The sequence below is a fragment of the Dickeya chrysanthemi NCPPB 402 genome (assembly GCF_000406105.1).
GTDB lineage: Bacteria > Pseudomonadota > Gammaproteobacteria > Enterobacterales > Enterobacteriaceae > Dickeya > Dickeya chrysanthemi.
In genome coordinates this window covers 1653146-1706121 of sequence record NZ_CM001974.1, presented here as the reverse complement: position 1 = coordinate 1706121, position 52976 = coordinate 1653146, and the positions used below count along the sequence as shown (strand labels likewise).

The 52976-nt window shown below is 58.8% G+C and carries 45 protein-coding genes and 4 pseudogenes (1 of these 49 cut by a window edge); 19 read left to right on the top strand and 30 right to left on the bottom strand.

Annotation, left to right across the window (positions count from 1 at the left end; translation table 11 throughout):
- Positions 1-145 precede the first annotated feature (145 nt).
- From DCH402_RS07675 to DCH402_RS07665, 3 genes are all read right to left on the bottom strand, one after another.
- Entirely contained in the window at positions 146-502 is a 357-nt protein-coding gene (locus DCH402_RS07675) for an MmcQ/YjbR family DNA-binding protein (protein ID WP_040000582.1), read from the bottom strand.
- A gap of 142 nt (positions 503-644) precedes the next feature.
- The gene (locus DCH402_RS07670; protein ID WP_040000581.1) at positions 645-1103 is read right to left on the bottom strand and encodes a nuclear transport factor 2 family protein; all 459 of its coding nucleotides are present in this window, start codon (positions 1101-1103) and stop codon (positions 645-647) included.
- A 155-nt stretch (positions 1104-1258) separates the two neighbouring features.
- Positions 1259-2200, bottom strand: coding sequence for an AraC family transcriptional regulator (locus tag DCH402_RS07665; RefSeq protein WP_233276332.1), 942 nt, complete (start codon positions 2198-2200; stop codon positions 1259-1261).
- 251 nt (positions 2201-2451) lie between these two features.
- Between DCH402_RS07665 and DCH402_RS07660 the strand changes: the two genes are divergently transcribed.
- The 4 genes from DCH402_RS07660 to DCH402_RS07645 all read left to right on the top strand — a co-directional run bounded on the left by DCH402_RS07660 (position 2452) and on the right by DCH402_RS07645 (position 8896).
- The gene (locus DCH402_RS07660) at positions 2452-2910 is read left to right on the top strand and encodes an alpha/beta hydrolase fold domain-containing protein (protein WP_050583278.1); all 459 of its coding nucleotides are present in this window, start codon (positions 2452-2454) and stop codon (positions 2908-2910) included.
- A 27-nt stretch (positions 2911-2937) separates the two neighbouring features.
- Positions 2938-3675, top strand: a complete 738-nt coding sequence (locus tag DCH402_RS07655) for an MmcQ/YjbR family DNA-binding protein (protein ID WP_040000578.1) — start codon at positions 2938-2940, stop codon at positions 3673-3675.
- A gap of 87 nt (positions 3676-3762) precedes the next feature.
- The gene (locus DCH402_RS07650) at positions 3763-4113 is read left to right on the top strand and encodes a TfoX/Sxy family protein (RefSeq protein ID WP_050583277.1); all 351 of its coding nucleotides are present in this window, start codon (positions 3763-3765) and stop codon (positions 4111-4113) included.
- A 7-nt stretch (positions 4114-4120) separates the two neighbouring features.
- Complete coding sequence (locus DCH402_RS07645; protein WP_050583276.1) at positions 4121-8896, top strand: ATP-dependent helicase; 4776 nt, start codon at positions 4121-4123, stop codon at positions 8894-8896.
- A 218-nt stretch (positions 8897-9114) separates the two neighbouring features.
- On the opposite strand, the gene DCH402_RS22865 is transcribed toward DCH402_RS07645, so the two are convergent.
- A complete protein-coding gene (locus tag DCH402_RS22865; RefSeq protein WP_200864873.1) occupies positions 9115-9570 on the bottom strand; it encodes an IS3 family transposase in 456 nt (151 codons plus the stop codon).
- An 11-nt stretch (positions 9571-9581) separates the two neighbouring features.
- A pseudogene (locus DCH402_RS22860) lies at positions 9582-9830 on the bottom strand (transporter substrate-binding domain-containing protein); the annotation flags it as partial.
- Between the two features lie 289 nt (positions 9831-10119).
- Between DCH402_RS22860 and DCH402_RS21130 the strand changes: the two are divergent.
- A pseudogene (locus DCH402_RS21130) lies at positions 10120-10446 on the top strand (EamA family transporter); the annotation flags it as partial.
- Here the strand turns inward: DCH402_RS21130 and DCH402_RS07630 are convergent.
- Positions 10419-10844, bottom strand: a complete 426-nt coding sequence (locus DCH402_RS07630) for a hypothetical protein (protein WP_040000575.1) — start codon at positions 10842-10844, stop codon at positions 10419-10421. The pseudogene DCH402_RS21130 and the gene DCH402_RS07630 sit on opposite strands and share 28 nt — an antisense overlap.
- 90 nt (positions 10845-10934) lie before the next feature.
- Positions 10935-11831, bottom strand: a complete 897-nt coding sequence (locus DCH402_RS07625; RefSeq protein WP_411431456.1) for an AraC family transcriptional regulator — start codon at positions 11829-11831, stop codon at positions 10935-10937.
- 361 nt (positions 11832-12192) lie between these two features.
- On the opposite strand from DCH402_RS07625, the pseudogene DCH402_RS23310 reads away from it, so the two are divergent.
- From DCH402_RS23310 to DCH402_RS07595, 6 genes and pseudogenes are all read left to right on the top strand, one after another.
- Positions 12193-13340, top strand: a pseudogene (locus DCH402_RS23310) (iron-containing alcohol dehydrogenase).
- A 472-nt stretch (positions 13341-13812) separates the two neighbouring features.
- A complete protein-coding gene (locus DCH402_RS07615) occupies positions 13813-14730 on the top strand; it encodes a metal ABC transporter substrate-binding protein (RefSeq protein WP_040003484.1) in 918 nt (305 codons plus the stop codon).
- Entirely contained in the window at positions 14727-15623 is an 897-nt protein-coding gene (locus DCH402_RS07610) for a manganese/iron ABC transporter ATP-binding protein (RefSeq protein ID WP_040000573.1), read from the top strand. The genes DCH402_RS07615 and DCH402_RS07610 overlap by 4 nt, the downstream gene beginning before the upstream one ends.
- Positions 15616-16473, top strand: a complete 858-nt coding sequence (locus DCH402_RS07605; protein ID WP_040000572.1) for a metal ABC transporter permease — start codon at positions 15616-15618, stop codon at positions 16471-16473. The genes DCH402_RS07610 and DCH402_RS07605 overlap by 8 nt, the downstream gene beginning before the upstream one ends.
- A gap of 1 nt (position 16474) precedes the next feature.
- Complete coding sequence (locus DCH402_RS07600; protein WP_040000571.1) at positions 16475-17302, top strand: metal ABC transporter permease; 828 nt, start codon at positions 16475-16477, stop codon at positions 17300-17302.
- A 138-nt stretch (positions 17303-17440) separates the two neighbouring features.
- Positions 17441-18373: a LysR substrate-binding domain-containing protein gene (locus DCH402_RS07595; RefSeq protein WP_040000570.1), complete on the top strand. Its 933-nt coding sequence runs from the start codon at positions 17441-17443 to the stop codon at positions 18371-18373.
- On the opposite strand, the gene mdcH is transcribed toward DCH402_RS07595, so the two are convergent.
- The 15 genes from mdcH to DCH402_RS07520 form a co-directional block, all read right to left on the bottom strand.
- Positions 18357-19265 carry a malonate decarboxylase subunit epsilon gene (gene mdcH / locus DCH402_RS07590; protein WP_040000569.1) on the bottom strand — a complete coding sequence of 303 codons (909 nt, stop codon included), beginning with the start codon at positions 19263-19265 and terminating at the stop codon, positions 18357-18359. The two genes, DCH402_RS07595 and mdcH, sit on opposite strands and share 17 nt — an antisense overlap.
- A 4-nt stretch (positions 19266-19269) precedes the next feature.
- Positions 19270-19887: a malonate decarboxylase holo-ACP synthase gene (locus DCH402_RS07585; protein ID WP_200864879.1), complete on the bottom strand. Its 618-nt coding sequence runs from the start codon at positions 19885-19887 to the stop codon at positions 19270-19272.
- An 18-nt stretch (positions 19888-19905) separates the two neighbouring features.
- The gene (locus tag DCH402_RS07580; protein WP_040000567.1) at positions 19906-20865 is read right to left on the bottom strand and encodes an AEC family transporter; all 960 of its coding nucleotides are present in this window, start codon (positions 20863-20865) and stop codon (positions 19906-19908) included.
- Between the two features lie 256 nt (positions 20866-21121).
- Positions 21122-21922: a biotin-independent malonate decarboxylase subunit gamma gene (mdcE, locus tag DCH402_RS07575; RefSeq protein ID WP_040000566.1), complete on the bottom strand. Its 801-nt coding sequence runs from the start codon at positions 21920-21922 to the stop codon at positions 21122-21124.
- Complete coding sequence (locus tag DCH402_RS07570) at positions 21919-22752, bottom strand: biotin-independent malonate decarboxylase subunit beta (RefSeq protein WP_040000565.1); 834 nt, start codon at positions 22750-22752, stop codon at positions 21919-21921. The genes mdcE and DCH402_RS07570 overlap by 4 nt, the downstream gene beginning before the upstream one ends.
- Complete coding sequence (gene mdcC, locus DCH402_RS07565; RefSeq protein WP_040000564.1) at positions 22745-23044, bottom strand: malonate decarboxylase acyl carrier protein; 300 nt, start codon at positions 23042-23044, stop codon at positions 22745-22747. The genes DCH402_RS07570 and mdcC overlap by 8 nt, the downstream gene beginning before the upstream one ends.
- Positions 23045-23053: 9 nt before the next feature.
- On the bottom strand, positions 23054-23911 hold the full coding sequence (locus DCH402_RS07560) for a triphosphoribosyl-dephospho-CoA synthase (protein ID WP_040000563.1): 858 nt from the start codon (positions 23909-23911) through the stop codon (positions 23054-23056).
- Entirely contained in the window at positions 23912-25567 is a 1656-nt protein-coding gene (gene mdcA / locus DCH402_RS07555) for a malonate decarboxylase subunit alpha (protein WP_040000562.1), read from the bottom strand.
- A 409-nt stretch (positions 25568-25976) separates the two neighbouring features.
- Complete coding sequence (locus DCH402_RS07550) at positions 25977-26954, bottom strand: chemotaxis protein (RefSeq protein WP_027712451.1); 978 nt, start codon at positions 26952-26954, stop codon at positions 25977-25979.
- 615 nt (positions 26955-27569) lie between these two features.
- A complete protein-coding gene (locus DCH402_RS07545) occupies positions 27570-29357 on the bottom strand; it encodes an ABC transporter ATP-binding protein (RefSeq protein WP_040000561.1) in 1788 nt (595 codons plus the stop codon).
- 3 nt (positions 29358-29360) lie between these two features.
- Positions 29361-30281 carry an ABC transporter permease gene (locus tag DCH402_RS07540; protein ID WP_040000560.1) on the bottom strand — a complete coding sequence of 307 codons (921 nt, stop codon included), beginning with the start codon at positions 30279-30281 and terminating at the stop codon, positions 29361-29363.
- The gene (locus DCH402_RS07535) at positions 30278-31252 is read right to left on the bottom strand and encodes an ABC transporter permease (RefSeq protein ID WP_040000559.1); all 975 of its coding nucleotides are present in this window, start codon (positions 31250-31252) and stop codon (positions 30278-30280) included. The genes DCH402_RS07540 and DCH402_RS07535 overlap by 4 nt, the downstream gene beginning before the upstream one ends.
- A gap of 49 nt (positions 31253-31301) precedes the next feature.
- The gene (locus DCH402_RS07530) at positions 31302-32270 is read right to left on the bottom strand and encodes a nucleoside hydrolase (RefSeq protein ID WP_040000558.1); all 969 of its coding nucleotides are present in this window, start codon (positions 32268-32270) and stop codon (positions 31302-31304) included.
- Positions 32270-33220 (bottom strand): nucleoside hydrolase, encoded by a 951-nt coding sequence (locus DCH402_RS07525; protein WP_040000556.1) that lies wholly within the window; start codon positions 33218-33220, stop codon positions 32270-32272. Before DCH402_RS07525 ends, DCH402_RS07530 begins: the two co-directional genes overlap by 1 nt.
- Positions 33221-33508: 288 nt before the next feature.
- Positions 33509-35047: an ABC transporter substrate-binding protein gene (locus tag DCH402_RS07520; RefSeq protein WP_040000555.1), complete on the bottom strand. Its 1539-nt coding sequence runs from the start codon at positions 35045-35047 to the stop codon at positions 33509-33511.
- A gap of 165 nt (positions 35048-35212) precedes the next feature.
- Between DCH402_RS07520 and DCH402_RS07515 the strand changes: the two genes are divergently transcribed.
- The 3 genes from DCH402_RS07515 (at position 35213) to DCH402_RS07505 (ending at position 38190) form a co-directional block, all read left to right on the top strand.
- Positions 35213-36112: a LysR substrate-binding domain-containing protein gene (locus DCH402_RS07515; protein WP_040000554.1), complete on the top strand. Its 900-nt coding sequence runs from the start codon at positions 35213-35215 to the stop codon at positions 36110-36112.
- Positions 36113-36284: 172 nt separating this feature from the next.
- The gene (locus tag DCH402_RS07510; protein ID WP_040000553.1) at positions 36285-37049 is read left to right on the top strand and encodes a CDP-diacylglycerol diphosphatase; all 765 of its coding nucleotides are present in this window, start codon (positions 36285-36287) and stop codon (positions 37047-37049) included.
- Between the two features lie 214 nt (positions 37050-37263).
- Positions 37264-38190: a LysR family transcriptional regulator gene (locus DCH402_RS07505; protein ID WP_040000552.1), complete on the top strand. Its 927-nt coding sequence runs from the start codon at positions 37264-37266 to the stop codon at positions 38188-38190.
- Between the two features lie 4 nt (positions 38191-38194).
- On the opposite strand, the pseudogene DCH402_RS07500 reads toward DCH402_RS07505, so the two are convergent.
- Positions 38195-39288, bottom strand: a pseudogene (locus DCH402_RS07500) (ABC transporter substrate-binding protein).
- A gap of 240 nt (positions 39289-39528) precedes the next feature.
- On the opposite strand from DCH402_RS07500, the gene DCH402_RS07495 reads away from it, so the two are divergent.
- From DCH402_RS07495 to DCH402_RS07485, 3 genes are read left to right on the top strand one after another with little or no spacing between them, the layout of a single operon-like run.
- Positions 39529-41133, top strand: a complete 1605-nt coding sequence (locus tag DCH402_RS07495; protein ID WP_040000551.1) for an ABC transporter permease — start codon at positions 39529-39531, stop codon at positions 41131-41133.
- Complete coding sequence (locus DCH402_RS07490; RefSeq protein ID WP_040000550.1) at positions 41130-41933, top strand: ABC transporter ATP-binding protein; 804 nt, start codon at positions 41130-41132, stop codon at positions 41931-41933. Before DCH402_RS07495 ends, DCH402_RS07490 begins: the two co-directional genes overlap by 4 nt.
- A gap of 30 nt (positions 41934-41963) precedes the next feature.
- A complete protein-coding gene (locus DCH402_RS07485; RefSeq protein WP_040000549.1) occupies positions 41964-43757 on the top strand; it encodes an aryl-sulfate sulfotransferase in 1794 nt (597 codons plus the stop codon).
- A gap of 360 nt (positions 43758-44117) precedes the next feature.
- Here DCH402_RS07485 and DCH402_RS07480 read toward each other — a convergent pair whose 3' ends face one another.
- From DCH402_RS07480 to DCH402_RS07460, 5 genes are all read right to left on the bottom strand, one after another.
- The gene (locus DCH402_RS07480; protein WP_233276331.1) at positions 44118-44420 is read right to left on the bottom strand and encodes a hypothetical protein; all 303 of its coding nucleotides are present in this window, start codon (positions 44418-44420) and stop codon (positions 44118-44120) included.
- A gap of 319 nt (positions 44421-44739) precedes the next feature.
- Positions 44740-45399, bottom strand: a complete 660-nt coding sequence (locus DCH402_RS07475) for a methionine ABC transporter permease (protein WP_200864878.1) — start codon at positions 45397-45399, stop codon at positions 44740-44742.
- The gene (locus tag DCH402_RS07470) at positions 45396-46187 is read right to left on the bottom strand and encodes a methionine ABC transporter ATP-binding protein (protein ID WP_081642143.1); all 792 of its coding nucleotides are present in this window, start codon (positions 46185-46187) and stop codon (positions 45396-45398) included. The genes DCH402_RS07475 and DCH402_RS07470 overlap by 4 nt, the downstream gene beginning before the upstream one ends.
- A gap of 3 nt (positions 46188-46190) precedes the next feature.
- A complete protein-coding gene (locus tag DCH402_RS07465) occupies positions 46191-46997 on the bottom strand; it encodes a MetQ/NlpA family ABC transporter substrate-binding protein (RefSeq protein WP_040000547.1) in 807 nt (268 codons plus the stop codon).
- 43 nt (positions 46998-47040) lie between these two features.
- On the bottom strand, positions 47041-48075 hold the full coding sequence (locus DCH402_RS07460) for an isopenicillin N synthase family dioxygenase (protein ID WP_040000546.1): 1035 nt from the start codon (positions 48073-48075) through the stop codon (positions 47041-47043).
- Between the two features lie 412 nt (positions 48076-48487).
- Here DCH402_RS07460 and DCH402_RS07455 point away from each other — a divergent pair, with 412 nt between their 5' ends.
- Both DCH402_RS07455 and DCH402_RS07450 read left to right on the top strand, forming a co-directional pair.
- Entirely contained in the window at positions 48488-49258 is a 771-nt protein-coding gene (locus DCH402_RS07455) for a DUF2076 domain-containing protein (RefSeq protein ID WP_040000545.1), read from the top strand.
- Between the two features lie 182 nt (positions 49259-49440).
- Positions 49441-50388, top strand: a complete 948-nt coding sequence (locus tag DCH402_RS07450; protein ID WP_040000544.1) for a LysR family transcriptional regulator — start codon at positions 49441-49443, stop codon at positions 50386-50388.
- Here DCH402_RS07450 and DCH402_RS07445 read toward each other — a convergent pair.
- Both DCH402_RS07445 and DCH402_RS07440 read right to left on the bottom strand, forming a co-directional pair.
- Positions 50375-51073 carry a DUF6250 domain-containing protein gene (locus tag DCH402_RS07445; RefSeq protein WP_040000543.1) on the bottom strand — a complete coding sequence of 233 codons (699 nt, stop codon included), beginning with the start codon at positions 51071-51073 and terminating at the stop codon, positions 50375-50377. The genes DCH402_RS07450 and DCH402_RS07445 overlap by 14 nt on opposite strands.
- A 79-nt stretch (positions 51074-51152) precedes the next feature.
- A protein-coding gene (locus tag DCH402_RS07440) for an exo-rhamnogalacturonan lyase family protein (RefSeq protein ID WP_040000541.1) crosses the window boundary here: on the bottom strand, positions 51153-52976 show its 3' portion. 954 nt of this gene lie beyond the right edge of the window; 1824 of the gene's 2778 nt are visible here — the last part of the coding sequence; its start codon lies off the right edge, out of view; the stop codon is at positions 51153-51155.

Genomic DNA, 52976 nt, shown 5'->3' with positions numbered 1-52976 from the left:
CGGGGGTGCCAACTACCTTGACACTTACCGATAGTCAGGAACACCATCGACGCTTTACAAGAGGATATGCACTGGCTTGGTGGAATCTAAAGATATCAGACAGGGTACATGCCGTGATTAGGACATGTACCGTCAAGGCCGATAATTAACCTGAGGTCAATTCATGACTGTCGGCAAGCAGCTCATGTATTTCCTTTGTAGATAGCGGCCCTGAGAGAATGATACTGACCCAGTGCTCTTTATTCATATGGTAAGCAGGTAAAACCCCCTCTTTCTGACGTAATGAACCGATATACTCCGGCCGGACCTTAACGTCGAGGATGTCGACTTTATCATCCGTTTTCAGCCCCAGCGTCGTACCGGGTACACGCATCACAATACCAAACCATTTATCACCATTATGATGACGGAGTACGGCATAATCCGGCAAGTTACTCCAGAGATACTCCGGCTCTGCGTTAAAATGTTCCCGCACGTAGCTGAATAGCGTCTCTCTTTTCATAATCACTCCCGTATCATCAGCTTATAAATATTCTGGTCCGGCCTCTGTAACACCGTATTCATACCCATATTAATAGCCCTGCTTTCCGACAAGACGGGCTGGACCTTACTGTATTATCCCCCTAGCTGAGAGTATGATCACATCAGATGACAGCATCAACCTGAGGGAATTTCTTGTCCATAGGACGGATAAATGACCAGGTGGAGTGGATAACTTTCCAGTTGTCATCTTCCTTCTGAAAAATCTCGATGACGTTGTATTCCATATCAATCCGGTTCGTTTTCGCGTACAGCTGATAAGTCAGCACGGCCATATCTTTTACCGCCTGTATCCGGGGGTTGAGGAAATCATAACTGTCAGCAAACAACTTGCCGTCAATGGATTTCAGAAACTCTTTAATCGTTTCATAGTCATCGACCCTTTCGGTCACAACAGCATCAAAGTACGTGAAGCTGCGCTCTGACCAGAGTGATTCATAGCCGGATGTATCACCCTTGAACCACTTATCCAGTGCTGACTTTTCCAGACCGATAAGATGGTCTGCGAGCGTACGTTCTTCATCACTGTAGTTTTGCTCGTAAATGGGTAGTGCATGTGACATACCTTACTCCTTTTGTATTCGATACGACTGATGGCAAGGAAAGCAAACATCGCTCACCGCCGGATATTGGACTCAATACCAGCTCGCAACAGGTTCCTGCTGGGGCTTTGCGCATATGCATATATTGTGCTGTGGCAAGGTCGATCCTCATGAGGTCAGGAAGTCGTTGCGCTTTTGCGGAAGTCCTTCGGCGTAAAACGGGTTTCCCGCTTGAAGAACTTGCAGAATCTGTCGACCTCACCGAACCCAAGACGTTCGGACAGCGCACCGATGGACAAATCGGTATGCGTGAGTAGCCGTTTGGCCTCCAGCACAATCCGTTTTGAGAGATAGGCTTTGGCACTGATCCCTTGGGCTGCCAGCGTTGCGCGCGTCAGGCTCTTCTCAGTACAACCAAGGTAGCTTGCATAGTCACCGACCTGGCTCCATTGCGAGAAACGCTCGTCCACCAGTTTCTCAAACTGCCGTAACCGTAGCAGCATAGCTGATTGCTGAGAAGCGGGTTCCTGGCGCTGCCGGTGCAGGAAAGCCAGCCAGGTCAGAAACGCGTAGAAACGGTAACGCAGCAACACATGTACCTCCACGCTCAGACAACTTGCCGAAACGTCCGCAGCCTCAATACCAGGTAGCTCTTCAGGTCGCCCTGGTAACCCCAAGCGAGCATCGTCGTGGATGCACTGAATATCCTGCATGACTCGTCTAAGTTCCGCCGGATCAAGGCAGATGCTTCCGGGCAGGCAATCCAGTAAAGGGGATATTTCAGCCCCTGTCGGCGCAGCCTCTGCCGATAGCAGAAATTCCGGACGAAGCAGCACCATCCATCCATCCCAGTCCTCCTCGCTTCCGAAGTTATGGGCCTGGCCAGGCCGCAACGTGAGCAATGTTCCCGCACTGCATTCCACCGGTTCGAAGTCGACAAAGTGCGTGCATTGCCCTTCGGTCACGCAGATCAACATATAGAACTCGTAACAGTACGTCCTGCGCATGGCCTGTACCGTCGAGCGACGCTTGAGATCCGACAAACGGAACACCTCAAGATCATAGGGATAGGCGCTGGCCGGGCTATACGTCAGTTGCTCTACTTTAGGTCGCGCCATTGCACTCATTAAATACCTCTTATAACATTGCCACCCACAACAGAATGTCCGATATTTGCAATTAAAAAGCCATTTAATTGTACAAAAAATGCCACTCATGGCCCATAATGACAATTAAAAAGAACATAACGGCAGTCTCTGACACCGATATTGGCACAGAAAGCACATCCCCGTTTCGACATCGGCAGGCAAGCCCAGGACCGAATCACAGTCACCGTCAGACATCCCAACCGGACGATTTGGAGCAATGAATGTCATTGAGTCAGGAATTTCAGAGTTTTATCGCACAACTGCGCGCCGGCCCCGTTCCGTTGGATCAATTGACCGACATCGAAGAATTGAGAACCACTTTCAATGCGTTGGGCAGGGATCTCCCCTCCTTGCCTGACGTTGTGTTCCGGCAAGTTGACGCAGCCGGCGTGCCTGCGGAGTGGGTCGAACCGACAGGGTCTGATCCGTCGCGGGTGATCTTCTACCTGCACGGCGGAGGGTTGGCACTGTCCACGCTCGTATCACTTCGCGAAGGCTGCAAACCACTGCCTGCCGCCACGGTGCTTCTCTCGCCCTGGACTGACCTGACGCTGCAGAGCGAGTCGCACTTCACCAAAGTGAAGGACGATCCGATCATCACCCGCAAATTCCTTGAACTGAGCCGTCAACACTACATCGGCACCAGAATCGGCACGTATATCCATTCCCGCGTCCGCTGAGTAACGCAGACAGTGTCAGGAGCCCCCATGGACAAACAGAACCTCGTTCACGTCGCCGATGACTATGCGCGATCGCTCACGGGCGTCGCGCCCGACCACTCAATGGGGATCGGCTGGGCGACCTACAAGCTGCACGGCAAAGTGTTTATGCTGATCGGCGAGGTGGATGGTAAGTCCACCGTTATCGTGAAAGCCGATCCCATTCGGGCCGCGATCCTGTGCGGGCAATTTGAGGAAATCTCACCGGCTCATCGCATGAACAAGCGCCACTGGCTGTCTATCGTTGCAGGCAAGTCCATCACGGAAGCGTTGCTGCATCGGGAAATCAAGGAGTCTTACCTGCTGGTTCAGGCGAGTCTGCCGCAAAAGCGCATCCGCAATGTCGGACAGCCGGCACATAAAGGCATCTCCAGACGCCAGTTGCAGCCTCTTGCACGCCGCCTGGCGACTGAACTGCCTGGCGTCACTCACGGCCGCCCGTTTGTCGAAAAACTTGACGTCTACAAGGTCGTCAACAAAGTCTTCCTCATCATCACCGATGATCCTGATGAGCCAATCATCACGGTTAAGACAGAGCCGGACCAGATCAACACCCTGTGTGAACAGTATGAAAACGTAACGCCCGGGAGATATCTCGATAAGCACCACTGGGTGTCTGTTGAAGGTGGCAAAGGCGTGACCCGGGAACTGGTAGAAGACCTGATCAAACACTCCTACCGGCTGGCGCTCAAAGCCGTGCCTCAACGTTTAAAGCCCCCGGTGTAAAGCCGCCCGGCAACTCGGACAGTCACCCTGTGGCCGGAACCCGCTACGTACCGTCGAAGGCCATTTTCAATTTAACAGGAGTAACACATGACCAAACTCACCGGACAAGGCAAAGCGCTGGCCGCGCACTACGCCGGGGAGCTCTCAGGCTGGGCTCCCATCACAACACGGCCCCTGTTTGGCGCTGTCGCACTCTATCGTGACGGGCTCGTATTCGCGATGGTCTGGCAAGGATCCCTGTATTTCAAAGTGGATAATGCCAGCCGGGCCGACTATGAGGCAGCAGGCTCACACGCGCTGGGCTATGTCTCCGAGGGCAACGACCATGCGCTAAAATCGTACTGGGAAGTGCCTGTGGATGTGCTTGAAGATAATGAAATACTGACGATATGGGCACAGCAGGCATGGAGCGCCGCTCTCAAAACGGCTAAGGGCTGATTATCTCGTGACGACAAACTCCCAATCAAACGAATTTCTGTCGGGCGGACAGTTCACAGCAGCCACCCTGGAATGGTTTGTCTCCACGTTCGGTACGCCCACGGCTGTGCAGGATGCTGCGTGGACGGCAATCGGCGGAGGGCATCATTCGCTGGTCATCGCCCCCACCGGCTCGGGAAAGACGCTGGCCGCGTTTATGCATGCCATCGACCGGCTGTTCATTGAGCAGACTGAGACGTTCACCCCGGCTCCTGAAAATGCCCGGCGACCTGCTACGAAAACGCGGGTTCTCTACATCTCGCCTGTTAAGGCTCTGGGTGCGGATGTGCAACGTAACCTGTCTTTACCGCTTCAGGGGATCATGCAGGAGCGTCAGCGACGGGGCGATGCCAACGTGGTACTGACGGTAGGCCTGCGTACCGGTGACACGACGGTAGCCGAGCGCGCCCGTCTCGTGCGCAGTCCTCCCGACATTCTCATCACGACGCCGGAGTCACTCTTCCTGATGCTGACCTCCCGGGCAAGAGAAGCACTGCGCGACGTCAGTACTATCATTATCGACGAGATCCATGCCGTGGCAGGGACCAAACGCGGATCGCATCTGGCACTGAGCCTGGAGCGACTGGACGCGCTGCTGGAAACGCCTGCACAGCGCATCGGATTATCCGCCACCGTGCGCCCCGTGGAACGGGTGGCTGAGTTCCTGGGAGGAGAGCGCCCTGTCATCGTTGTAGCGCCGCCATCGATGCGCCACCTGGACGTGCGCATTGTGGTACCGGTGGAAGACATGTCGAACATTCCGGAACATGAACCCAGCGACAACGCGGGCAATGGCCGACCCGGCTCTATCTGGCCGCACGTGGAAGCCAGTATTCTGGACCAGGTACTTTCACGCCGTTCCACTATTGTGTTCGCCAATTCCCGTGGCGTGGCGGAGCGGCTCACCGCGCGCCTCAATGAAACCTATGCAGCAAGACTGGCAGGTACCGGGCAGACTCCATCCACCGGGGATGATCACCCACCCACACAGTACGAATCGTCGGCAGGCAGCACCCAGGCGCGCGCCGATGGCGTTGCCGCTACAATCGCCCGATCACACCACGGTTCGGTGTCCAAGGAGCATCGCGCTGAGATCGAGCAGGCACTCAAATCCGGTGAGTTACGCTGTGTGGTCGCTACCTCAAGCCTGGAACTGGGCATTGACATGGGCCTGGTCGACCTGGTGATTCAGGTATCAGCCCCCCCGTCTGTCGCCAGCGCTCTACAACGTGTTGGACGCGCCGGACACCAGGTTGGGGGCATTTCAACCGGGCTCGTCTATCCTCGGACACGACGTGAGGTGATCGACTCTACCGTTATTGTCGACGCGATGCTGAGCGGCCGTATCGAGGCCATCGCCCCGCCCCGCAATCCACTGGATGTGTTAGCACAGCAGACGGTCGCCGCCGTTGCGATGGAGCCGCTTGATGTCGACGCCTGGTATGCTACCGTGCGCCGCGCCGCGCCCTATCTCACACTACCCCGCACAGCGTTCGATGCCACGCTGGATATGCTGGCGGGACGCTATCCCTCCGATGATTTTTCCGGGTTTCGGCCACGGCTGATCTGGGACCGGGAAACCGGTCAGCTGTCGGCACGTCCGGGCGCACAACAGCTGGCGGTCACCAGCGGTGGCACCATCCCCGACCGCGGCATGTTCAGCGTCGTTCTCCCCGAAGGTGAAGAACGTGCTGGCTCACGCCGCGTGGGTGAGCTCGACGAAGAAATGGTCTACGAGTCGCGCGTCAACGATGTGATCACTCTGGGGGCGACCTCCTGGCGCATCCAGGAAATCACCCGTGACCAGGTGGTCGTCACCCCGGCTCCCGGTCGTTCCGCCCGCCTGCCATTCTGGCGCGGAGACGGCATCGGTCGGCCTGCCGAGCTGGGAGAGGCCATCGGTACTTTCCTCCGCCAGCTCGAACTGGACATCTCCGGAGCCGATGGCACTCCCCTTCCCGGGCCCGGTACGCAAACCCAGTTGGAGACCATCGGCCTGGACGGGAACGCCATCGGCAACATGCTGGCACTCGTGTTCGAACAACGGGCCGCCACGGGCGTGCTGCCCACCGATCGCACGCTAATCATCGAGCGATGCCATGACGAACTGGGTGACTGGCGCCTGATCCTGCATTCGCCTTACGGGCGTCGGGTCCATGAGCCCTGGGCGCTGGCCATTGCCCAGCGCATCCGCGAGCGCTGGAAAATTGATCCGGCCGTCGTGTCCAGTGACGATGGCATCGTGGCGCGCCTCCCGGATACGGGACGGGTGCCCGGTGCGGAGCTGTTCCTCTTCGACCCAGACAAGCTGCGGCGCACCGTAACCGTTGCGGTCGGAGGTTCAGCACTGTTTGCCGCACGCTTTCGTGAGTGTGCCGCGCGTGCGCTACTGCTTTCACGCAGAACACCCGGCAGGCGTTCTCCGCTATGGCAGCAGCGGCTTCGTGCCGGTCAGTTACTGGAGATCGCCCAGGGTTATCCTGAATTCCCGATACTGATCGAAACCGCGCGCGAGTGCCTGCAAGACGTATACGACCTTGATGCGCTTGATAAAGTCATGGGGCGACTGAATACCGGTACGATACAACTTGTTGATGTCACCACAGAGGTACCCTCTCCTTTTGCAGCCGATCTGCTGTTTGGCTATGTCGCACAGTTCATGTACGAGACGGACGCGCCGATGGCCGAACGACGTGCATCGATGCTTGCCCTTGACAGTGCCTTGCTGGGAGAGCTTCTGGGACAGGTCGAGCTCAGTGAGCTGCTCGCCCCCCAGGTGATGGATCAGCTTGATCAGGAGTTGCAGCGGCTGGCGGCTGGCTACAGAGCGAAAGGCAAGGAGGGCGTGGCCGATCTGCTGCGCGAACTCGGGCCACTTTGCACGCAGGACGTTGTCGCGCGGCTGGACAATGAGGCCGACGAAGCAGCCACTTTCCTCAGCAGCCTTGAGGCAGAACGACGTATCATCCTTGTCAGGATCGGCGCACGGGAGCACTGGGCCAGTATCGAGGATGCCGGACGGTTGCGTGATGCACTGGGCGTGGCCCTTCCTGACGGGCTACCGGCGGCATTTCTGGAGACAACAGTCGAGCCCCTGCGCGGCCTGCTCGCACGATTCGCCCGCACCCGCGGACCCTTTACGACGGATGACGCGGCCTCGGCCTTCGGCCTGGGAGTATCGGTGGCCGCGGCTACGCTGCAGCAGATTGTCGAACAGGGTAAGCTGCTGTCCTGCCACTTCGGAATAAAGCGCAGCGCGAAATCCCCCTCTCTGGTCAGCAGGGATGCCGGACCGCTCGCGCAGCATGAATGGGTGAGCGACGAGGTATTCCGGCGTTTGCGTATCCGGTCATTACAGGCCGCACGCGAGGCCACCCAGCCGGTACCCCGCCAGGCCTACACCCGCCTTCTTCTCGAACGGCAAGGGCTCGTTACTGATGCATCACTAAGTGTCGCAGTGAAGGGCTGGAACCCGGCACGTGGTGCGCTGGAAGGCCAGGAAGGCGTGCTACAGGTCATCGAGCAACTGGCGGGATTGCCGTTGCCTGCGTCGGCCTGGGAACGACAGATCCTGCCCGCACGCGTACGCGACTACGCGTCTGACATGCTCGACGGACTCCTCTCCAGCGGGACGGTATTATGGTCAGGCCACGGCAGACTGAGCAATGATGACGGCCTGGTGGCTTTGCACCTCCAGGAGTTTGCCCCCGAAACCTTGTCCATGGCGGCGCACGCCTCTGTCGCACCAGACATGTCGCCTCTGCAGCATGCGATCCTCGAATTGCTCTCCGACGGGGGCGCATACTTTGTGCGCCAGTTGGTTACGCAGGTGCAGATCAAGCTCGTCCGGGATTATCCCGATCGGCACGACTCCCCCGACGTGTTGTCTGATAATTTACACACGGCCCTGTGGGATCTCGTCTGGGCGGGTTGTATCACGAATGACACATGGACACCGTTACGCGCACTTGCCCAGGTAGCGCAGCAACCTCAGCCCCGGGGATTATCCTCACGCAGAAGGCGGGGTCTGCGCGGACTCCCGTCGGCTGCGGTTTCCGACGCGTTTCATTCGGGGCTCAATGCGGCGACCCTGGCGGGCCGGTGGTCGCTGATACGCACAGACCCCCTTCCCGATACCGTGCAGGCTCTCGCATGGACCGAAGGTCTTCTTGATCGTTACGCCGTGGTGACGCGCAATGTCACCGTCTATGAAAACGTCCCTGGCGGGTTTTCGGCATTGCAGCCCGTATTCAGAGGTATGGAGGACACCGGGCGAGTGATCCGAGGTCGCTTTGTACTCGGACTCGGGGCTGCCCAGTTCGCCGAGCGCACAACCGTAGACCGCCTGCGCGAACTGGCCGAACAAACGCCTTCGGTACCCAGTCCCGTCGCTCTCAGTGCGGTGGATCCAGGTAATCCTTTCGGGACGATCCTTCCCTGGCCTTCTCATGTTTCTCTTATGCGGCCGGCCCGAAGAGCAGGAGCCTTAGTCGTTATCGATGGCGGTCATCTTGTGCTTTACCTACCGCAAGGGGGCCGCCAGTTGTTCACCTATATCGACCCGGATGACGCAGCACAAACGGAGGTCATTGCTGCAGCACTGGCAGCACTGTCCACTGCCCTTTCGCGCGACAGGCGTAATAGGTTCACACTCGAGTTGGTCAACGGTGTGCCGGTTCGCATGAGCAAACTGGCTCCGGCTTTGAAGGTCATTGGTTTCTCAAGCGCACCTAAGCGCACCTAAAGGTTTGTACTGGGGAGCTGAACATTGACTCGCAACATTGTTAAGTATCAATCTCAGCCCCCCTGGCACGGGGCCTGAGATGTTCAATACAAGCAATGGGTCATTGAGCAGAGGCCTGGATCTGTCGCCAGTTTTAGTTGACGATTTCAGCTCTAATTCGAGAGTAATGGGGCAGGCCCCCTTTCAAGTGATCTGTCCCTGAAATTATACCCACCTAATTACGCCGCCACTTCATAATCCACCGGCGTTTGATAACCCAGCGTCGAGTGCTTGCGACGGCGATTGTAAAACACCTCAATATAATCGAATATCGCGTTCATCGCCTGTTCTCTGCTGACAAACGCTTTGCCACGCATCAACTCCGTTTTCAGCGTGTGATAGAAGCTTTCCATTACCGCATTGTCGTAACAGCAACCCTTTCCGCTCATTGAGCAGCGTAAGCCGTTGTCTTTCAGTACATCCCGGTATCGATGGCTCGCATATTGACTGCCTCTGTCCGAATGCGCTATCACCGGCCCTGTCGGTTTTCGCTGTTTTATTGCCATCTCCAGTGCGTCTATCACTACCTGAGTTTTCAGCCTGTTACTCAGGCTCCAGCCGATTATTCGTCGAGAATACAGGTCTATGACTGTCGCCAGATACAGCCAGCCTTCTTCCGTGCGGATAACAATCACGGCAATGCGCGCTCTACCGATGTCGGCACCAGCGCCAGCTTCAGCCCCATTTGCTTCGCCAGCGCATTGCACAGGTCAACATCCATTCCCACCAATTGACGTGTATTCGCATCCGGTGATGAAAACGGGGGAACATCAGAATAAACCGCACACGTCAACTCCCCCCGGGCAGTCATATCGGCCAGCAGGTCCGCCTGCGCGCCAATGCCGGTGAATAATACTGACGACGCCAAAACGGCAGATAATTTTTTCACTGTCATGATGTTCCCCCCAACGTGTTAATGCTTTGAATACAAGACTTTTCATTACCGGAGCGGCCCAGTACGGCAGCCCGTATTTTCTGGAATATACGGACTTTGCGATTAACGGCATAAGAGGGAAACCCTGTCGCGAGATACACAATTTATATGACCACTATCACGCCCCACAGGCGGAATCCGGTAATAAGAAAAGATTATTCGAGCAGAGGGAAATTATCTTATCGGTGCACTTTACCGGCGTTTTAAGGTGAGGGCTCATCTACACCGGTAGGTTGTAAAAGGTAAGACAATGAATGCCAAACTTGGGATATTGCTGAAAATAATGTCCGCGCTGTGTGCGACATTCATGCTGGCCTGCGTCAAAGGCTTACACGGCGCCATTCCTACCGGAGAAGTCATTTTTTTCCGCTCATTCGTCGCCCTATTTCCACTGTTGTTGTGGTTAAAACGACAAGGCAGCATTACAGCAAGCATCAAAACGCAAAATATTTTCGGCCATGTTATTCGCGGTTTATCCGGTACTGGCGGCATGTATTTCAACTATCTGGCGCTGATTTATATCTCGCTGGCCGACGCCACGGCCATCAGTTACGCCAGCGTGATCCGCCGGATATTAAGATGGTGTGATAGCTCGCGCATGATGACCAGATAGCTGACGAACCCGACGTCATCCGGAAATTCACCGGCGCGTTTGGGGCTGCCGGAAATCACATCCGCAACCCGGTTGAACACCTCCTCGATCTGCTGTTGGGTCAGAAGATCATGGCTGCCCGCGATGTGGGCTATCTGGTTAAGATACGGGTCGGCGCACGAGGCCTGTTGCGCCACCTGGCGTAGTACCGGTGTTGCCTGCAACACATCTTCAATGGCGGCAATCGCCCCCTCCACCTCATAAGGCGACGGGATGGCATGGTGAAAAAACCGATGCGCAATAGTGCGGTATCCCAGCGGCAAAACGACATCAGGGGTAGCGAATCGCACATCCTCTTCGCCAATAGTCAACGCGTCATTCATCGTCGTTATTCCTGAAACAGACATCGAATGCCTGAAACAATAGCGCCGATGCATCGGAAAAGAAAACGATCCCTCGCTGAACGGCTGGGCTCAGCGAGCATACATCCCCTCGCCATCGGGATCCGCTTTGCGCCGCAATCTTTCGATGTCGCGCTTTGGCGGCGCACCGAAAAAACGGGCGTATTCCCGGCTGAATTGTGATGGGCTCTCATAACCGACGTCGAAGGCCGCGCTGGCGGCGTCAAAATTCTCATTCAGCATCAGCCGCCGGGCCTCATTCAACCGTAACCACTTCTGATACTGTAAAGGGCTCATGGCCGTCAATTGCCGAAAGTAATGGTGCAGGCTCGACGTGCTCATCTGCGCATGGGCGGCGAGATCATCGATCCGCAATGTGGCGGTGTAATTCATTTTCAACCAGTCAATGGCTCTGGCCACCCGCTGTCCCTGACTGCCCACCGCCGCAATTTGCCACAACCGCGCCGCCTGATCGCTCATCAACAACCGATAGTGGATTTCCCGCTCGATAAGCGGCGCAAGCACCGGGATCGCGTCCGGTTCATCCAGCAGACCCAGCATCCGCCTGAAGGGTTCGATCAGCAACGGCGTCACCGTGCCGATACCTATCCCCCGGTCATTGGCCCGCGTAGCCGGCAAGGGCAAATGGCCTTGGGCGATCAGCTCCGCCATGATGCGAAGATCAAATTTCATGGTCAGCCCCAGACAGGGTTTTTCCGGGCTGGCGACGTTCACTTGCGAACTCGCCGGCAGATCCAGCGAGGTGACCAGAAAGCGTTGCGGGTTGTAAGAATACGCCTCCCCACCTACCACCATCTGTTTTTCACCCTGCACCACCAGCACAATACTGGGCTCGATCAGGCAAGTGACCGGCGGCATCGGCGTCTCACGGCGATAGAGCGTGAGGTTCGGAATCGGGGTGGCGCAGTCCGATTGTCGGGTGGTCCACCGTGCGATAATCTCGCCCATTGCTTCACACGCCAGGCTGATTGCATCGGCGTGTTGTGGTTTTATCTGTTGTTGCTGATTCGGCATACCTCGCCCCTGACCACGGTTTTTCGCAGCATAGCCTTGCAATACGACAACGCCAACCAACAAACCCAATACCTGGAGAATCAGGCAATAAATGCGGAGTATTTGTCTATCGATAACTCGCCGAGATCACCAAAAATGCATCCCGCAAGAACATTAAACGGTCAGCATCGGCGTTATACCGGTCACCCCTCAACCGTATTGCGCGCCGTTCCGCTGTATATTGCGTCAGCCTGCTCACCCCATTGCCTGTGTCCGGCGGTCAAGCGAGCATCCTGACAACGTCAAAGGATGTTATATGGAAAACTTCACTTTCTTTAATCCGACCAAAATCGAATTCGGCGTCGACAAAGAACAGTCGATTGGTCAGCATCTGGCCGATCATGGCATTAAAAACGTGCTGCTCTGTTACGGCAGTGAACGCATCAAACGCGACGGTCTTTTCGACATCGTCAGTCAGCGTCTCAACGAGCAGGGTATCGCGCTGGTCGAATGCGGCGGCATCGTGAGCAACCCGCAGCTCTCGAAAGTCCGCGAAGGTATTGAACTGGCGAAAACACATCAGGTCGACGCGATCCTGAGTGTCGGCGGCGGCTCGGTGCTCGACAGCGTGAAGGCGATTGCCGCCGGCGTGTGCTATCCGGGTGATGTCTGGGATCTGTTTACCGGGAAAGCGCCGGTCGAGTCTGCATTGCCGGTGTTCTCGATTCTGACGCTGGCGGCAACCGGCAGTGAAATGAACCCGGGCGCCGTGGTGACGAATGACGAAACGCAGGAGAAATCTTTATCTCTTCGGGCGTCTTGTTCCCGAAAGTGTCGATCGTCAACCCGCTGCTGATGCAGGGCGTACCTCGGGACTATCTGGTGTATTCCGCGTCGGATGTCATCGCCCACCTGATCGAAGTGTATTTTACCGCCACCGTCCATCCTCACCTGCAATCACGGCTGGTGGAATCGTTGATCAACACGGTTGTCGAAACCACGGAAGCCCTGCTTGCCGACCCGGCGGACTACAACGCCCGCGCACAATTCGCCTGGGCCGCCACGCTGGCGCTGAATGGCCTGACGTTCTCCGGCACCGCAGGATTCAGCTATCCCAACCACGCCATCGAACACTCGCTTTCCGCCCTGTTCAACGTGCCGCATGGCGCCGGGCTGTCGGTGGTGGTGCCGGCCTGGATGAAATGGTATCTCGAGCGCAACCGGGCGCAGTTCGAACGATTTGCCGGCAATATTTTTGGCGTGGATACCGGCGAGCAAGGCATTGCCGCACTGGAAAACTGGTTTAACACCATCGGTACGCCGACTCGTCTGCCGCAGTTGAAAATAACCGCAGCCGACCTGCCGGCCATCGTCGACAACGTTCAGGGCAACGTCCGTCTCTTCGGCATTGCCGACACTTACCCCCCGGAAGTTGTGACCGCCATTCTGAAGAATGCGTTGTAGTGCGCGTCCTGTCGCCTGCCCTGATCGGCCCTGAAACCGGCCGGTTAGCGGATTGACGACATCCAACCTCGACGAGAAACACCGTGCCGCCGTATGTAACGGTGGCACGGTGTAATGCCGGACGAGAGACTCAAAACGTCTTTACCCTCTTCCCGCCGTCTGGCTTTGCCCAGCTCGAATTGATAGCCGTATTTATCGAGTACCATCGTCAATCGAGTGGAATGCACATCAACGTACGCCGCGGCTAAAGGCCAAAAGAGATCATCAGCGCCCGTCTGAAGCGGCTGGACGTTTACGCCACCGGTACCGCGTTATCAGAAAACACATGATGTTAAAACCATTTTCACCTAAAACAATTTACGTCGTGGTGTTATTGAGGTGTTAAATGTAGTCTGTTAACATAGCCCTAATTTCAAATGAAAATGGTTATCATTATCATTGTTGGGAGTGTATTATGTTTATGGTCTTTCAGATGCGCAAGACGCGGTTATCCTTCCCTTTGTCTTTTTCAGCCGCTCCGCTGTTCGCCGCCCTGCTGGCGTCACTGTTCGCTTTTTCGCTACCGGCGATGGCAAAACTCAAAGTGGTGACCACGTTTACCATTATTCAGGACATCGCCCAACATGTTGCCGGCGATGCCGCCACCGTCGAATCGATCACCAAGCCGGGTGCGGAAATCCACGACTACCAGCCCACGCCACGGGATATCGCCAAAACGCAGTCGGCAAACCTGATTCTGTGGAATGGCCTCAATCTGGAGCGCTGGTTCGGCCGGTTCTTTGAGAACATTCAGGGCGTACCTTCCGTGGTGGTCAGCGAAGGCGTCACGCCCATCGCGATCAACGAAGGCCCTTACAACGGCAACCCGAATCCCCACGCCTGGATGTCGCCAAACAATGCCTTAATTTATATAGAGAATATCCGGTCAGCGCTGGTGAAATACGACCCGGACAACGCGGAAACCTATAACCGCAACGCCCAACATTACGCCGCGCAGATTATGGCGCTGGATCAACCGCTGCGCGCACGGCTGAATAATATCCCGGCCGAACACCGCTGGCTGGTCACCAGCGAAGGCGCCTTCAGTTATCTGGCGCGCGACTATGGCCTGAAAGAACTGTACCTGTGGCCGATCAACGCCGACGAGCAAGGCACGCCGCAGCAGGTGCGTCATGTGATTGACGCCGTGCGCCAGTACCAGATTCCGGTCGTGTTCAGCGAAAGTACCGTATCGGATAAACCGGCGCGCCAGATCAGTAAAGAAACCGGCGCGCGCTATGGCGGCGTGCTGTATGTGGATTCGCTGTCAACCCAAGACGGCCCGGTTCCCGACTATATTTCGCTGTTAAACACCACCGTAGACACCATTGCAAAAGGCTTTAACCAATGACCCGGCACGCAGAAGACGCACAGTTGATCGTGCAGGACATCACGGTCACCTACAACAACGGCCACACCGCCATCCATAACGCCAGCTTTCATCTCCACGGCGGCACCATCTGCGCGCTGGTCGGGGTAAACGGCAGCGGGAAATCAACGTTGTTTAAAAGCATTATGGGCATCGTGCGCCCCTCTACCGGCAGCGTGTCGCTCAACGGCCTGCCCGTCCGGCAAGCGCTGAAAAGCAATCTCATCGCCTATGTCCCGCAGACCGAGGAAGTCGATTGGAACTTCCCGGTGCTGGTTGAGGATGTAGTGATGATGGGGCGCTACGGCAAGATGTCGATGTTTCGCATTCCGTCAGCGGAAGACAAAAAACAGGTGGCGCTGGCGCTGGAGCGCGTTGGCATGGCGGAACTGCATCAGCGCCAGATAGGCGAATTGTCCGGCGGGCAAAAGAAACGGGTGTTTCTGGCACGTGCGCTGGCGCAGCAGGCGCAAATCATCCTGCTGGACGAGCCGTTCACCGGCGTCGATGTACAGACGGAAAATGCGATTATCAAATTGCTGAAAACGCTGCGCGAAGAGGGGCACCTGATTCTGGTCTCCACCCATAACCTCGGCAGCGTGCCTGAGTTCTGCGATCAGGTGGTGCTGATCAACCGCACCGTGCTGGCGGTCGGCCCGACGGAAAGCACCTTCACCCACCCTAATCTGGAAAAAACCTTCGGCGGCGTGCTGCGTTACCTGCGGTTGTCCGGGCAACAACTGCATCAGGACGCCGATGCGCGCGAGCTAACGGTGCTGACGGACGATGAACGCCCGGCGGTCTTTTACGGTAAGGGCAACCTGACGCCGCCCCACCGCTCATCGGCAGATGATGAGGATAAGCGCCATGATTGATGCCTTGCTGGTGCCCTTCCAGTATGAATACATGGTCAAAGCCATCCTGATAAGTAGCCTGGTCGGCGGCACCTGCGCCTTTTTGTCCGCCTATCTGATGCTGAAAGGCTGGTCGCTGATGGGCGACGCGCTGTCGCATTCGGTGGTGCCGGGCGTGGCCGGCGCTTACGCACTGGGCCTGCCCTACGCCGCCGGCGCGTTTTTCGCCGGCATGCTGGCGGCGCTCGCCATGACCTTCATCCGGCAGGTGACCCGTATCCGCGAAGATGCGGTGATCGGGTTTATTTTCTCTACGTTTTTTGCCGCCGGGTTGTTGATCATTTCGCTGAACCCGACCGCGGTGAACGTACAGTCGATCATTTTCGGTAATATTCTCGGCATCGCAGACGAAGACATTGTGCAGGTGGCGCTGATTATCGGCATTTCACTCATCGTACTGTGCGTTATCTGGAAAGACTTGTTCGTCACCTTTTTTGACGAAATCCATGCCAGAACCATCGGCTTGTCGCCGCTGCGGCTGAAAATCATCTTCTTCACCCTGCTGAGTGCCTGCACCGTGGCCGCACTGCAAACGGTGGGCGCTATTTTGGTGATCGCTATGGTGATTACGCCGGGCGCCACCGCCTGGTTGCTGACCGACCGCTTCCCACGGTTGGTACTGATTGCCATCGCGCTTGGCGCGATGACCAGCGCGATGGGCGCGTGGCTGAGTTTCTTCCTCAACGGCGCTACCGGCGGCGTCATCGTTTCACTACAGACGCTGATGTTTCTGCTGGCGTTTGTCTTCGCGCCCCGGCACGGATTACTGGCTGCCCGTCGCCAACGCCGTCTGGTGATGATGAGGAAATAATATGGAATGGTTAACTCTGCTCGTCGAACCGTTTTCCTTTCCGTTCATGGTTAAAGCCATGCTGGCGGCGGGCGTGGTCGGCATGGTGTGTGCGGTGCTCTCTTGTTTTATGGTGCTGAAAGGCTGGTCGCTAATGGGAGACGCGGTGTCTCACGCCGTGCTGCCCGGCGTGGTGCTGGCCTGGCTGGCGGGCATTCCGCTGGCGATCGGCGCGTTCGCTTCCGGTCTGTTTTGCGCGCTGGCGACCGGCTATGTGAAGGAACGCTGCCGTATCAAAGAAGATACGGTGATGGGGATTCTGTTTTCCGGCATGTTCGCCGTCGGCTTGGTGCTGTTCTCCCGCGTCAATACCGAACAGCATCTGAGCCATATCCTGTTCGGCAACGTACTGGGCATCACCCGCTATGAACTGCAACAAACGTTGGTGATCAGCCTGCTGGTGCTGGCCGTGGTTATCATCAAATGGCGCGATCTGGTGTTGTACTGTTTTGATGCCACGCAGGCGCAAATCTGCGGTCTGCCGGTAAAACTGCTGCACTATGGCTTGCTGACCCTGCTGTCGCTGACCATCGTCGCCGCGCTACAGGCGGTCGGCGTGATTCTGGTGATCGCGATGTTGATTACCCCCGGCATTACCGGATTTGTGCTGTGCAAACGCTTCGGTTCCATGATGCTGGTGGCGGTAGCCGCTGCGACATTCTCTTCGGTTTTCGGTACCTGGCTCAGCTATTTCCTTGATGGTGCGACCGGGCCGTGCATCGTGATTATCCAGTCGCTGATTTTTCTCATCGCGCAGTGCGTGGCGAAAATACGAAAACCGCCGCGCTGACCGAATGCGGCCCGCGTTTGGCGGGCCGCGCTCACAACGACACACCACCTGATTCCCCTTTTGCTGCGCATTACAGGTACAATTCCCCCTACGGTTTAGCCATTCACATCCACAGCGCAAGCACACAATGAGTCCGACATGCTAACAGACGGCGATATCACCTTTCGCAAGCTTGAGATCTTCAAGACGTTTATGGAAACCGGCACCATCACCCGCACGGCAGAGCTGCTCGGATTGAGCGGCGTCAGCGTACATCGGGCGCTGCATACGCTGGAGGAAGGGGTGCGCTGCCCGCTGTTTATCCACAAGGGGCGCAATCTGGTGGCATTGCCGGCGGCGCATACGCTGCTGGAATACAGCCAGGAAGCGATGCTGTTGATGGAACGGGGGCTGGAAGAGACGCGCAAGACCGCCGGCGTCGGGCAGGGGCGATTGCGCATCGGCACGCTGTATTCGCTGACGCTGGAAACGGTGCCGCGCCTGATTATGGGCGTCAAGTTGCGCCGCCCGGATCTGGAGCTGGATTTAACCATGGGGTCGAACCAGCGCCTGCTCGCCATGCTGGATGACCAACAATTGGACGCCATCCTTATCTCGCTGTCCGACCACACTATCGACCGTAACCGGCTGGAATTCCTGCCGCTGTTTGAAGATGAGATCTGCCTGGCGGCACCGGCGGCGGCAAAGCTGGATACCCGCCAACCGGCCGATCTGCGGGATTTTCATCACCAGCGTTTTGTGTCGCTGTCTGAAGGGTTCGCCACCTATGCCGGTTTTCAGGAAGCATTTCATATCGCAGGCTTTGAACCGGAGATCGTCACGCGGGTGGACGACATTTTCTCTATGCTGAGTCTGGTGCAGGCCGGCGTCGGCTTTACCCTGCTCCCTGAGCGGATGAAAAAAGTGTACGAGAACGATGTGCAGTTGCTGAAACTGGCAACGCCTTATCAAATGCGCCAGCTTATCGCCATCGTGTTCGCCCGCAACCGCGAGCATGACCCAAACCTGCTGGCGCTGGTGGCGGAAGGCCGCATGTATGCCCGCAGCCTGAACGTTACCCCTGCGCCTTGAGCTGGGCTGCGCGGTGGACCACCACCTCGACGCCGCTACGCGCCAGTGAAAACGCCTCGCTACGGCTAAACGCCTGTTTCGCCAGGCAGGTCAGCACGCCGCCCGGCGGCATTTCTATCGCCAGCCCGACATCACGCTCTTCCGCCGCCACCATCGCCTCATGCCAACGCACGGTGCGCGCCATGTTCAGCGCCAGATCGTCTGCGATGCGCTCCGCCTGCCAGATGGCGCGGGCGGAACTGCCGCTCAGGTAGCAGCACTGAGGCGGCGAAAAAGAAACCGACGCCATCGCTGCCGCCAGTTGTCTGGCGGGCGCATCCAGCAACGTACAATGAGACGGCACACTGACTTGCAAACGCTGTGCCCGGCTGGCGCCGCGTTGCAGCGCGCGCTCCGCCACCTGCGCCATGTTTTCATCGCTGCCGGCAATCACTATCTGCCGTTCAGCGTTCAGGTTGGCAATATACGCGCCGCTACCGACCAACAGCGTTTCCACCTCCGACTGGCTTAAGCCCATAATCGCGGTCAGTCCATACCCTTGCGGGTACGCCTGCTCCATCAGCTCGCCGCGCAACGCCACCAGCCGTAACGCATCGTCAAAGCGCAGTACGCCGGCGACCACCGCCGCCGGAAACGCGCCAATCGACAAGCCGCTGACCATCTCCGGTATCAGGCCACGCGCCATCAGCGCCTGGGCCCAGGCCACCCCCGTTATCAGCAGACACAGCTGTACCGCACGGGTATGCCGCAACGCCTGCGGGGTATCCAGTTGGTAAACCTCGTCTCCCAGTACCGCGGCCGCGTCATCCAGCACGCGGGTATCGCCCGGCAATTGCTGCAACATGCCGGCCTGCTGCGCGCCCTGTCCGGGGAAGGTAAACAGAATCTTCATTGCTCTACTCCATTGACCACGGATCGCTGACCCGCCGCGGGCCACGGTCGGTTTTTAACAGCACCTGTCCATCGCGTAACCATTCAGCCAGCGCAAAACCGCCGTTGGGGGTTTCAATTTGCGTATCGGCCCGACACAGCGGCGATGACGACAGCTGTCGTTGCCAGTCCGCCAGCGCGTCGCGGTCCAGCGGCTGCGGCGCGCGAATCAGCAAGTCCAGATCGCTGTCCCCATGCATCACCGGCACCTGGGTCGCCAGCGCATACCCCGTACCGCCGGTGATGCCCCACTGCCACGGCCAGTGCTGTTGCGCCAGTTGAATGGCGACCTGCACCGGCGGTTGTGAAACAAACGGCGAATGCAACAGCGATGACAGATCGCACAGCATGTCCGGCGTCACCACCCGAACAATGCGCTCTGCCGCCACCCACCCGGCAGCGCGCTGGTCGCGGCGCAGGCCACGCACCCCGACCGGAACGCGTCCGGCCGGGTCAACGTCACGCCGCACCACCACCGGCAACACCGGTTGCCATTGGCTGAGCACCCAGGGGGCATCAACGCCCTCCAACGCATCGCGGGAGGCCAGCCATAACAGATCGTGCGGACGTATCGTTACCATGATTCAGATTCCTGATGTCGTTCAAATACCTGATGTTAACGTAATAAATAGCGGCAGTGACAGGATACAGAGTACCGAGCTTAACAGCAGCACCGCCTCTGCATCCGGCGATTGCACGCCGAACCGGTTACCGAACACCACCCCGAAAAAGCCGGCGGACAGCGCAATCATCAGAATCGCGGTGATCGCCACCGAGCCGTGCAAGCCCAATAGCAACACGACGCCCCACGCCAGTGCCGGCTGAATCAGCAGCTTGGTTAACACCGCGGTGGTGACCATCGGGTTCAGTTTCAACTGGCGTGCCGACAGGATCACGCCGGTCAGGAACAACGCCGTGGCGGTGGCGGATAACCCCAGCGGTTTGATCGCCGCCAGCAATAATTCCGGCATGCGGATACCGATGGCGGACAGCACCACACCCAGCAGCGGCCCCAGCACGATCGGTTTTTTCACCGACCGCCACATCAACACCGGCAGCATCGACAGCGTCGAGGTCTGACTGCCGCCCGACGCCCGCGCTTTTTCACGTTCCAGAATCAGCAGGCAAAACGGCGTCATCAACACCGAACCACAAGCGATGGACACCGCCACCGATAACGATGTGGACGAGCCGTCGCCCAGCACGCTGCCGAGGATCGGCAAACCGAGTGCCGCGTAATTGGGCAGCGCCACGGTCAGCGTCAGCACTGCGGCATCCTGCGGCGTTTTATGGAACACCTTAACGGCCAGAAAGTAGATGGCGGCATAGGTTATCCACATCGCCAGCGTCAATACCACGATCAGCGGCGACTGCTGAACAATGCCGGACCAGGGCGTCTGCACGGTGGCGCTGAACAACGCCGCCGGCAAGGCAAAATCCATCACGAAAATATTGAGCAGCGCGACGTTCTTGTTATCCACCAATTTGGCTTTGCCGGCCCAGAACCCCAGCAGCATGATGATGAAAATCGGCGCGAGGGCATGAACAATTACATAAGTCATATCGTATTCACCTGTAATGAAAAGAGTATCGGTTCCAGCGCGATGGTTTGGCTTGTGTCCGCACAGTGGCGGGCGCAATGTCTGTCGATTTTCAGACGGCCGTTTTTTCAGACAAAGGGATCCTGCAGGCGCCGAATGGCACCTTGCCCCTGTTATCTGGCAGGTCTCTTTATTGGCTTACCGATAGGTGGCCGTCGTGGTTCAACACGAACCAGCCACCGGTGTGTGACTTATCGGGCGGCGCGGTTGACCGCGCTTACCATTGCGCCCGCATCCGCTCGCGTACGAGGGAAGAACTGCGCCGGTTGTCCGCGCCCAGCCGCGTTTTCAGCGACGGATCGCGCCGGGCATCGGTCACCGCCTGTTGCAGTGCTGTGCTCACCTGTGCCAGGTCATCGGCGGACGGCGCATCCGGGTTGGCGATATCCAGCAGCGTTGATAACAACCCCAGCGTGGCGTAATTGCGAATGTCATACGCCATCGGCGGGATGGTGGCGGCCAGCTTCTCCAGCTCTTCCACGCTTCTGAGCGTGATGCGTGCCGCCGAGGCTTTGCCCATGGCGTGAATTTGGACTTCCGGGTCATTAAAAGCGATCAGTCGGTTGGCCTGATAGCCGTGAGCCAGAAACGCCCCGGACATCGCTTTGCCGACGATCAGACCGATAACCGGATGACCGGCGAGACGTGCCTCGGCGTAAGCCCCTGCCGATGCCGCCAGCGCCTGATGGATGCCGAACCCTTCTTCCCGACGGCCATACGCCTGACTGGGGACATCGATCACCGCGACAATCGGCCGCTTTTTGTCGCTGTGGCGGTCCGCTGCGATGGTCTCCTGCACCACTTTCGCCAGCGTCCAGCCCTCCAGCAGCCCGACTTCGCCTTTTACGGCGCGTGGGTAGTGGTTATCCGCATCCGGGACAACGGCGATAAAGCGCACCGGCTCACCGGCGATGTCGCCGTCGGCCACCTGTACCGACGGGCACAGCCCGCTCAGTCGCGGTTTCCCGAGCGCCAGTGCGTCCAGCCATAGCGCGCCGCGATGTGCTACCTGACTCATGGTTTTACCTCCCCGAAAAGCTGTTGGATCTGTTGCGTATCGGCCTGCACCCGGGTATCGACATCGCTCAGGCGCGCCAGATACCACCCATAGTTATCCGACCGGTGCTGCGCCGGTACGCCAGCGGCGAGCGCGTCATTCACCGCCTGCCTGACCGCGTTCACACCATCGGCCACCAGACTGTCGGCCAGACCACTGCGGTGACGAATCTCGCCGCCGGTCATGCTCCAGATAAACGGACGATCGCGCGAGTCGTACTCGGCGACTCCGGCTTCCTGTTCAATCACTTGCGGACCATTCAGCCCCAGACGCGCCTCGCGGGTGACAATCAGGTGGCTGCACAGCGCCGCGGCAATCGACATGCCGCCAAAGCAACCGACGGTCCCGGCGATGATGCCGATCACCGGCGTGTAGCGGCGCAGGTCGACAATGGCGGCGTGGATATCGGCGATCGCCGCCAGCCCCAGATTGGCCTCCTGCAACCGTACCCCGCCGGTTTCCAGACACAGAATCGCCTGCGTCGGGATGCCGTTACGTTGGTCGTCGGCCGCCAGTTCCAGCGCGGCGGCCATCTTGGCCCCGGAGACTTCCCCCATGCTGCCGCCCTGAAACGCCCCTTCAATGGCGATCACCACCGTCGGTTTGCCCTGCAACGTGCCTTTCGCCACCACCATGCCGTCGTCGGACTGCACCACGATCCCCTGCGGCCCCAGCCACGGCGAAACGATGCCGTCAAACGGGCCGAGCAGTTCGCGGTAGCTGCCTTCATCCAGCAGCGCGTGGGCACGTTCCCGCGCTTTCAGTTCGATAAAACTGCGGTCGTCACGCATAGCTCACCCCTTCAAAAACCTGTTCGATACGGATGCGTGCCACACCGGGCGTGGCGCCAAAATCATGAATCGTCATGGTGCCGGCAGTCAGGCTACCGAGCGTACTTAACCGGGCGAACAGCGCTTGCCAGCGCGCCCGGCTGTTATCCACCGACGTAGTGATGTCGATGGTGAGCGTCTGTCCGGCATCCGCCGTTAACAGCACTTCCATATCACCGGAGCCGACCACGCCCGCCAGCGCGTTGCCGCTGGCCGTGCGGGTAGCCGGAAATGACAATGTAATCTGTTCCATAACACCCTCTTAATCGTATAAAGATGGCTGTGCGATACCATCGAGCAATAGCGTGGCGGCCAGCAAGTCGGCGGCACCGCCGGGGGAGGCGTTTAGCGCCAGCATACGTGTATCCAGTTGCGCCAGCGCCTGGCGGCCGGCAGGGCAAGACACGCCGCCCGCCGCCAGTACCGCCCGCGCGCCATGCTGCATGGCCTGCAATCCGTCAAGCCCGGCGCGCGACAGCACGCAGGTATCGCTCAGCGACGTCATGACCGCCATCAGCGCATCCAGCCGTGCTTCGGTCTCGCTGGCGCCCCGACGCCGACTGCGTCGCAGTTGCGGCAACGCCAGCCGGGTAATATGCGGAAAGCCCTGCTGCGCCTCTTCCCGCGCCCCCGGCACCTGATAGCGCTGCGTCGCCAGCCGCCCTTTGCTGAATACCGTCGGCGCGCCGTTATCCGGCAGCCGAGCCAGCCGTGCCGCTGCGTCGGTGATAGCCTCAACATCGCCAAGGCCGCCGAGCATCGCCGCCGCGCTGACCAACAGACCCAACGCCCAGATAGCCCCACGGTGGGTATTGATTCCGCCGGTCGCCAGCATCATCTGCCGTTCGCCTTCGCGCCCTACCCGGCCGACGATTTGCCGTAACGCGGTATCCGCCGGGCATTGCCAGCTCTGGAGCGCCAGCGTATGAAAAGTGGCGGTCAGGCTGTGAGCGGAGCGTTCCATCAGTGCGAGCGTCAAATCCTGATGCGCGCCGCTGCCGCGGCTATCGACCAGCCCCGGTTTAGGGCTGAGCCGCGCTTCGTCTATCAGGCAATGCGTCGCGGTAGCGGCCAGCCACTGGGCGTAGCCGGGTGCATCGGACTGTCGCTGCGTTTTCATTTACCAGCTCCGGAATTTCGCCGGCGGGTTATACAAACCGCCTGACCATTCCACCAGCTCGGCCACACTGCCGGCCGCCAGCAGCGAACGGGTGGCTTCGGTACGGCGGATCCCTAAATCCTCCGGGTAGGCCACCTTGCCGCTGCGGCGAAATTCCGCCACGCGCTGCGCATCTACACCCAACCCGATGTCGGTGATCCCGGCCACCGCCGCCACCATCGCCCGGCGTTCTTCCAAACTGTTGGCGCGATAGAGGTAGGCAATCCCCTCTTCGGTCAGCACATGGGTCACGTCGTCGCCATAAATCATCACCGGCGCCAGCGGCATACCGGCGGCTTTCGCCACCTCCACCGCATCGAGTTTTTCCACAAAGGTCGGTTTAACGCCGGCCTGGAAGGTCTCCACCATTTGCACCACCAGCTTGCGCCCGCGCTGCATCGGGTCAGGCTCGTTAATCATCGCCAGCCAGGCCGGTGTAGCGTGACGGCGGCCGTGCGGGTCGTGCCCCATGTTAGGCGCGCCGCCGAACCCGGAAAGACGGCCTTTGGTGACGGTAGACGAGTTGCCCAGCCCGTCGACCTGCAAGGTCGAGCCGATAAACATATCGACGGCATACTGCCCCGCCAGTTGGCAAAACGCGCGGTTGGAACGCATCGACCCGTCGGCACCGGTGAAGAACACATCCGGCCGGGCGGCGATATAGGCTTCCATCCCCAGTTCGCCGCCGAAGCAGTGAACGCTGTCGACCCAGCCGCTTTCAATCGCCGGGATCAGAGTCGGATGCGGGTTAAGCGTCCAGTGTTTACAGATTTTGCCTTTCAGCCCCAGCCGTTCGCCGTAAGTCGGCAGCAGCAGCTCGATCGCGGCGGTGTTGAAACCGATGCCGTGGTTGAGCGACTGCACCTGATGCTCGGCGTAGATGCCTTTGATGGCCATCATCGCCATCAGAATGTGTTCTTGTTTGATCAACCGCGGATCGCGGGTAAACAGCGGTTCGATAAAGAACGGCTTGTCGGCGACCACCACATAATCAATCCAGGAGCCGGGAATATCGACGCGCGGCAAATCCGTTTCGTCATCCACCAGTTCATTCACCTGCGCGATGACGATGCCGTCATGGAATGCAGCGGCTTCAACCAGCGCCGGGGTGTCTTCGGTGCTCGGGCCGGTGTACAGGTTGCCTTTGCGGTCGGCTTTATACCCTGCCACCAGCGCCACATTCGGGATCAGATCAACGTACAAACGGGAATAGAGTTCGATATAGGTATGAATAGCACCCACCTCCAGCGCGCCGTCTTCCAACAGTTGTGAAATGCGCAGACTTTGCGTGCCCGAGAAGGAGAAATCGAGCTTGTGGGCGATACCTTTCTCAAAGATATCCAGATGCTCGCTGCGCCCGACGCTCGGCATGATCATGTGCAGGTCATGCACCACCTGGGGGTTGACCTCTGCCAGCGTGCGGGAAAGAAAATCGGCCTGCTTCTGGTTATTGCCTTCCAGCACCACCTTATCGCCGGGCGCGATCAATTTCTCCAGCATCCCGGCAAGATGTTCCGTAGGCAGCACCTTGCCCGAAACGGGTATCGACGCTTTGCGCCGTTGTTTTTCACTGCGGCGCGTATTCCAGACCCGCGGTGACGTTTGCCCAGACAACATTATTAACCTCCTGATTCAGCTCATCATTTTGATTTGCCTTGGTCTGGGGAAAGTATGTTCTCCGGCGCATCCTGCTTCAATCAAGCCGCTAACGCGATCGTTAGCTTTAGAGTAAAGATAACTGGCATACCGTAGATGATGACCGCGCCAGCGCAGGTGGGGCGCGGTTCTCCACCTTCACCCGCGGCAACGCGAATTGTGATCAACCCGGCGCTTTTCACTCGCTGATACGGCGAGTCGTGAACAACCCGGTCATGGCGACGGCGGCACAAGCGCAGAAACGTACTGACGGGATGGCAGGAAAATGTGGGCAAAGGCTAACGAAGGAATATCGGCAGGAAACACCGCCGGAAAAATAACGGCCCCGTGCCGAATCAACGCGACACGGGGCCGTGCAGACGTACTGACCTTATCTGGCGGATGTCGGTTTCACGCGATCCACCACTTTGTGGATTGCCGCCGCCAGTTCATTGATTTCGAATTTCGCGACATACGAATCCGCGCCGACATTGCGGACATGGTCTTCGTTGGCCGTGCCGGACAACGAAGAATGGATGATAACGGGAATGTGCTTCAGCGCCTCGTCACGTTTGATATTACGCGTCAGTGTAAACCCATCCATCTCCGGCATTTCCAGGTCGGTCAGCACAAAGGCGATTTTGTCTGAAATCGGCCGACCTTCCGCCTGCGCTTCCTGCGCCATCAACTTGATCTTGTTCCAGGCTTCCAGTCCGGTGATATGCATGATGTAGGGAATATTCATCACCTTCAGCCCCGTTTCGAGCATATTACGCGCGACTTTGGAGTCTTCAGCGACAATCGCCACCGCTCCCGGTTTCAGGTGGAAGGTTTTCTCTTCGACGCTCTCAATCTTGATTTCACGTTCGGTGGGGATGATATCGTGCAGGATCTGCTCCACATCCAGCACCAGCGCCAGACGGTTGCTCGACGGGTCGCTGTCCAGACGTGCAATACTGGTGATATAGGTATTGCTGACCCCCGCTTCGGCCGTATTGACCTGACTCCAGTCAAGACGAACAATGTCATCAACGGATTCAACTGCAAAAGCCTGGGTGCTGCGTGCATATTCCGTCACCAGCAGGATATTGCGACCGGTACTCGCCGCACACCCCACCACCGCCGGAAGATCGATAACGGGAATAATTTGCCCGCGAATATTAATCATACCAAGCATCGGTGGAGCCATACCCGCAGCCTTGGTTAAGGTTGGCATCGGAACGATTTCACGAAGCTTGAACACATTGATACCGAACAGCTCGGATGGCCCTTCACCCGTGGCCGATCCCAAACGGAACAATAACAATTCAAACTTGTTGGATGAGGTAAGATTAGTTCTTTCCTCAATCTCTCTTTGAAATTTATCCATTCTGTCCTCAATGCAAATAATTATTAATGTATGGTTATAAGGCAACTTCAGTAATGCAGGTAAATCAGGCTGATAGCCCTTTCTCCACTCTACGCGATCGCGGACGTGCTTCAAATAACTCTTACTTCTTATACACCATCAAAAAGAAAAATATGTGTCTCACGTCATCTGCTGCATCTTCCTGTTTTAAAAAGCATAGACCACCGCTCATTTATCCACCATTTTCCCGCAATAATTGTTCCGTACCCTGTGATAAATGGCAGATTTGATTATGTGGGTTGTTATTACCTGCCTATATAAAGCCAACGCGCCTGCAACGTGAAGTGTGACGATATAAAGAAGTATGACAGGTATAAATAGGGCAGATGTAAAATGACCGACGCGTGAGGTTTAACAGCAATACGCAATAAAATAAGGGAAGCACCAAGGCATTCTCTTTCTCTTGATGGATATGACGAGCCACTCTCCTGATTAAACGCCTATCAATAGAAGCGCCCTCACCGGCATGTCGTTACCGCCTCCCAGACCCCATCGCACCATCCCCATCGGCATCATTATTTTCATGCTGCATTTTCCTTTCAGAGGCGACGCTTCATTGCTCAGGATAATAGTTGCTCAGGATAATAGCACCAGATGGCCGTCGCCGACCTGCCGGTAACGGCGCGCCGGTGGCTGATACCCCAGCGGACGCAATGGGCTGTGTAACTCTTCCGCCAGCAGCGATCGACGCACGCGTTTTTCCGGGTCGGGCACCGGCACCGCGGCCAGCAGGCGGCGGGTATACGGGTGCTGCGGGGTGTTGAATACCGCCTGACGCGGGCCTATCTCGACGATTTCGCCCTGATACATCACCGCGACCCGATGGCTGATGCGCTCGACCACCGCCATGTCGTGAGAAATGAACAGATAAGCCAGCCCCAGTTGCTGTTGCAGGTCAAGCAGCAGGTTGACGATTTGCGCCTTGACGGTCATATCCAGCGCCGACACCGCTTCGTCGGCGATGATCACCTGCGGATTAAGCGCCAACGCCCGCGCGATACATAAACGCTGCCGCTGCCCGCCGGAAAACTGGTGCGGATAGCGCCCGGCCATGTCGGCCTGCAACCCCACTTTTTCCAGCAGTTCCGCCACTTTTTGCGGCGCCTGTCGCGCTGACGCCAGGCCGTGGCTTACCATAGGCTCGGCAATCGCGTTGCCCACCGTCAGCCGTGGGTTGAGGCTGTCGTACGGGTCCTGAAAAATCATCTGAGCCCGCCTGCGCAAACCGGCCAGTGCCGATTTATCGGCGCTCAGCATGTTCTCGCCGCACAGCGATACCGCGCCGCCATTCGGCTCCAGCAACCGCAAAATAGCGCGCCCGGTGGTGGACTTGCCACAGCCGGATTCGCCCACCAGCGACAAGGTTTCCCCCGGTTGCAGGCTGAACGACACGTTTTCCACCGCGTGCACCCGGCCGGTCACCCGTCGCAGCCAGCCGCTTTTCACCTCAAACCGTTTGACCAGATTGCTGACCGCCAGCACCGGCTCACCCGGTCTGACCGTATCTTCCAGCACGTCGGTTTCCGGCTGCCCACTCAGCGCAAACCGCCGGGGCAGACAGCTATCCGACATGTCGCCCAGCCGCGGCACGGCGGAAAACAGCGTCTTGCTGTATGGATGTTGCGGCGCACGAAACAGCCGGCGGGTGTCCGCCATTTCCACCCCTGCGCCGCGATACATTACCAGGGTACGATCGGCCACTTCCGCCACCACCCCCATATCGTGGGTGATAAACAGGATCGACATACCTTCTTCTTCCTGCAAGGCCTTAATCAACCCCAGAATCTGCGCCTGGATGGTGACATCCAGCGCCGTGGTGGGTTCATCGACAATCAACAAACGGGGATTGCAGGCCAGCGCGATGGCGATCACCACCCGCTGGCGCATACCGCCGGAAAAGCTGAGCGGATACTCATCCAGCCGGGAGTGGGCGGCGGGAATGCGCACTCTTTCCAGCAGACGTACCGCCTCCGCCCGCGCGCCGGCGTGGTCCATCCCGCGGTGGCGTCGCAACACTTCGGTAATTTGAGTGCCGATTGTCAATACCGGATTGAGGCTGGTCATCGGCTCCTGAAACACCATGCCGATGCGATTACCGCGGATGTGCTGCATCTCGCGGGCAGGCAGCGCCAGCAGGTCGCGGCCGTCGAACAGCACCCGCCCGCGGGTCTGCACCTGCGGCCCGGCCAGCAGGCGCATGATGGACAACGCGGTGACGCTTTTACCGGAACCGGATTCCCCCACCAGCGCCACGGTTTCCCGCTCGCCAATCTCAAACGACAGATCCTGCACCACCTTCAGCCACTCACCGTTGACCCGAAACGCGGTGTTCAGTTGTTCAACACGCAGCACCGGCTGATTCACGCCTCACTCCTCCTGTCTGGTATTCAGTGCATCACGCAGAGCGTCGCCGATCAGGTTGATCGCCACAATCAGCAACAACAGCATCACGCCGGGGAACAGGCTGATCCAATAATCGCCGGACAGCAGATAGTCAAAGCCGTTGGCGATCAGCAACCCCAGCGACGGTTCGGTAACCGGCAGGCCGATGCCGAGAAACGACAGCGTTGCCTCCAGCATGATGGCGTAAGCGATACGCATGGTGGCGATCACAATCAGCGGCGGCAGGCAGTTGGGCAGCATATGGCGAAACAGGATGCGTGGAGCGGAAAACGCCATGCCGCGCGCCGCCTCCACATAGTTACGGCGGCTTTCCAGCAGCGCGGAAGCACGCAGCGTACGGGCGTAATACGCCCACTGGGTGATCACCAGCGCCAGAATAATTTTGTCCACCCCTTGCCCCAGCACCGCCAGCAGGATCAGGGCGATAAGAATCGGCGGAAAGCTGAGCTGGATATCGACGATACGCATCAGCAACGCGTCGGTTTTCCCCCCCAGCCAGGCGCTCAACATGCCGACGGTCATCCCCATCAGCAGCGCCGCCAGCGCACTGGCGACCCCGACCATCAGGCTGGTGCGGGTGCCGTACAGAATGGCGCTCAGCAAGTCGCGGCCCTGATCGTCACTGCCAAGCCAGTACGTCTGCCCGCCCATACCGGCGGAACCCGGCGGCAGGCGGTTATCCATAATCATCAGTTGGGTCAGGTCATACGGGTTTTGCGGCGCAATCCAGGGTGCCAGCAGCGCCAGCACGACAATCAACGTCAGCGCCACTATCCCCAGCCGCGCCAGCCGGTCATGCAACAGCACCGACAGCGTACGCGCCCACGCCGAACGCGCCGCCGACGCGGTGGCCGGGGTCTGCACCGAGTGTCCCGACAGGCTCATTGCCCACCTCCTAACCGAATACGTGGGTCCACCACCGCGTACAGCACATCCACCAGCAGATTGATCAGGCTGAACATCACCACCGTCATCATCAGATAAGCCAGGATCACCGGGCGATCCAACACCGCGATGGCGTCGATAATCAGTTTGCCCATCCCCGGCCAGGCGTAAATAGTTTCAGTCACCACCGCAAAGGCAATCAACGACCCCAATTCCAGACCTATTACCGTAATCAGCGGGATCAGCGTGTTTTTCAGCACATGCACCAACAGGATGCGGCGCTCCGACAACCCCTTGGCGCGGGCAAAACGCACGTAGTCCTGTTGCAGGCACTCCCGCACACCGGCACGGGTCAGGCGGATAATCAGCGAAATCTTGAACAGCGCCAGATTGAGCGCGGGCAGCAGCAGGTGCTGCCAGCCATCCGCCGTCAGCAGACTCAGCGGCACCCCGGCCACCGTCACGGTGTCGCCCCGCCCCGACGACGGCAGCCACCCCAGCTTCACGCTGAACAGCATGATCATCATCATGCCGATCCAGAAGGTCGGCAGGCTAAAGCCCAAAATCGATATCGTCATCACCGATTTCGCCGCCAGGCTGTCCGGCCGTAAGCCGGCGAACACCCCCAGCGGAATACCGATCAGCAGCGACAGCAGAAACGCCGCCAGCGCCAGTTCCAGCGTGGCGGGCATACGTTGCAAAATCAGGTGTAGCGCCGGTTGATTGAAAATGAAGGAGTTGCCCAAATCGCCCTGCAAGGCGTGGGTAACAAACAGCAGGTATTGTTGCCACAGGGTTTTATCCAGACCGAACGCACGAATCACCGCCTCGCGCTCGGCCGGGGTGGCGTTGCTGCCCAGCAACACATCCACCGGGTTGCCGACCAGATAAACGCCGGCGAACACCAGTACCGACATGACCGCCAGCGTTATCAGGGTTTGCAGAAAACGACTGAGCAAAAAGCGAGCCATGACAAGTCCTTGTGGTTAGCGAGGGGTTAAGAGCCTATCCCAACAGGCTCTAAGCGGGGCGATCCGGGACATCCGGCCGGCCGTAGCGACTCAGCCCCCGGACCAGCAGCGACAGAAAACCGGCTTCATCCACCGACTGCATCACCTGTGCATTGGGCGCCAGCGACAGCTTGCCATAAAAATCCGCCCAGGTATGCCCGGCGGTTTCACCGGCGACGGTCACCCCGACCCGCGCTTCCTGGCCGGCAAACAGCGACGGCTGCAGGAGCCAGGCGATGGTGGTGACGTCATGCACCGGGCCGCCTTCGCGCCCGAAACGCGCCATGTCGCTGCGGTCAAACGCCGACAGCAGGCGGGCGATGGCCTGACCGGGCCGCCCCGCATCACGCTGCAACACGTCGATTTCCTGTTGGGTAATCAGCGCCTGAAACGTCATGTCCAGCGGCATGACAACCAGCGGGATACCGCTGCCGAATACCCGGCCGGCGGCATGCGGATCGGCATACACATTAAATTCCGCCCACGGCGTCCGGTGGCCGAGTGCGGTAAACGCACAGCTCATGGTCACCACCTGACGAATGCCGCGCGCGACATCCGGGTGCTGAATCAACGCCAGCGCCAGATTGGTCATCGGCCCGATGGCGCAAAAGGTAATCGGATTGCACTCTTGCGCTGCCCGCCGCGCGGTGCGAACGATAAAATCCACCGCATGTTCCTGCGCGACCCGGCACTCGCCCGCCGGCACCAGCTCATCGCTGAATGCGCCGATATGGGCGTACTTACCGTAGCGCTGCGGGCCGATCAGCGGCTTCTCCGCCCCAGCAAACACCGGCACGTCATCACGGCCGGACAGCGCGACGATCCGCCGGGCGTTCGCCAGCGTATGGGTCAAATCCACATTACCGGCCACCACCGTAATGCCCAACACCTCCAGTTGCGGCGAGGCCAGCGCCAGCCACAGCGCAATGGCATCATCTACGCCGGGGTCGGTATCAATAATGATTCGTTGGCGCATCATCACGTATTTCCATAAGCGGCAAACAGCCGACAAAATAACTGGAACACATCCTCGACCACCACACCGGTGACCACATCGACATTCGCCGACAGGCCGGATTTACCGTAAATATCCATGACGCTCTGCCCCATGCACAATTCGCTCTGATGTTCCACGAATACCCGTGCCCGTTCAGTTTGAAACAAATCGGGGCGCAGCACCCAGGCGATCACCAGCGGGTCATGCAGCGGCCCGCCGCGGGAGCCGTAACGTTTAACGTCGTTACGATCCCAGAACGCCATCAGTTGACTCAGCGGGCTGCGTAACCGACCGGCGTTGGCTACCAGTTCGCCGACGCGCTCCGGCGTCAGCATCATCTGATGGGTGGCATCCAGCGGCAACAGCGTCATCGGTACATCCTGCGAGAAAACGATATGCGCCGCGTGCGGGTCGGCCAGCAGGTTGAATTCCGACGTCATGGTGCGGTTACCCCACTCCCGGCAGGCGCCGCCCATCGACACAATCCGCTCAATTCCCGCCACGATGTCGGGCGCGATGCAAAACGCGCTGGCCAGATTGGTCAACGGCCCCAGCGAACACAGCGTGATACGCTCGCCGCGGTGCGCCGCCGCCCGGCAACGGGCGATCAGAAAGTTGACCGCGTGCTGTATTTCCGCCGTTTTACGCGGCGTGGGAAAATCGCTGTCGCCCAGCCCATTTTTACCATGAAACTGGCCGTGAATCGGTTCACGCAGCATCGGCTGCCAGCAACCGGCAAACACCGGGATATCGGTACGCTCACCCAGTTCGACAATCTGCAACGCATTACGCAGCGTGTTGGGCAACGGTTGATTGCCGTTGACCACGGTAATCCCCTCAATCACCAGTTGTGGGGCAACAAACGCGCTCAGCAATGCCAGCGCGTCGTCAATGCCGGGATCGCAATCGATAATAACGGGAATAGACCTCACAATGCGCCCACTCCTTGTAATACGCTGGCGACGTCGAAACGCGGTTTTTCAATCAGATAGGGGAATACGCCGAAGAAATCGCTCATAGAGTTGCCCTGATGGTTGCAGGCTGGGTGTCCCGCCGCGGAATGCAGCGGGACACGGCCTGATGGGATAACCCTGGTGTTAACGTAAAAATCGCACTACCCCCGTCATACGTCGAGTTGCCGGTGTGTTGGCGGTAAGACTCGAATTATCTGGGGTGTACATTTTTCATTCATCACCAGTAGCGGGTGAAAGGTTCACCGTTTACTGTTTGTGAACGAAATAGGGCAATGTGTAGCCGTCTGTGCGGCCTACGTAGCTATAGCCTTTTTTCATTGCCCAGGTATTGGAGAGAAACAGCAACGGGATGACCCCTTGCTCCTTTATCGCCAATTCGGTTACCTGCTGCAACAGGGCATCGCGTTGCTGTTCATTCAGCGTGGCGCGAGCCTGATTCAGCAGCTTGTCAAATTCGGCATTCGAATACCGTCCCCGGTTTCCCTGACCGGCATTCGGGCCAAAGGTTTCCAGCAACGGCCCCAGCACGCCGGACGCCTCGCCGGTTTCAATCGCCGCGCCGCCCATCACCAGGCTGAATTCACGCTGCGCCGCCTTGGCGAAGTAGACGTTGCCGGGCATGGTGACCACCTCGGTCTTGATGCCCGCCTGGCTGAACATCTGCCCCAGCGCCTGTGCGATTTTGGCGTCGTTGGGGTAGCGATCGTTCGAGGCGTGGAACGTCAGGGTAAACCCGTTCGGGTAGCCTGCCGCCGCCAGTTTCTGTTTCGCCTGTGCCAGATCGTAAACCGGCGCCGGTATGTTGGCGGAATACCCCGGATACCCCTGCGGCACCAGTTGCGACGAAGGCAGCCCCTGGCCGTCAAGAATACGCTGCACCAGCGCATCGCGGTTGATAGCCAGCGACATCGCCTGACGCACCTCCGCTTTTTTCAGCGGATTCTTGCCGTCATCGCCTTTGGCAAACGGCGACTCGTCCCTGTCCTGATCCGGGTGCAGATACAAAATACGGTTACCCGGCACCGACTCAGTCACGAAAGCCTGTTGCCGGGCGATAGTGGCGCGGTCCGCCGTCGGCACGCTTTCGATCATGTCCACATCACCGGAGAGCAACGCGGCAATGCGGGCGCTACTGTTCTTGATGACGCGCAACGTCACCCGGTCCCATTCGGCCTTGCCGCCCCAGTAGTGGTCGTTACGGCTCAGTACCACCTTGTCGTCCGGCGTGTAGGAGACAAATTTGAACGGGCCGGTGCCAATCACGTCTTTACCGCCGTTAAGCACGTCGGTCGGCCGGTCGGCCAGCCGCGCCGGCAGTATGGCGATGCGGCTCAGGTTGTTGAGCAGCAGCGCCGCCGGCCCCTTGGTCTTGATTTCTACCGTCAGCGGGTCGATTTCACGAATCTCGCTGATGTCCGCCACATAGGGCGTGTAAGCGCTGGGGCTATTTTTTGCCGCCAACGCGACGCGTTTCACACTGGCCACCACATCCCGGGCGTTAAAATCGGCGCCATCATGAAACTTGACGTTCGGTCGCAATCTAAACTGCCAGGTGGTGTCGTCAATGGCTTGCCACGACACTGCCAGAGCAGGAATAATTTGTTGTTTTTCGTTTTGGTTAACCAGCCCGTCAAACAGATTGCGGGCCATGGCGCTGTTAGCGCCGCCGACATAAAACTGCGGATCCATCGACGTGGTGGATGACGCCAGTCCAATCGTCAAATCCGCTGCCTGCGCAATGGGCATCAGCGTCATCAGGCCGGCAACAAACAACGTTCCTTTCATGGTTACTCCTTTAATTCAGATCCATCTCGCATTCGGGCTTATCATGTTTTGTTCAAACCTATGACAAACTGTAACCTTATAGATGGAGTCTACGTGTTGGCTAGAATGATTAAAAATCGTATTTTGTACCGAATACATAAATAAACATTATGGTTGGTAACATCTATGAGCCGTATCAACTTAAGACAGGTTGAAGCATTCCATAAGGTGATTCTGACCGGCGGCATCACACAAGCCGCCAACATCATGAATATCACCCAACCGGCGGTCAGCCGGCTGATCAAGGATTTCGAGTACGCGGTTAAACTAAAACTGTTTGACAGGGATGGCCGGGGGCTGGAGCCGCGTGAAGAGGCGCTTAAGCTTTTTCGGGAAATCGAACGGTTATATCTGGGGCTCGATCACATTCTGCGGGTAGCGGACGATATTCGTCATGCCAAAGGCAGCGTGCTGCGCATCGGCGCGGTGTCCGCCCTCGCCAACCTCTGCACGGAACATATTTTCCCTTCGCTGCTGAAAAAATACCCGGATGTGGCGTTGTCGATGGATGTGGAAAGCACGCCGGCGATCACCGAGATGGTGCTCAGCAATCAATACGACATCGGGTTTATCAACAGCACGGCCGCCATTAAAGGATTGCAGGCCGACTTGCTGGGCGTCGCCCAGGCGGTCGCCGTCATCGCGCCGGGCCACCCGTTGGCGGAGCGCACCTGTATCACCCTCCAGGACCTGAACCACCACCGTGCGATTTTGCCTGGGCGCAAAACCGTGTTGCGGGAACAGTTGGCGCAGGCGATTGCCGCGCAGGACGTGGTACTGCAAAGCCCGATTGAAACCTCGCTGCGCCATGGTTGCGTTATGGCGGCCACCGGGCTGGGCGTGGGGATCGTCGATGCCATCACCGCCCGCACCAGCGAAGCCCGGTTGTTGATTAAGCCCTTCGAACCGAAGATCGACGTCGCCTATCTGGCGATTTTCCCCCCGCAACATGCGCGCAGCCTGCTGGTGGAAGAGGTCATCCAGGCTATCCGCGCGCTGATCGGCAATGGCGCATCGGCCGGGTAGCCCGGCTCAGGCGGTTGTCATCATCGCGCCATCTGCCCGCGGCACGATATGGCCTGTCTGCGCCCGCTTGTCGCGTCTCGTTATACGACGAATCAGCTTGCAACAAATAACCTTGCGACAATCGCCCGGCTATCAATAACCATACGGCAATAATCGTTTACGGAGCCGCGCCATGATCCGCCAAAAATACCTTATCGGTTTGATCGTTACGCTATTGCTGGTCACTCTGTTGCTCTATTTCTGGCAACCTTACGCCCGCCGCGGCAACGGCAACGCGCTGTGGGAGTTCGTCAGCCAGCAGTGCGTACCCAACCAGCAGAAAAATCACTCGCCCGCCCCTTGTCTGGACGTCAATCTGCAAGGCCACTACGCTTTGTTCAAAGACCGTCGCGGCCCGTATCACAATTTGCTGATCCCGACCGACCGCATCAGCGGTATTGAGAGCCCGGTGCTGCTGCAGCCGGGAACGCCCGCCTGGTTTGCCGCCGCCTGGAGCTACCGCGACCGGCTATCGAGCCAGATGGGCAAACCCATCAGCGACGATAAACTCGGGCTGGCGATCAACTCGCTGTATGGCCGCACGCAGGGCCAGTTGCATATCCATATTTCCTGCCTGAAACCCGAGGTTTACCAGACGCTGCGCGCCCAAAACACCCATCTCGGTTACGACTGGGTATCGCTCGGTCAGCCGTTGCTGGAACACGATTATCTGGCAACCAAGCTGAGCGGTAGCGACCTGACGCGGTCCGATCCGTTCAAACTGCTCAATCAGTATGTGCAAACGCGGGGGGATAAGATGGAAAACTACGGTCTGGCGTTGACCGCCAATCCCCAAGGCGAACTGATTCTGCTGGCGGTGCGGCGTGATTTTATCGGCCTGTTCAACCGTGGCTCGGCGGAGGAAATTCTGGATGTAAACTGCGCGCTGGCGCAGTAATCCCCGATGGCGGCGGCATCCGTGGCGAAGCCGCCCACGTCAGCACAGCGCTAAACGCCAGAAAACCTAAAAACCACGCATCGCGCCCTAATCAGTATATCGTCAATGCAACCTGACAACCGGTAACACGTTATAAGTTATGCGTTTTTGTTTATTGCGTTACCGATACTCATCAGCCCAAGCTGCCTGAAATATTTCCCCGAGCGAGGCCATCATGCATCTGGATTTACGGCAACTGCGCAATTTTCTGGCGCTGGCGGAACACCGCAGTTTTGTGCAGGCGGCACAAGCGGTTTGCCTGTCGCAATCCGCGTTCAGCCGCAGTATTCAGACGCTGGAGCAAACCCTCGGCCACCCGCTGGTGGATCGACACAGCAAGCAGTTTTCCCTCACCTGGCAGGGGAAAAAGCTGCTGCCTTTCGCCCAACGTATGCAAACCTTATCGTGGGAACTGATTCAGGACATGCGACAACTCGGCGAGGATGACGCCGGCGAGCTGACGTTTGGTTGCGGCCCGGCACCGGCGGCGGCGTTGATCCCGCGGGCGGTGTCCGCCTTCCATCTGTTGCGTCCACAGGCGCGCGTGACTTACTGCATTGATAACTGGCACGCGTTGCACCAGCGGCTACAGAGCGAAGAGTGGCCATTTTTTGTGGCCGACACCTGGCAGGCCGAGCTGGACCCGCAGTTACAGGTGCAGCCGCTCAACCCGCGCCGCTGTTTTTTCATCTGTCACCGCGATCATCCGCTGGCGCAACAGCCGCTGGTTACCCCCGACGACCTGCTGCGCTTCCCGCTTGCCTCCCCCTATTTGCCGGTCGGTATGCGCAAGGTACTGGCGGCGCTGACCGGCCGGCCGGACTACCGCCCGCAAATTCAGTGCGACCACATCTATTCGGTGTTCAGCGTGCTGCGCCACACCCAGGCCATCAGCTTTTCCAGCGAGGACGGATTTACGCTCGGCCGCGACAGCCATCAACTGGTGGAAATCGTTCTCGCCGAGCAACCACCGGAATGGGCGCAGATGCAGACCCGGTTCGGGGTTATCTCCAGCCTGCAAAAACCACTGCCGCCGCTGGCGCAACTGCTGATTGACGCCATTCTGGAACAGGACCGGCTGTACTCGCCCTCCGCCGTATAATGCGCTATTGCGGCTTGCCGCCGGCGTCATAGTCCGGCCACTGTTGCTCCAGCTTCAGCTCGGTCAATGCCTGATCGACGACGCGATTATCCAGCCACGCCTCCACCGAAAAAGCGGAGCGAATCAACCCGGCGGCCTGGGCGCGCTGCGCGCTGTCCTGCAGATTGCTGCGCAGGAACGGGTCCAGACGCGGCGACGTTTGCAGGTTGAGCGAATCCGGCCGGAACTGTTCTTCAAACAGCGCCGCCGGAATCTGGCTCTGGTCGGCCATCAGTTTGATATAGTCCGTCAGATGCGCCGGGTCGCTGGCCCACTGGGCTTCCTGCACCAGTACCGCTGCCAGTTGCCGGGTGACGTGTGGATAACGCTGGATAAAATCCTGCGTCGCCAGCACCACCGCCTGGGTGGTATTGGCCCAGCCCAGATCGCGGCTGGAGGTAATGATGCGAATACCCTGCGGGCGCAGCGCCAGCAATGACACGCCGCCCCACACCGCATCGATGCGCCGGGCCGCCAGCGCCGCTTTGCCGGCGGTCCAGTCTAGGTTGATGACCCGGATATCCCGTTCGTTTAGCCCGGCGCTGTTCAGCGCCCGTTCGAACGATAGCTGGTCGGCGGTGCCTTTGTAGACCGCCACCCTTTTGCCGCGCAGGTCTTCTATCCGCGTAATGCCGGACTCCGGCGTCGCCGCCAGATACGAACTGGAGCCGCGCGACCCCAGCAGCACTTGGGTAGGCAACCCGCCGGAACGACCGATAATCGCCGCAGGTCGCCGAGGTACGCCACATCCAGTTGCTGGTTGGCCAGCGCTTCGTTCACCGCCGGCCCCGCGCCTTTAAAGAATGACCAGCGTACCTTGATGCCCTGAGGCTCAAACGCCTGCTCAAGACTGTGGCGAATATAGGCCAGCCCCAACGGCCCGCCGATAAACGGCTTGCTGCCTGCACTCTGATCCGGCAGGCCGATGCGGATTTCCGCCGGCTTGTCCTCCTGCGCCCGTGCTGAATTCCCCAGCACCGCGACCGCCAACAGCACCAGCCCCGCGCCTTTTAACAGGCCGCGCCAGCCACGGTAACGATGTCTCTCTTGTTGTTGCATGATTTTCTCCACTGATTGCAGGCGCTAACAATGGCGAGAAACTAGCGAACGCGACCGGTGCGCCGTAAATAACATTTCCATGATTTCTCAGCAAAAAAAAGCATAAATCAGCGCCAATGCCGGTTAGCGGGTCATATGCATTTCTTGCACGCGCACTATCGGTTTATTGCATTGGCGCCGCACAAAAAAATCAGGTTTTTATAGCTTATCGATTCATTTTGTCTGAGTTTGCAAATAAAAATGAATAAGCCTTTGGTCATGCCTAAACCCTGGGCGGTAAAAAGCCTACCGTCGGCATACTCGCTTGCGTCGCGTCACACTCAGCGCATCGCCGCACCGGTGCTGCTGCCGTTGATCGTACTCTCGTTATGGACCCTCAGTAGCCAACGGGGATGGATGCCGCCGCAAATTCTGCCTGCCCCGTCGCAGGTTATGACAACCGCCCTTACCCTGTTGCAGGGCGATTTGCTCGGTCAGTTGTTGACTAGCCTGCATCGTCTGGTCAACGGGCTTGCCGCCGGCGTGCTGGCCGGAACGCTGCTGGGCGCGCTGATGGGCGCCTCGGTGCGGGCGGAACGGCTGCTGTATCCCACCATTTATGCGCTGGCCCAAATCCCCACGCTCGGGTGGATCCCTCTGTTTATGGTGCTGTTCGGCATCGACGACGGCCTCAAACTGGCGGTGCTGATCAAAGCGGTGATCGTACCGGTCACGCTGCATAGCCAGCGCGGGGTACGCGACGTTCCGCCTGCGTTGCTCGACGTGGCGCGCACCCTGCGCCTGCCGCGCCTGCCGCGCCTGACCCGGCTGATACTGCCTGCCGCATTGCCGGTGTGGTTTACCGGCTTGCGGCTGGCGCTGTCGCAGGCCTGGGTGTCGCTGATTGTGGTGGAACTGCTCGCCTCGTCGCAGGGCATCGGCTATCTGATGGTATGGGGACGTCAGCTATTCCAGTTGGATATCGTGTTGGTGTGCATCGCCGTTATCGGGCTGACCGGCCTGTTGATGGAATGGGGCATCAACCAGTTGGACCAACGGCTGATTGCCTGGCCGCATCCGCCGGTCGGCCGGCTGCGCGCCGCCCCCGCCGGCCAGTCCATCGGGCTGGTGATACCGCTGTTATTACTGGCGCTGTGGCAACTGACCAGCCACCACGGCTGGGTTGACGCGCTGCTGTTGCCGCCGCCCGGCGCGGTGCTTCGCGCTATCTGGCTGGGGGTGAGCGACGGTTCGCTGCCTGACGCCATGCGCCACAGCCTGTGGCGAGCGCTGGCGGGCGGTGCCCTTGGCATAAGCGCCGGTTTGCTGGCCGGTCTGGCGCTGGGGCTGAGCACGCGCGCCGAGGCCGTGTTTACCCCAACGCTGACGCTGCTGCGTCAGGTGGCGCTGTTCGCCTGGCTGCCGCTGATTACCGCCTGGGTCGGCAACGACGACGGCGGCAAGGTGACTTTCATCGCGCTGGTGGCGTTCTTTCCAATGCTGGTCGCCACTCATCGCGGCGTGCATCGGCGCTCCCTCGCCTTGCAGGAAGTGGCGCAAGTGCTGCGCCTGCCGTGGTTGCGCCGCCTGCGCTTACTGATCCTGCCCGGCGCGGCGCCCGCGCTGTTCACCGGATTACGACTGGCGATGATTTACGCCTGGCTCGGCGCTATCGGCGCGGAATATTTCATGTCGTCCGGCGCCGGTATCGGCAGCCTGATGATCAATGCCCAGCAATTGCTGGATATGCCCCTCATTCTCAGCGGCATGTTGCTGATCGGCGTCACCGGCACGCTGATCGACTCCCTCGGCCAACGGCTGGAACAGCGCATGACCCGCTGGCGCACCCCAGGAGACGCCTTATGACGCAACAGCACCCTCAACCGGTGGTCGTTTTTGACCGCCTGAAAAAACAGTTTCGCGTCGGCGGCAACCCGCTGACGGTTATCGATGACCTGTCGCTGGCGATTTACCCCGGCGAATTGGTGGCGATTGTCGGCAGCAGCGGCTGCGGCAAGTCCACGCTGCTGCGCTTGTTGGTCGGGCTGGATGACGACTATCAGGGCCGCATTCTGGTGGACGGCGAGCCGATTAGCGGCATCGGCGGCGAACGCGGCATCGTGTTTCAGGAGCCGCGGCTATTTCCGTGGCTGACGGTGCGCCAGAACATCGAACTGGGGCTGGCGAGCGAAAAGATTGACCGCCGCGAGCTCGCCCGCCGGGTCGATCACTTTATTCGGCTGGTACATCTGAACGACTTCGCCGACGCGCTGCCGACCCAGTTATCCGGCGGCATGGCGCAGCGAGTGGCGATCGCCCGCGGGCTGGTGGGTAACCCGCGCATTCTGATGCTCGACGAGCCGTTCGGCGCGCTGGACGCATTAACCCGGCAACAGATGCAGCAGGAACTGCGGCGGATTCATCAGGCAGAAGGCACCACCACCCTGCTGGTCACCCATGATGTGGAAGAAGCAGTCTATCTGGCCGACCGCGTGGTGGTGCTGGCGCCGCGCCCCGGCCGCCTGAAGCAGGTAGCCACAGTAACGCTGCCGCACCCGCGCCAGCGCGACAGCCAGGCTTTTCACCAGCAGTGCAGCGAACTGCTCGCGCTGCTGACTCACTCGGACGCCTCGGCCTTGCCCGACGCCACGCTTATCACTGACTAAATACTCATCACCGACTAAATGGAGTAGCACATGGGACACCCTTCCGTTTACCCGACCGGCACCACGATTTATCACCCGGATAAAGCCTGGGGCGGTTACACCGTCTTTCAGGCACTGGAAACCGGCGCAGTCTTGATCGACATGAACGGGGCGGCGCTGCGGCTATGGGAAGGTCTGCACGGTTTTCCCAACAAGATTCTGCCGGGCGGTTATATCCTCGGTCACAGCGGACAGCGCGACGCCCGCTACGGCATGCAGGACATGGTGGATGTGGTGCAACTGGACTGGGACGGCAACCGGGTCTGGCACTTCAACCGTTACGAGCACATCAGCGATCCGGATCTGCCGCCGGAGTGGATGGCGCGCGCCCACCACGATTATCAACGCAGCGGCAATCCGGTGGGGTATTACGCGCCGGGGCTGGAACCGCAGGCGCTCGGCGGCAATACGCTGATTCTGGCGCACCAGAACCTGCACAACCCGAAAATCAGCGACAAGTTGCTGCTCGACGACACCATCATTGAAGTGGACTGGCAGGGCAACATCCTGTGGGAATGGCGTTGCAGCGACCATTTCGACGAACTGGGCTTTGACGACGCCGCCAAAACCGCGCTGTACCGCAATCCCAACATGCGCAGCAGCAGCGGCGGCATGGGCGACTGGATGCACATCAACTCGATGTCCGCTCTCGGCCCCAACCCGTGGTTCGCTCAGGGCGATACCCGTTTCCATCCGGACAACATTATCTGGGATGCGCGCGAGTCCAACATCATCGCCATCATCGATAAGCAGAGCGGCAATATCGTGTGGCGGCTCGGCCCGGACTACAGCACGCCGGAACTGAAACACCTGGGCTGGATCATCGGCCAGCATCATGCGCACATGATCCCGGCCGGGTTGCCGGGCGCGGGCAATATTCTGCTGTTCGACAACGGCGGCTGGGCCGGTTACGGCGCGCCTAACCCGGCATCGGCCGACGGGGTGAAAAACGCCTGGCGCGACTACTCGCGGGTACTGGAAATTAATCCGGTGACGTTGGATATCGTCTGGCGCTATTCGCCGTACGAAGCCGGCATTCCGCACCCGACCGACGCGTTCCGGTTCTACAGCCCGTACATCAGCAATATTCAACGCCTGCCGAACGGCAACACGCTGATCAACGAAGGCGCCAACGGCCGCCTGTTCGAAGTGACCGCGGACCATGAAATAGTCTGGGAATACATCTCGCCGTTCTGGGGCAAAAGCGTCAATACCAACATGCTGTACCGCGCCTACCGGGTACCGTATGACTGGGTGCCGCAGTTGCCGCGCCCGCAGGAAACGCCGGTGCAGGCGCCGGACAACACCCGTCTGCGTCAACCCGGCGCGGCGCCGGCCGGCTTCGCCAGCGTTATTTCCGTCAGCGATACCCGGCCATACAAGCGCGGCGGCGATGCGCTGTGCGTCGCCACCGACAGCGAAGAACTGAAACGCAGCCCGAAGCTGTTCGCCGTCAACCGTCATCGCTTCACCGCCCTGTCGCTGACGCCGGATGAAACGCTGTCGCTGCCTGCCGGTAACCAGTTGCTGCTGGTGGGCGCGGAACGCTGCGTGCACTGTAAGAGCCTGTATCGCCAGTTGGAAACGGTCATCGCCGACGCCACATTCAGCGGGTTACCCAGCTACTATCTGGACGCCGACCATCACCTGACACAGGTCGCACAGCTACAGATACGCTCGCTGCCCACGCTATTGTGGCTGAAAGACGGTCAGGAACAGGCTCGGCTTACCGGCGCGCAAAGCACGGACGCGTTGCGCCAGTGGTTAGACGCCATCCCGCACTAATCGCTTCCACTTCCCGGTGTGATACTGACCGGGAAGTATCCCATCGGCAGACAGGACGATGAACGACGTGATAAGCATCAAGAAAGTATCCGCGATCTGGCTGTGGAAGTAATAAATCGGAGTAATAAGTCCCGGCCGGGCATCCTGTCTATTCTCTGCATCAGGCAAAAAACAGACGATGACCAGCCGGGGGAATAAGGGAGCCAGCCTGATAATACCGTTTCAGTGATGACCGACTCCCTTCAGTGGCTGGCGTAATGCTTTTGCTAATTAATAAAAACTATTCCGTTTTAGCGGGAGCCGACGTTATCGGCGTCGTTTCTTTTTTCTCGTCTGTGGTATTTTTCTTTTTCTCTGCGGTTATTTTATGTTCTGCTGTTTTTCTTTTCCTGTTTTTTCTGCCGCCGTCTTTTCTTTTTCCTCTGTCGTGACTTTTTTATGCATTACTTTTTTATCGCTATGCTTATTGAGCGATTTATCCGTAGCCGTTAGCGTCTTGTTGCTCGCCTCCTGACTCGCTGCTGTAGCGTCTGCGACGGGCGTGGCTTTCACTTCCGCGCTGGTGGCCGTTCCGGTTACCGGTTTGGCGCTCACTTCAGTGGATGCAGCGTGAGCGTAAGAAGCAGCCAGGATAACGCCTAAAAACAGAGGTTTCATATTCATTATGAATTTCCTTTAACAAGTCATTTGCGATTAACCGGAAATAACGTTTTATATTCTGGTTAATAACTGAAGCGTTCAGGTAACCGCCTCGTGAGTGATTAAAGCAAAGCTGGAAATAAAAAGAATATGGAATACTCCTAGAAATTACCCGACTCATCCGACCTGCTTATTTTATATTCTCCCCCTGCCAGGATAAATACCGTACGCTTTGTTTATTTTATTCAATGCCTTTCCCCACCGCAGTGGATAAACCAGGTGCTATGCCCAGGGTTATGCATAGCTAATCGATTGAACGCCAGCGATAGGGTGGATAAAAAGATTACCGTCGGTCAGCCAGCCGACGCACCAGCCGGTCACCCAGCGACTGCACCAGTTGCACCAACAGCACCAGCACGATCACCGTGCCCGCCATCACCTGCTGATTGAAACGTTGATAACCGTAGCGGATCGCCAGGTCTCCCAACCCACCGCCGCCAATCACCCCCGCCATTGACGAAAAACCGATTAGCATCACTACCGTCAGCGTGATGCCCGCCAGGATCGACGGCAGCGCTTCCGGCAGCAACGCCTTGGTGATCACATGCCAGACGGTGCCGCCCATCGACACAATCGCCTCTACCCGGCCGCTGTCCACCTCGGCCAGCGCGTTCTCCACAATGCGGGCGAAAAACGGAAACGCGCCGACGGTAATCGGCACTACCGCCGCCGTACTACCCAACGTGGTGCCGACCACCCAGCGGGTAAACGGAATCAAGGCTATCAGCAACACCACGAACGGCAGCGAACGCCCGACGTTGATTACGCCTCCCAGCACCGCGTTCACTCGCGGCAGCGGCAGGACACCGGACTGCCGACTGATAAACAGCAGTACACCGGTCGGCAACCCCACCAGCACGGTAAACAACGCCGCCAGCCCCACCATATACAGCGTTTCCAGCGTCGCGTTCAGCATCATCGGGAAAAAGTCTTCCCAGCTCAGGCGACTTTGCATAATTCTTCCTCCCCGATACCATGCCGCCGCAAAAACGCGCGCTCGGCGTCCAGATCCGGCAACAGCGCCTGTCGCAGGCGGGAAAGCGGGTCCGCCAGCAGCGTTCGCAGCGCGCCGCTTTCCGCCACTCGCCCCTGCTCCAGCAACGCAGCGTGATCACAAATGGCTTTGACCACCTCCAGCTCATGGGTAATCAGCACAATAGTCAGCCCCAGTTGCCGGTTGATGTCGGCCAGCAACGCCAGGATCGACGCGGTGGTTTCCGGGTCGAGCGCGCTGGTGGCCTCGTCGCACAGCAGATAACGCGGCTGAGCCGCCAGCGCGCGGGCGATGCCGACCCGCTGTTTCTGCCCGCCGGACAGCTGTGACGGATAGGCCAGCGCTTTGTCGCTCAAGTCGACTAACGCCAGCAATTCCGTTACGCGCGCTTCCCGTTCACGCCTGCCGACCCCGGCGATTTCCAGCGGCACCGCCACGTTATCCCGCACCGTGCGGGCGTGCAGCAGATTGAAATGCTGGAAAATCATGCCGGTTCGCTGCCGTTGCTGGCGCAACGCCCGCGGCGACAGACCGGCGATGTCGCAGTCATCCATCAGAATACGGCCCGCAGTGGGCCGCTCCAGCAGATTGAGACAGCGAATCAGCGTGCTCTTGCCGGCGCCGCTACGGCCGAGAATACCGTACACCGCCCCTGACGGGATGGTCAGCGACACGTTCTCCAGCGCAGGCTGCTCGCAGCCCGGATAACGTTTCCCCAGCCGTTCGATGCGAATCATGCGTTATTGCCCCGCCACCGCAATCACCGACCCTTTGTAGCGCTGGCCGATGAAGTCCGCGGTGGCTTTGGACTCCAGATCCTTCGCCAGTTGCTTGATGCGCGGATCGTTTTGCAACGCCGGCGTAGTCACCAGAATATTGGCGTATGGGTTATGGCTGGCGCTTTCCAGCCCCAGCGCATCGCGCGACGGCACCAACCCGGCCTCCAGCGCGTAGTTGCCGTTGATCACCGCCAGATCGACATCATCCAGCGAACGGGGGATCTGCGCCGCTTCAATCTCTTTGATCTTCAGTTTTTTCGGGTTGTCGGCAATGTCTTTCGGCGTCGCCTGATCTTTCGACGGGTCGTTATACCCCGCCTTGAGTTTGATCAGCCCCTGTCCTTGTAACAGGTACAGCGCACGGCTGAGGTTGGTGACGTTATTCGGCACCGCCACGGTGGCGTTCTCCTTCAGCTCGTGGAGCGATTGGTACTTGCGGGAATAAATCCCCAACGGCTCGATATGCACGGTAGCCGCCACCACGAATTGTTTACCCAGCGCTTTTTCCTGATCGCGCAGATAAGGCACGTGCTGGAAGTAGTTGGCGTCCACATCGCCGCTGGCCAGCAGTTCGTTGGCGTTCACGTTACCGCTCAGTTCCACCACCTTCAGCTTCAGCGACGGGTCGGTCTTTTGAATCTGCGCCAAAATTTCCGCATGCGGCACCGAGTCCGCCGCTACCCGCAAAGCATCGGCCGCCTGCGCCGAGACCGACAGCCCCATGGCCAACGCGATTGCCGTCAGAGTAAAAAAATTATGATTTTTCATTTTGTTATCCCTTGATGATTTTCATTTTTATCGCTAATCGAATTCAGGCGGTAACCGCCTGTTGCTGCGCTTGCAATACATCGCCGTAATAGCGCTTCGCCACGTCCGGATGGGAACGCAAACGCCCTTTCAGGTAGTTCCAGCCCACTTCACGCAGCAGTGGATTGTTCGGGTCGCTGGCCGGCCCGCGCGCCAGCTCCGCCAGCGCCAGCGACAGCGGAAACACCGGCACTACCGCATCCAGTTGCGCGCCGAGAAAGAACGCGATGGATAAGCGATCCTGACCAACCGGCGGCGACGTCACCCGGTGCACGGTGGCGCGCAGATAACCGTTTGTCGCCAGCTCCAGCAGTTCGCCGATATTGACCACAAACGACCCTGGCAGCGGGTGCGCGTCCACCCAGTGTTCCGGTTCGACTTCCACCTGCAAACCGGACTGCTTACCCTGCAACAACAGCGTCAGGAAACCGGAATCCTTATGCGCGCCGACGCCCTGCCGACCGTCCGCCGCCAACCGACCGGGATAGCGAATCAGCTTGATATGCTCGTTGGGTTTACTGCCGTACAGTGCGTCAAACGCGGTTACCGGCAATCCCAGCACTTCAGCGAAAGCACGCAACAAACGCAGCGAAATGCGGGTCAGGGTTTGCTGCCACTCCAGCAACGCGATTTTCAGTTGCGGCAACGACGCTGGCCACTGGTTCGGCCCCTGTAGTCGCCGCCAGGCCGGATCGCCGGATAACAGGCGCAGCGGCGGGCGTTCGGCCCCGATATCGAACTGCTCACGCCAGTCCGGCTCGCTGCGAGTACGCTCCGCGCCGGCAAGGGTGTAGCCACGAAAATGGGGAGAGTGAATCATCGCCACGCGTTGTTTTTCCGCGTCCGGCAGGGAGAAAAAAGCACGCGACAGCCGTTGAACGCGTTGTTGCAGTTCCGGGTCGACGCCGTGGTGAGTCAGATAGAAGAAGCCGGTTTCACGCGCAGCGTGATTCAGGTGGTGCAGGAAATCGGCGCGTTGCCGCGAATTTCCGTCAAGCAGAGAAAAATTGAGTACGGGTAAGTTTGCGGTATGGCTCATGGCGGACTCCAGTAATGAAATATATCAAGGTCATGACATTCAGCATGGAGTAACCGCAACAGGACTGATGGGACATGGTGATTCCTCGCGTCGATCATTCAGGAAACCGGCTCGTAAAACGAACCCAAAAGATGACGTCATCAGGCCATAACGGCGAAGACGTCTGAGGGATATTAATCACTCATTCCCGCCGCAGGTAAAATATCAATAGCGGCAAAGGTAAGACGGAAATTTGCAGAGCAACCGACGCAAATTTGCCGTAATTGGTAACAAATTTGTAAGCAGCTTTACCTGACAACCGTGTATTAGCCTGCCGGAACGCAGTAGGATGGCGGCGAAGGGTGTGACAAAACAGCCGCAGGGCCGGTCTGATTAGGCGGGCCCGCAATCCAATATCTCTTGAGGTAATCCTATGCAATCTGAAGAACAACGCCTTATTGATGGTCTGTTTAGCCGACTGAAAACAGCCGAGACCAACACAGGCCCTCGGGATCTCAAGGCAGAACAGCAAATCAACGAATACATCCGCCAGCAACCCGCCGCGCCTTACTACATGGCACAGGCGATGATTATTCAGGAAGCGGCGCTGAAACAGCTGGACCAACGGGTAAAAGAGCTGGAAGCGGAGATTAACCGGCTGAAACAAGACGCCGCCGCCCGCCCGCAACAAAGTAGCGGCGGTTTTCTGGCCGGTCTGTTCGGCGGCGGCAGTCGCAGTAGCGCGCCGCAACCGGTACAGCCGTCGCAACCGGCCGGTTATGGTCAACCCGCCGGCTATGGTCAGCCGATGGGGTATACGCCGCCGGCCGCCGGTTACGGCCAGCCGGCACCGGGCTCTGCCCAACCGGCGCCGTCCCGTGCGGGCGGTTTTCTGAGCGGCGCATTGCAGACCGCCGCCGGCGTGGCGGGCGGCGTGGTGCTGGCGGACATGCTGACCGGCATGTTCCACCGCTCGCAGCCGGAAGAAATCGTCAACATCATCAATGAAACGCCGATGCTTAACGAGAATCCGCTGGATAACGTCAACGATAGCTTCCGTGATTTCAGCGCAGATAATCTGGACACCTTCAACGGCGCTGCCAATAACAATCTCTGGAACAACGCCGGCAGCGAACCGCAGAGTAACGACTACGACGATTTCGCGGCCGATGATTCCTACGACGACGACGATTCTTACGTCTAATCCCACCCCCTCCTGCCGCCGGCAGGAGGGGGTGTTCATGCCCGCCCACCGTTTGCGACATATCGACATATAACAACCCGTAATATCGTCACCGTATTGGTTATTTGTTTCCGGGGACGTCAGGCTGCTAGCCTGATTAATCTGTCCGACTGCCAGAAGACACCGACTTTACCCTGAATGCTATGAACATCGACCTGCGTCAGTTACGCCATTTTATTGCGCTGATCGAGCACCGGAATTTCACTTCGGCGGCACAGGCCATGAATATTTCGCAATCCGCGTTCAGCCGCAGCATTCAGTCGCTGGAACAGAGTGTGGGCGCGCGGCTGATCGACCGTCACCATAACCTGGAACCCACCAAGAGAGGGCAGTTGGTACTGGAGCATGCCCGCCGTCTCACTCGCCACGCGCAGGATTTACTCAATGATATCGAGCAGTTCAGCGAAAAAGAGAGCGGCGAAGTGCATTTTGGTTGCGGCCCGGCGCCGGCAGCCTGGTTAATGCCTCAGGTGATCGGCGAATTCTCCCGACACTATCCGCGAGTGCGGTTAGTGTTCCGGGTCGACAACTGGCAAGCGCTTGGGCAACGCCTGATGGCGGAAGAGTTTGCCTTTATCGTTGCCGATACCCGCCATTTCGAACTGGATGCTCGTTACAACGTGCAGCCGCTGAGCCGGCACCGTTGGGGTTTCTGCTGCCGTCTGGGGCATCCGCTGGCCGCGTTTGATGAAATCAGCGTCGAACAGTTGTTCAGCTATCCGCTGGCGGCCACCGTACGCCCCCCCAACCTGCGTCAGGCATTGGTGCGGTTAAGCGGTCAGCAGGATATCCGCACCGGCATTGAATGCGAAAACGGCTACAGCCTGCTGGACGTGATCCGCCAGTCCGACGCCATCGGCACCACCAACCACCGCCACGGACCTTTGCAGCAACCGCCGCACGGCATTCACATGCTGAAAATCACCGGGCTGGATGACGACACCGACGAGTTTTACACCCATTACGGTATCGTCAGCCGTATCGACGCCCGCCCATCCTGGCTGTCGCAGCAGCTTATCGCCATGTTTTTGCAAGTGGATCAATCGCTGCATAACGATGTCGCCGACCTGTCCGGCTCTACAGCGGCGTAACGCTGAAATCGCTGATCGTTTGCCGTGAAAACACCATCCTCAGACCGAAATAGCCATTAGCAGGCGGCTCGGCATAATGGGCGCGGAAATAGAGTTGGTTATCGATAAGGAAGCGGGTTTCGGTGCTGTCCACCTCAATGGTGACCCGATAACGCCGCCCGGCGCGCAGCAGATGCGCTTCATCGGTAAACTCTCCCAGTAGTTGCCGCTCACCCTGCCCATTGTAGTAACGAAAACGGGTGGTGCTGTTCCAGTTACCGCCCATGCCAACGTAATACAGCGCCAGATTATCGTATTCACTCAATTCCCCATGACGAGTGAACAACGACGTGCGTGCCGGATCCCGCGCCGCCCAAAACTGATTGAGATCGGAAAGCCGATCGTTCGGTTGCCCTTGCAGCAGGACTTCGCGCAGATAACTAATGCGATAGCCGCCGGATAACGGCTGGTCGAGCCACACCGTCAGACCGGCGGCGGCATCCAGTGTCAGTGTATGTTCGTCAATACCGATATAGGTACGCGCCGGGTCTTCCTGCTCCACCCGCCAACGCAATGGTATCCCGTCAGCGGATTGCGACCATTGAAACGCAAACTGATGGGCGTCGCCTGCCGTGGCAGCGCTCACCGCCTGATCGGCGCGGCTTTCCATGACCGTGATCTGTGCGCTATAGCCTGTGTCCGTCATTGATGATGTCCTGATGATGTGTTGTTGAAGCCTGCTGCGGCAGGCGTAATTCTTCGTGCCGTCGTTATCGGGTTCGTCGTTATCTGAATGGCGTCTTGGGCGGTGCCTCCCCCGCCAGCGCCAGCATGGCGATGGCGGTCAGCCCCCACTGCGCCACCGCATTGGTAGACAGATTGGTGCCGATACTGCTGCCGGAACGTTGATCGATCGACGAGTCGATCGCCGCTTCTTTCACCGGATAAAGCACTGCGGGCGGCGTTATCAGCCGTACCCGCCGGTTGGGATGGGCAATGCCGCCTTCACCCTCGATAAACTCGCGCCAGGCGCGCCGGGTCAGCGCGTTATCGCGCTGATGCCAGCCGGCAAAGGCGGTTAGCCGGGCATGTCCCTGCACCAGATTGCGTTTTTTCACCGGCTGGCCGACAAACGCGCCCAGCGCCTTCGGGTCGTTGTACAGGCGGCAATAATCCAGCCAGACACGCTCGAACGCCGGGTCCGGCAGCACCTGCAACAGTTCGGCACACACCTCCGCCAACCCAAATACCGCGCTCAAATGCGAAATAAACAGTTGATCGGCCGCTGCCGGCCGAAATAGCCCGGTATCCGGGTCCATCTCCGCCAGCCCGGTAAAGAAACCGTGCGGCTGGGCGGCGATCGACTGCATACTATTGAGTAGACGATCGCGTATCGCGCCGTCATGTCGCCGTTCCCAGGCCGTCAGCCAGGCGGCTGCCACCGCGCCCCAGTCGGTGCCGAAATAGAGGCTGACCAGATGATCGTCGGCTGGCGGTTGTTGGCCGATCTTACGGCCCGGCATCACCCGTTGCAGGGTACGCAGCGCTTCCACCTGTTCATCCATCAACTCGCCGATGCGTTCATCGGCGGTCAGGTAATACAGAAAACGCCGGTTCGCCACGGTGGAGATACGCAACTGTTTGGCACTGTCGCCCCAGTGGCGCACGTTGTGACGGGATCCTAGCGGCTGGAAACGCCCGGCATGGTGTACGTCCACTTCACCGGTATGGCGAGTCATGGCTTCCGCCATACGGAACACGTCCGCCCGCCCGCTGCGCAGAAAGTAGTACCACAGCCACAGATCGGTGCTCAGCTCCGAGTTATCCCAGGCGTAACCCCCCACGTCATACCGCCAGACATGGCGATCGCCATCGTAGGTATGCATGACATCGCCAAAATCCCAGAAGCCGTACCACTTCCGCTGTTCCACTTCTTGTTGATAAAAATCGAAATACCACGCCAGTTGTGCATCCAGCGCCGATTGCGGCTGATGCCCCGATACGGCCGGCGACCATACCGGGCCGAACACGCCGGCGCGCTGTAAGTCGGTGCTGTCGGCCACCAGCAGCGGGGGTTGCTGATGACGGCGGGCAATCGCCAGCAGGGTCTCGCTGTCCGGCGTAGCCGGCAGCACATCAAGAAACAGTTCGCTGGTGCGGGCGACGCCCTCTGCGGTAGCGAATCCCGGCTCATAGTCCTCGTAGGTAATCTCCAGCGCTTCGCGCTGCTGTTCGAAACGCTCTTGCCCCATGCCGTCGTGGTAGAAGCGCATATCCATCGGCTCTGCGTACGGTGACCACAGCCACAGCGTTATCGTCGCCAGATCGGTATGCGCCTGCTGAATATCCAGACAGGCCGGATAGCTCTGCCAAAAATGACGGATGCCGAACGCCACCCCGCCGGCAGGCGAACCCAGATAGCCGGTGCCGGAAGCCCGTTGTCCGGTGGCGGACAACAGCCAGCCCTGCCCGGCGGCGGTGCGCTTGTGGATCTGGTAGCCGTCGGGATGATGCTGGGTCAGCCGGTAACTGCCGAATGCCGGAATGTAATCCAGCCGTGTGCCCACCGCCGGAGGAAACTGCGTGACCGGCGGCGTCGCCTTTCCCGC

Coding starts and splice junctions, on each gene's coding strand:
- DCH402_RS07550 (WP_027712451.1), bottom strand. CDS start 26,954: ATGGATAAATTTCAAAGAGAGATTGAGGAAAGAACTAATCTTACCTCA.
- DCH402_RS07450 (WP_040000544.1), top strand. CDS start 49,441: ATGAACATCGACCTGCGTCAGTTACGCCATTTTATTGCGCTGATCGAG.
- DCH402_RS07490 (WP_040000550.1), top strand. CDS start 41,130: ATGACGCAACAGCACCCTCAACCGGTGGTCGTTTTTGACCGCCTGAAA.
- DCH402_RS07465 (WP_040000547.1), bottom strand. CDS start 46,997: ATGAAAAATCATAATTTTTTTACTCTGACGGCAATCGCGTTGGCCATG.
- mdcH (WP_040000569.1), bottom strand. CDS start 19,265: ATGAAGATTCTGTTTACCTTCCCCGGACAGGGCGCGCAGCAGGCCGGC.
- DCH402_RS07580 (WP_040000567.1), bottom strand. CDS start 20,865: ATGACTTATGTAATTGTTCATGCCCTCGCGCCGATTTTCATCATCATG.
- DCH402_RS07495 (WP_040000551.1), top strand. CDS start 39,529: ATGAATAAGCCTTTGGTCATGCCTAAACCCTGGGCGGTAAAAAGCCTA.
- DCH402_RS07505 (WP_040000552.1), top strand. CDS start 37,264: ATGCATCTGGATTTACGGCAACTGCGCAATTTTCTGGCGCTGGCGGAA.
- DCH402_RS07625 (WP_411431456.1), bottom strand. CDS start 11,831: ATGGGCGAGATTATCGCACGGTGGACCACCCGACAATCGGACTGCGCC.
- DCH402_RS07675 (WP_040000582.1), bottom strand. CDS start 502: ATGAAAAGAGAGACGCTATTCAGCTACGTGCGGGAACATTTTAACGCA.
- DCH402_RS07655 (WP_040000578.1), top strand. CDS start 2,938: ATGGACAAACAGAACCTCGTTCACGTCGCCGATGACTATGCGCGATCG.
- DCH402_RS07520 (WP_040000555.1), bottom strand. CDS start 35,047: ATGAAAGGAACGTTGTTTGTTGCCGGCCTGATGACGCTGATGCCCATT.
- DCH402_RS07605 (WP_040000572.1), top strand. CDS start 15,616: ATGATTGATGCCTTGCTGGTGCCCTTCCAGTATGAATACATGGTCAAA.
- DCH402_RS07540 (WP_040000560.1), bottom strand. CDS start 30,281: ATGAGCCTGTCGGGACACTCGGTGCAGACCCCGGCCACCGCGTCGGCG.
- DCH402_RS07485 (WP_040000549.1), top strand. CDS start 41,964: ATGGGACACCCTTCCGTTTACCCGACCGGCACCACGATTTATCACCCG.
- DCH402_RS07470 (WP_081642143.1), bottom strand. CDS start 46,187: ATGATTCGCATCGAACGGCTGGGGAAACGTTATCCGGGCTGCGAGCAG.
- DCH402_RS07530 (WP_040000558.1), bottom strand. CDS start 32,270: ATGATGCGCCAACGAATCATTATTGATACCGACCCCGGCGTAGATGAT.
- DCH402_RS07595 (WP_040000570.1), top strand. CDS start 17,441: ATGCTAACAGACGGCGATATCACCTTTCGCAAGCTTGAGATCTTCAAG.
- DCH402_RS07460 (WP_040000546.1), bottom strand. CDS start 48,075: ATGAGCCATACCGCAAACTTACCCGTACTCAATTTTTCTCTGCTTGAC.
- DCH402_RS07615 (WP_040003484.1), top strand. CDS start 13,813: ATGCGCAAGACGCGGTTATCCTTCCCTTTGTCTTTTTCAGCCGCTCCG.
- DCH402_RS07665 (WP_233276332.1), bottom strand. CDS start 2,200: ATGGCGCGACCTAAAGTAGAGCAACTGACGTATAGCCCGGCCAGCGCC.
- DCH402_RS07630 (WP_040000575.1), bottom strand. CDS start 10,844: ATGAATGACGCGTTGACTATTGGCGAAGAGGATGTGCGATTCGCTACC.
- DCH402_RS07510 (WP_040000553.1), top strand. CDS start 36,285: ATGATCCGCCAAAAATACCTTATCGGTTTGATCGTTACGCTATTGCTG.
- DCH402_RS07570 (WP_040000565.1), bottom strand. CDS start 22,752: ATGCGTGACGACCGCAGTTTTATCGAACTGAAAGCGCGGGAACGTGCC.
- DCH402_RS07610 (WP_040000573.1), top strand. CDS start 14,727: ATGACCCGGCACGCAGAAGACGCACAGTTGATCGTGCAGGACATCACG.
- DCH402_RS07600 (WP_040000571.1), top strand. CDS start 16,475: ATGGAATGGTTAACTCTGCTCGTCGAACCGTTTTCCTTTCCGTTCATG.
- DCH402_RS07650 (WP_050583277.1), top strand. CDS start 3,763: ATGACCAAACTCACCGGACAAGGCAAAGCGCTGGCCGCGCACTACGCC.
- DCH402_RS07560 (WP_040000563.1), bottom strand. CDS start 23,911: ATGAAAACGCAGCGACAGTCCGATGCACCCGGCTACGCCCAGTGGCTG.
- DCH402_RS07515 (WP_040000554.1), top strand. CDS start 35,213: ATGAGCCGTATCAACTTAAGACAGGTTGAAGCATTCCATAAGGTGATT.
- DCH402_RS07535 (WP_040000559.1), bottom strand. CDS start 31,252: ATGGCTCGCTTTTTGCTCAGTCGTTTTCTGCAAACCCTGATAACGCTG.
- DCH402_RS07455 (WP_040000545.1), top strand. CDS start 48,488: ATGCAATCTGAAGAACAACGCCTTATTGATGGTCTGTTTAGCCGACTG.
- mdcC (WP_040000564.1), bottom strand. CDS start 23,044: ATGGAACAGATTACATTGTCATTTCCGGCTACCCGCACGGCCAGCGGC.
- DCH402_RS07480 (WP_233276331.1), bottom strand. CDS start 44,420: ATGAATATGAAACCTCTGTTTTTAGGCGTTATCCTGGCTGCTTCTTAC.
- mdcE (WP_040000566.1), bottom strand. CDS start 21,922: ATGAGTCAGGTAGCACATCGCGGCGCGCTATGGCTGGACGCACTGGCG.
- DCH402_RS07660 (WP_050583278.1), top strand. CDS start 2,452: ATGTCATTGAGTCAGGAATTTCAGAGTTTTATCGCACAACTGCGCGCC.
- DCH402_RS07445 (WP_040000543.1), bottom strand. CDS start 51,073: ATGACGGACACAGGCTATAGCGCACAGATCACGGTCATGGAAAGCCGC.
- DCH402_RS07670 (WP_040000581.1), bottom strand. CDS start 1,103: ATGTCACATGCACTACCCATTTACGAGCAAAACTACAGTGATGAAGAA.
- mdcA (WP_040000562.1), bottom strand. CDS start 25,567: ATGTTGTCTGGGCAAACGTCACCGCGGGTCTGGAATACGCGCCGCAGT.